This window comes from Streptomyces sp. NPDC051041 (genome assembly GCF_044456065.1).
Classification (GTDB): Bacteria; Actinomycetota; Actinomycetes; order Streptomycetales; family Streptomycetaceae; genus Streptomyces; species Streptomyces glaucus.
Genome location: NZ_JBITFM010000003.1, coordinates 110,902 through 166,195 on the forward strand (window position 1 = coordinate 110,902; position 55,294 = coordinate 166,195).

Annotated in this window: 53 protein-coding genes; 21 read left to right on the forward strand and 32 right to left on the reverse strand. The window is 74.1% G+C overall.

Annotation, left to right across the window (positions count from 1 at the left end):
- Window positions 1-32: 32 nt before the first annotated feature.
- The 4 genes from ACIBAI_RS06655 to ACIBAI_RS06670 form a co-directional block, all read right to left on the reverse strand.
- Window positions 33-983: a cytochrome c oxidase assembly protein gene (locus ACIBAI_RS06655; protein ID WP_399031562.1), complete on the reverse strand. Its 951-nt coding sequence runs from the start codon at window positions 981-983 to the stop codon at window positions 33-35.
- Between the two features lie 132 nt (window positions 984-1,115).
- Complete coding sequence (locus ACIBAI_RS06660) at window positions 1,116-2,141, reverse strand: 6-phosphofructokinase (RefSeq protein ID WP_399031563.1); 1,026 nt, start codon at window positions 2,139-2,141, stop codon at window positions 1,116-1,118.
- A 213-nt stretch (window positions 2,142-2,354) separates the two neighbouring features.
- The gene (locus tag ACIBAI_RS06665) at window positions 2,355-3,083 is read right to left on the reverse strand and encodes a type 1 glutamine amidotransferase (protein WP_399031565.1); all 729 of its coding nucleotides are present in this window, start codon (window positions 3,081-3,083) and stop codon (window positions 2,355-2,357) included.
- 25 nt (window positions 3,084-3,108) lie between these two features.
- Complete coding sequence (locus tag ACIBAI_RS06670) at window positions 3,109-4,347, reverse strand: MurT ligase domain-containing protein (RefSeq protein WP_344604529.1); 1,239 nt, start codon at window positions 4,345-4,347, stop codon at window positions 3,109-3,111.
- A gap of 149 nt (window positions 4,348-4,496) precedes the next feature.
- On the opposite strand from ACIBAI_RS06670, the gene def reads away from it, so the two are divergent.
- Window positions 4,497-5,036, forward strand: a complete 540-nt coding sequence (gene def, locus ACIBAI_RS06675) for a peptide deformylase (RefSeq protein ID WP_399031567.1) — start codon at window positions 4,497-4,499, stop codon at window positions 5,034-5,036.
- A gap of 43 nt (window positions 5,037-5,079) precedes the next feature.
- On the opposite strand, the gene ACIBAI_RS06680 is transcribed toward def, so the two are convergent.
- The gene (locus tag ACIBAI_RS06680) at window positions 5,080-5,721 is read right to left on the reverse strand and encodes a TetR family transcriptional regulator (protein WP_399031568.1); all 642 of its coding nucleotides are present in this window, start codon (window positions 5,719-5,721) and stop codon (window positions 5,080-5,082) included.
- A gap of 170 nt (window positions 5,722-5,891) precedes the next feature.
- Here ACIBAI_RS06680 and ACIBAI_RS06685 point away from each other — a divergent pair, with 170 nt between their 5' ends.
- On the forward strand, window positions 5,892-7,118 hold the full coding sequence (locus ACIBAI_RS06685) for an acyl-CoA dehydrogenase family protein (RefSeq protein ID WP_399031569.1): 1,227 nt from the start codon (window positions 5,892-5,894) through the stop codon (window positions 7,116-7,118).
- Between the two features lie 107 nt (window positions 7,119-7,225).
- Here ACIBAI_RS06685 and ACIBAI_RS06690 read toward each other — a convergent pair whose 3' ends face one another.
- A complete protein-coding gene (locus ACIBAI_RS06690) occupies window positions 7,226-8,368 on the reverse strand; it encodes a cytochrome P450 (protein ID WP_399031570.1) in 1,143 nt (380 codons plus the stop codon).
- Between the two features lie 300 nt (window positions 8,369-8,668).
- On the opposite strand from ACIBAI_RS06690, the gene ACIBAI_RS06695 reads away from it, so the two are divergent.
- Window positions 8,669-9,331, forward strand: a complete 663-nt coding sequence (locus ACIBAI_RS06695) for a transcriptional regulator (protein ID WP_399031571.1) — start codon at window positions 8,669-8,671, stop codon at window positions 9,329-9,331.
- Between the two features lie 62 nt (window positions 9,332-9,393).
- Here the strand turns inward: ACIBAI_RS06695 and ACIBAI_RS06700 are convergent, their stop codons facing one another.
- From ACIBAI_RS06700 to ACIBAI_RS06720, 5 genes are all read right to left on the reverse strand, one after another.
- Window positions 9,394-9,627 (reverse strand): DUF6213 family protein, encoded by a 234-nt coding sequence (locus ACIBAI_RS06700; protein ID WP_344604541.1) that lies wholly within the window; start codon window positions 9,625-9,627, stop codon window positions 9,394-9,396.
- Window positions 9,628-9,652: 25 nt separating this feature from the next.
- Entirely contained in the window at window positions 9,653-11,038 is a 1,386-nt protein-coding gene (locus tag ACIBAI_RS06705; RefSeq protein ID WP_399031573.1) for an NADP-dependent succinic semialdehyde dehydrogenase, read from the reverse strand.
- 64 nt (window positions 11,039-11,102) lie between these two features.
- Window positions 11,103-11,561 (reverse strand): NUDIX domain-containing protein, encoded by a 459-nt coding sequence (locus tag ACIBAI_RS06710; protein ID WP_399031575.1) that lies wholly within the window; start codon window positions 11,559-11,561, stop codon window positions 11,103-11,105.
- Complete coding sequence (locus ACIBAI_RS06715) at window positions 11,558-13,096, reverse strand: ATP-dependent DNA ligase (protein ID WP_399031577.1); 1,539 nt, start codon at window positions 13,094-13,096, stop codon at window positions 11,558-11,560. The genes ACIBAI_RS06710 and ACIBAI_RS06715 overlap by 4 nt, the downstream gene beginning before the upstream one ends.
- 29 nt (window positions 13,097-13,125) lie before the next feature.
- Window positions 13,126-14,064, reverse strand: a complete 939-nt coding sequence (locus ACIBAI_RS06720; RefSeq protein ID WP_399031579.1) for an NAD(P)/FAD-dependent oxidoreductase — start codon at window positions 14,062-14,064, stop codon at window positions 13,126-13,128.
- Window positions 14,065-14,141: 77 nt separating this feature from the next.
- Here ACIBAI_RS06720 and ACIBAI_RS06725 point away from each other — a divergent pair, with 77 nt between their 5' ends.
- The 6 genes from ACIBAI_RS06725 (at window position 14,142) to ACIBAI_RS06750 (ending at window position 19,390) form a co-directional block, all read left to right on the forward strand.
- Window positions 14,142-14,714: a helix-turn-helix domain-containing protein gene (locus ACIBAI_RS06725; protein ID WP_399031581.1), complete on the forward strand. Its 573-nt coding sequence runs from the start codon at window positions 14,142-14,144 to the stop codon at window positions 14,712-14,714.
- Between the two features lie 117 nt (window positions 14,715-14,831).
- Window positions 14,832-15,797: an NADPH:quinone oxidoreductase family protein gene (locus ACIBAI_RS06730; protein ID WP_399031583.1), complete on the forward strand. Its 966-nt coding sequence runs from the start codon at window positions 14,832-14,834 to the stop codon at window positions 15,795-15,797.
- Complete coding sequence (locus ACIBAI_RS06735) at window positions 15,794-16,975, forward strand: acyl-CoA dehydrogenase family protein (RefSeq protein WP_399031585.1); 1,182 nt, start codon at window positions 15,794-15,796, stop codon at window positions 16,973-16,975. Before ACIBAI_RS06730 ends, ACIBAI_RS06735 begins: the two co-directional genes overlap by 4 nt.
- Window positions 16,972-18,045, forward strand: coding sequence for an acyl-CoA dehydrogenase family protein (locus ACIBAI_RS06740; protein ID WP_399031587.1), 1,074 nt, complete (start codon window positions 16,972-16,974; stop codon window positions 18,043-18,045). Before ACIBAI_RS06735 ends, ACIBAI_RS06740 begins: the two co-directional genes overlap by 4 nt.
- Window positions 18,046-18,229: 184 nt before the next feature.
- Window positions 18,230-19,093, forward strand: a complete 864-nt coding sequence (locus ACIBAI_RS06745; RefSeq protein WP_399031589.1) for a phosphatidylinositol-specific phospholipase C/glycerophosphodiester phosphodiesterase family protein — start codon at window positions 18,230-18,232, stop codon at window positions 19,091-19,093.
- A gap of 102 nt (window positions 19,094-19,195) precedes the next feature.
- Entirely contained in the window at window positions 19,196-19,390 is a 195-nt protein-coding gene (locus ACIBAI_RS06750) for a hypothetical protein (RefSeq protein ID WP_399031590.1), read from the forward strand.
- A 15-nt stretch (window positions 19,391-19,405) separates the two neighbouring features.
- On the opposite strand, the gene ACIBAI_RS06755 is transcribed toward ACIBAI_RS06750, so the two are convergent.
- The 3 genes from ACIBAI_RS06755 to ACIBAI_RS06765 form a co-directional block, all read right to left on the reverse strand.
- Window positions 19,406-20,644 (reverse strand): phosphodiester glycosidase family protein, encoded by a 1,239-nt coding sequence (locus ACIBAI_RS06755; protein WP_399031591.1) that lies wholly within the window; start codon window positions 20,642-20,644, stop codon window positions 19,406-19,408.
- Between the two features lie 76 nt (window positions 20,645-20,720).
- The gene (locus tag ACIBAI_RS06760) at window positions 20,721-21,152 is read right to left on the reverse strand and encodes a DUF779 domain-containing protein (RefSeq protein ID WP_399031592.1); all 432 of its coding nucleotides are present in this window, start codon (window positions 21,150-21,152) and stop codon (window positions 20,721-20,723) included.
- A 244-nt stretch (window positions 21,153-21,396) separates the two neighbouring features.
- Window positions 21,397-21,789: a luciferase family protein gene (locus tag ACIBAI_RS06765; RefSeq protein ID WP_344604563.1), complete on the reverse strand. Its 393-nt coding sequence runs from the start codon at window positions 21,787-21,789 to the stop codon at window positions 21,397-21,399.
- A 115-nt stretch (window positions 21,790-21,904) separates the two neighbouring features.
- Between ACIBAI_RS06765 and ACIBAI_RS06770 the strand changes: the two genes are divergently transcribed.
- Window positions 21,905-22,474 (forward strand): GNAT family N-acetyltransferase, encoded by a 570-nt coding sequence (locus tag ACIBAI_RS06770; RefSeq protein ID WP_399031594.1) that lies wholly within the window; start codon window positions 21,905-21,907, stop codon window positions 22,472-22,474.
- 93 nt (window positions 22,475-22,567) lie between these two features.
- On the opposite strand, the gene ACIBAI_RS06775 is transcribed toward ACIBAI_RS06770, so the two are convergent.
- The 3 genes from ACIBAI_RS06775 to ACIBAI_RS06785 are packed head-to-tail and all read right to left on the reverse strand — an operon-like array spanning window position 22,568 to window position 23,453.
- The gene (locus ACIBAI_RS06775) at window positions 22,568-23,008 is read right to left on the reverse strand and encodes a cold-shock protein (protein ID WP_399031596.1); all 441 of its coding nucleotides are present in this window, start codon (window positions 23,006-23,008) and stop codon (window positions 22,568-22,570) included.
- On the reverse strand, window positions 22,915-23,175 hold the full coding sequence (locus tag ACIBAI_RS06780) for a hypothetical protein (RefSeq protein ID WP_399031598.1): 261 nt from the start codon (window positions 23,173-23,175) through the stop codon (window positions 22,915-22,917). The genes ACIBAI_RS06775 and ACIBAI_RS06780 overlap by 94 nt, the downstream gene beginning before the upstream one ends.
- Window positions 23,172-23,453, reverse strand: coding sequence for a twin-arginine translocation signal domain-containing protein (locus tag ACIBAI_RS06785; protein ID WP_399031600.1), 282 nt, complete (start codon window positions 23,451-23,453; stop codon window positions 23,172-23,174). The genes ACIBAI_RS06780 and ACIBAI_RS06785 overlap by 4 nt, the downstream gene beginning before the upstream one ends.
- A gap of 456 nt (window positions 23,454-23,909) precedes the next feature.
- Here ACIBAI_RS06785 and ACIBAI_RS06790 point away from each other — a divergent pair, with 456 nt between their 5' ends.
- The 6 genes from ACIBAI_RS06790 (at window position 23,910) to ACIBAI_RS06815 (ending at window position 28,556) form a co-directional block, all read left to right on the forward strand.
- Window positions 23,910-24,227 (forward strand): hypothetical protein, encoded by a 318-nt coding sequence (locus tag ACIBAI_RS06790; protein ID WP_399031602.1) that lies wholly within the window; start codon window positions 23,910-23,912, stop codon window positions 24,225-24,227.
- Window positions 24,228-24,841: 614 nt separating this feature from the next.
- The gene (gene ectA, locus ACIBAI_RS06795; protein WP_344604571.1) at window positions 24,842-25,333 is read left to right on the forward strand and encodes a diaminobutyrate acetyltransferase; all 492 of its coding nucleotides are present in this window, start codon (window positions 24,842-24,844) and stop codon (window positions 25,331-25,333) included.
- Window positions 25,334-25,395: 62 nt separating this feature from the next.
- Window positions 25,396-26,700, forward strand: a complete 1,305-nt coding sequence (ectB, locus tag ACIBAI_RS06800) for a diaminobutyrate--2-oxoglutarate transaminase (RefSeq protein WP_399031604.1) — start codon at window positions 25,396-25,398, stop codon at window positions 26,698-26,700.
- Window positions 26,697-27,107 carry an ectoine synthase gene (locus ACIBAI_RS06805; protein WP_399031606.1) on the forward strand — a complete coding sequence of 137 codons (411 nt, stop codon included), beginning with the start codon at window positions 26,697-26,699 and terminating at the stop codon, window positions 27,105-27,107. Before ectB ends, ACIBAI_RS06805 begins: the two co-directional genes overlap by 4 nt.
- 7 nt (window positions 27,108-27,114) lie before the next feature.
- Window positions 27,115-28,020, forward strand: coding sequence for an ectoine hydroxylase (thpD, locus tag ACIBAI_RS06810; protein WP_399031608.1), 906 nt, complete (start codon window positions 27,115-27,117; stop codon window positions 28,018-28,020).
- Between the two features lie 206 nt (window positions 28,021-28,226).
- The gene (locus ACIBAI_RS06815) at window positions 28,227-28,556 is read left to right on the forward strand and encodes an SAV_915 family protein (RefSeq protein WP_399031610.1); all 330 of its coding nucleotides are present in this window, start codon (window positions 28,227-28,229) and stop codon (window positions 28,554-28,556) included.
- An 84-nt stretch (window positions 28,557-28,640) separates the two neighbouring features.
- On the opposite strand, the gene ACIBAI_RS06820 is transcribed toward ACIBAI_RS06815, so the two are convergent.
- The 6 genes from ACIBAI_RS06820 to xylB all read right to left on the reverse strand — a co-directional run bounded on the left by ACIBAI_RS06820 (window position 28,641) and on the right by xylB (window position 37,797).
- Entirely contained in the window at window positions 28,641-29,426 is a 786-nt protein-coding gene (locus ACIBAI_RS06820) for a pentapeptide repeat-containing protein (RefSeq protein ID WP_399032202.1), read from the reverse strand.
- A gap of 1,006 nt (window positions 29,427-30,432) precedes the next feature.
- Window positions 30,433-31,956 carry an aldehyde dehydrogenase family protein gene (locus ACIBAI_RS06825; RefSeq protein ID WP_399031612.1) on the reverse strand — a complete coding sequence of 508 codons (1,524 nt, stop codon included), beginning with the start codon at window positions 31,954-31,956 and terminating at the stop codon, window positions 30,433-30,435.
- A 56-nt stretch (window positions 31,957-32,012) separates the two neighbouring features.
- Entirely contained in the window at window positions 32,013-33,332 is a 1,320-nt protein-coding gene (locus tag ACIBAI_RS06830) for a GAF domain-containing protein (protein WP_399031614.1), read from the reverse strand.
- A gap of 524 nt (window positions 33,333-33,856) precedes the next feature.
- Complete coding sequence (locus ACIBAI_RS06835; protein ID WP_399031616.1) at window positions 33,857-34,870, reverse strand: acetamidase/formamidase family protein; 1,014 nt, start codon at window positions 34,868-34,870, stop codon at window positions 33,857-33,859.
- 232 nt (window positions 34,871-35,102) lie between these two features.
- Complete coding sequence (locus ACIBAI_RS06840; RefSeq protein WP_399031618.1) at window positions 35,103-36,311, reverse strand: ROK family protein; 1,209 nt, start codon at window positions 36,309-36,311, stop codon at window positions 35,103-35,105.
- Window positions 36,312-36,351: 40 nt separating this feature from the next.
- A complete protein-coding gene (gene xylB / locus ACIBAI_RS06845) occupies window positions 36,352-37,797 on the reverse strand; it encodes a xylulokinase (RefSeq protein ID WP_399031620.1) in 1,446 nt (481 codons plus the stop codon).
- A gap of 223 nt (window positions 37,798-38,020) precedes the next feature.
- Here xylB and xylA point away from each other — a divergent pair, with 223 nt between their 5' ends.
- Both xylA and ACIBAI_RS06855 read left to right on the forward strand, forming a co-directional pair.
- Complete coding sequence (gene xylA, locus ACIBAI_RS06850; RefSeq protein WP_399031621.1) at window positions 38,021-39,187, forward strand: xylose isomerase; 1,167 nt, start codon at window positions 38,021-38,023, stop codon at window positions 39,185-39,187.
- Window positions 39,188-40,069: 882 nt separating this feature from the next.
- The gene (locus ACIBAI_RS06855; RefSeq protein WP_344604597.1) at window positions 40,070-40,252 is read left to right on the forward strand and encodes a hypothetical protein; all 183 of its coding nucleotides are present in this window, start codon (window positions 40,070-40,072) and stop codon (window positions 40,250-40,252) included.
- Between the two features lie 192 nt (window positions 40,253-40,444).
- Here the strand turns inward: ACIBAI_RS06855 and ACIBAI_RS06860 are convergent, their stop codons facing one another.
- Both ACIBAI_RS06860 and ACIBAI_RS06865 read right to left on the reverse strand, forming a co-directional pair.
- A complete protein-coding gene (locus ACIBAI_RS06860; protein WP_399031623.1) occupies window positions 40,445-41,311 on the reverse strand; it encodes a hypothetical protein in 867 nt (288 codons plus the stop codon).
- 207 nt (window positions 41,312-41,518) lie between these two features.
- Window positions 41,519-42,118 carry a class I SAM-dependent methyltransferase gene (locus ACIBAI_RS06865; protein WP_399031625.1) on the reverse strand — a complete coding sequence of 200 codons (600 nt, stop codon included), beginning with the start codon at window positions 42,116-42,118 and terminating at the stop codon, window positions 41,519-41,521.
- A gap of 347 nt (window positions 42,119-42,465) precedes the next feature.
- Here ACIBAI_RS06865 and ACIBAI_RS06870 point away from each other — a divergent pair, with 347 nt between their 5' ends.
- Window positions 42,466-42,879 (forward strand): roadblock/LC7 domain-containing protein, encoded by a 414-nt coding sequence (locus ACIBAI_RS06870; protein WP_399031627.1) that lies wholly within the window; start codon window positions 42,466-42,468, stop codon window positions 42,877-42,879.
- A 340-nt stretch (window positions 42,880-43,219) separates the two neighbouring features.
- On the opposite strand, the gene ACIBAI_RS06875 is transcribed toward ACIBAI_RS06870, so the two are convergent.
- Window positions 43,220-44,086 (reverse strand): acyl-CoA thioesterase, encoded by an 867-nt coding sequence (locus tag ACIBAI_RS06875; protein ID WP_399031629.1) that lies wholly within the window; start codon window positions 44,084-44,086, stop codon window positions 43,220-43,222.
- A 19-nt stretch (window positions 44,087-44,105) separates the two neighbouring features.
- Entirely contained in the window at window positions 44,106-46,619 is a 2,514-nt protein-coding gene (locus ACIBAI_RS06880) for a DEAD/DEAH box helicase (protein WP_399031631.1), read from the reverse strand.
- A gap of 145 nt (window positions 46,620-46,764) precedes the next feature.
- On the opposite strand from ACIBAI_RS06880, the gene ACIBAI_RS06885 reads away from it, so the two are divergent.
- Complete coding sequence (locus tag ACIBAI_RS06885) at window positions 46,765-47,559, forward strand: metal-dependent hydrolase (RefSeq protein WP_399031632.1); 795 nt, start codon at window positions 46,765-46,767, stop codon at window positions 47,557-47,559.
- 95 nt (window positions 47,560-47,654) lie between these two features.
- Here the strand turns inward: ACIBAI_RS06885 and ACIBAI_RS06890 are convergent, their stop codons facing one another.
- The 5 genes from ACIBAI_RS06890 to ACIBAI_RS06910 form a co-directional block, all read right to left on the reverse strand.
- Window positions 47,655-47,927: a type B 50S ribosomal protein L31 gene (locus ACIBAI_RS06890; protein WP_399031634.1), complete on the reverse strand. Its 273-nt coding sequence runs from the start codon at window positions 47,925-47,927 to the stop codon at window positions 47,655-47,657.
- A gap of 60 nt (window positions 47,928-47,987) precedes the next feature.
- Window positions 47,988-48,458, reverse strand: coding sequence for a DUF5709 domain-containing protein (locus ACIBAI_RS06895; protein WP_399031636.1), 471 nt, complete (start codon window positions 48,456-48,458; stop codon window positions 47,988-47,990).
- A gap of 292 nt (window positions 48,459-48,750) precedes the next feature.
- Window positions 48,751-50,532: an ABC transporter ATP-binding protein gene (locus ACIBAI_RS06900; protein WP_399031638.1), complete on the reverse strand. Its 1,782-nt coding sequence runs from the start codon at window positions 50,530-50,532 to the stop codon at window positions 48,751-48,753.
- A complete protein-coding gene (locus tag ACIBAI_RS06905; protein ID WP_399031639.1) occupies window positions 50,529-52,379 on the reverse strand; it encodes an ABC transporter ATP-binding protein in 1,851 nt (616 codons plus the stop codon). Before ACIBAI_RS06905 ends, ACIBAI_RS06900 begins: the two co-directional genes overlap by 4 nt.
- Before the next feature lie 456 nt (window positions 52,380-52,835).
- Entirely contained in the window at window positions 52,836-53,300 is a 465-nt protein-coding gene (locus ACIBAI_RS06910; protein WP_344601461.1) for a MarR family transcriptional regulator, read from the reverse strand.
- Window positions 53,301-53,454: 154 nt separating this feature from the next.
- Here ACIBAI_RS06910 and ACIBAI_RS06915 point away from each other — a divergent pair, with 154 nt between their 5' ends.
- Window positions 53,455-55,257: an ABC transporter ATP-binding protein gene (locus ACIBAI_RS06915; protein ID WP_399031641.1), complete on the forward strand. Its 1,803-nt coding sequence runs from the start codon at window positions 53,455-53,457 to the stop codon at window positions 55,255-55,257.
- Window positions 55,258-55,294: the final 37 nt, after the last annotated feature.

The following is a 55,294-nucleotide window of genomic DNA, read 5'->3' on the forward strand; positions in this document are numbered from 1 at the left end:
GTTCCCCGCCGCGCGGGGCGCCGGCCGGTCCCTCAGCGGCCGCGCGCGTTCAGCGAGGCCAGATAGGCGTTGTACGCCTCCAGCTCCTTGTCGCCGTCGCGGTCGGCGGCCCGGTCCTTGCGCCTGGCCTGCCGCTGGTCCGACGCGTGCCACTGGAACAGCAGCGCGATCAGCACCAGCACCGACGGGATCTCGCTGAACGCCCAGGCGATGCCGCCCGCGGAGTTCTGGTCGGCCAGGGCCTCGATGCCGAGCGAGGCGGGCGGGTTCTCGAACGTCCCGACCATCGGCGTGGACGCCATCATCAGCGCGATGCCGAAGAAGGCGTGGAACGGCATGCCCGCGAACAGCTCCAGCATCCGCATCAGATGGCCGGGCCGGTGCGGACCGGGGTCCACACCCATGATCGGCCAGAAGAACACCAGGCCGACGGCGAGGAAGTGCACCATCATCGCGATGTGCCCCACCCCGGAGCCCATCAGGAAGTCGAACAGCGGGGTGAAGTACAGCCCGTACAGACTCGCGATGAACAGCGGGATGGTGAACACGGGATGCGTGATGATCCGCATGTAGCGGCTGTGCAGCAGCATCAGCAGCAGCTCGCGCGGCCCCCGGCGCCCGCGGCCCGCCGTCGGCAGCGCGCGCAGCGCCAGCGTGATCGGCGCGCCGAGCAGGACCAGGATGGGCGAGACCATGCTGATCACCATGTGCTGCACCATGTGCACGCTGAACATGACCATGCCGTAGTCGTTCAGCCTCGTGCACATCATCAGCCCGATGCTCAGCACACCGGCGACGTAGGCGACGGTCCGTCCGACCGGCCACTTGTCCCCGCGCCGCACGAGCCGTACGACGCCCCATCCGTACAGCGCCAGTCCCAGCAGGCAGGCGACGAGGAAGAAGGGGTCCGTCGACCATCCGAGGCCTCGTCCCAGCGTGAACGGCGGCAGATCCATGGTCGTGCCGTGCCCGCTGTGGTCCATCGACCGGCTCCTGTTTCGTGGGGGAATGTGCCGTGACGTCCCGGCTGTCTGCCGACAGCTGTTTGTCCGCACCAGAGTAGAACCGCCCCCGGCCGCTGCTGCGACCGGGGGCGGCCGGGACCCGCGTACGGCCTACAGCACGCACTCGGCCTCGGCGTACCGCTCCCGCGGCACCGTCTTCAGCGTCTCCACAGCCTCCGCCAGCGACACCATGACGATGTCCGTCCCGCGCAGCGCGGTCATCTTCCCGAACTCCCCGCGGTGCACGGCCTCCACCGCGTGCCACCCGAACCGCGTCGCGAGCACCCGGTCGTACGCCGTCGGGGTCCCGCCGCGCTGGACGTGCCCGAGGATCACCGGCCGGGCCTCCTTGCCGAGGCGCCGCTCCAGCTCCACGGAGAGCTGGCGGGCGATTCCGGCGAACCGCTCGTGCCCGTAGGCGTCCTTGCCGCCCTCGTCGAACTCCATGGTCCCGGGCTTCGGCTTGGCCCCCTCGGCCGCCACGACGATGGCGAACCGCTTGCCCGCCTCGAACCGCTCGCCGACCTTCCCGGCCAGCTCCTCGATGTCGAAGGGCCGCTCCGGCACGACGACGGCGTGCGCGCCGGCCGCCATGCCCGAGTGCAGGGCGATCCAGCCGGTGTGCCGGCCCATGACCTCCACGATCAGCACCCGCTGATGGGACTCGGCGGTGGTCTTCAGCCGGTCCAGGGCCTCGGTCGCGACGGTGACGGCGGTGTCGAAACCGAAGGTGACGTCGGTGACGGCGATGTCGTTGTCGATGGTCTTCGGCACGCCGACGATCGGCAGGCCGCTGTCCGACAGCAGCCGGGCCGCCTTCAGCGTGCCCTCGCCGCCGATCGGGATGATCGCGTCGAGCCCGAGTTCCCCGACGTGGCCCCTGGCCCGCTCGACGCCGTCCCGCAGATGCTCGGGACGGACCCGGGAGGAGCCGAGGATGGTGCCGCCGCGGGCGAGGATGCCGCCCACCGCGTCGAGGTCGAGCTTGAGGTAGTCGCACTCCAGAAGGCCCTTCCAGCCGTCCCGGAAGCCGATGACCTCGTCGCCGTGGTCGGCGACGGCGCGGTGCACGACGGACCGGATGACGGCGTTCAGGCCGGGGCAGTCGCCGCCGGACGTGAGGACACCAATGCGCATAGCCCGAGATACCTTCTCCACGTGGGCACGGGGACCGGACCGCGCTGTCCGGCTCGATCCCCGCCACCCTAGCCGCAGCGGGGGGCGGGGCCGAAGCGTGCGTCCGCCTGCTGGACGATCGCGCTCACCTGTGCGGACGCGCCGTCAGACGGGCCGTCGGCGAGGGGCCGGACGGCCGCGGAGCGCCGGGCGGCGCGCGGCGCTCCGCGGGTCCTAGGCGGGCTGCTGCGCGGCCGCGATGCGCTCGTTGCGGAGCGCCTCGTACCAGTGGTCGTCGACCGGCGGCAGCGCGTTCACGTCGAGGGCCAGCTTCAGCAGCAGGTCCGCGATCTGCGGGTTGCGCGCCAGCACCGGCCCGTGCATGTACGTGCCGAAGACCGTCTCGTTGTACGCGCCCTCGGTGCCGTCGCCGGTGCCGTTGCCGTTGCCGAAGCGCACCTGGGCGAGCGGGCGGGCGGTGGGGCCGATGTGGGTGACGCCCTGGTGGTTCTCGAAGCCGGTCAGCGGGGGCAGGCCGAGGCGCGGGTCGATGTCGGCCAGCACGTCGCCGACGCACCGCTCGCCCTCGCCGCGCACCGAGACCACGTCGAGCAGGCCGAGGCCGGGCTCCCGCTGGCCGAGGTCGTTGATGAACTCGTGGCCGAGGATCTGGTAGCCGGCGCACACCGAGAACACGATCGCGCCGTTCTCCACCGCCCGGTACAGGCCGCCGTCCCGGCGCAGCCGCTCGGCCGCGAGCCGCTGCGGCCGGTCCTCGCCGCCGCCGATCAGGTAGATGTCGCCGGAGGTTGGGATCGGCTGGTCGCTGCGCACGTCGAGCCGGGCCACGTCCAGGCCGCGCTGCCGGGCCCGGCGCTCCATGACCAGGACGTTGCCCTGGTCGCCGTAGGTGCTGAGGAGGTCCGGGTAGATCCAGACGATCCGCAGGCTGTTGTCGCTCACGAAAGTTCCCCTGAGTGCTCGGTGGTCAGTTGCCGACCCGGCGGCGCAGGTCCTGGAACGCGGTGTAGTTCGCGATGACCTCGATCCGGCCCGGCGGGCACAGCTGAACGGCCTGGTCGAGGTTCTCGCAGACCTGGAACTGCTGGTCGGCGACCTCCAGGCGCACCGCGAGGTCCAGCTTCCGGTCACCGATCACGCAGATCGGGTGGCCGGTCAGCCGCGTGTAGTCGACGTCCCACAGCCAGGAGGTGTCGGTGCCGTCGGCGCTGCGCGCGTTCACCGACAGGATCACCGGGGCCGGCGGCGGGTCGATCAGGGAGAACGTCTCCAGCCAGCCGGCCGGGTTCTTCGCCAGCAGCAGCCGCAGGTCGCGGCCCTGGAACTGGACGACGTCGTAGCGCCCGGCCACCGCCTGCACCTGGTACATGCGCTCCAGGGCGACCTGCGGCGGCACGCCGAAGACGGCGGCGACGGCCGCGGAGGTGGCCGCGTTGGCCTTGTTGGCGCGGCCCGGCAGCTGGAGGTGGATCGGCCAGGCGGAGCCGTGCGGGTCGAGGACGTGGTCGCCGGAGAGCGCCCAGGTCGGCGTGGGCCGGCGGAAACCGCACTCGCCGCAGAACCAGTCGTCGCCGGGCCGCTGCATCACGCCGCCGCAGGACGGGCAGGACCAGGCGTCGTCCTTCCACATCTGCCCGGCGGCGACCCAGATCACGTTGGGGGAGGAGGAGGCGGCCCACACCACCAGCGGGTCGTCGCAGTTGGCGACGATGACCGCCTTGGAGCCGGCCAGGCCCTCGCGCCAGTTCTCGGCGAGCATCCGGGTCTCGGCGGCCCGGTCGAGCTGGTCGCGGGAGAGGTTGAGCAGGGCGATGCACTTCGGCTCGGTGTCCCGGGCGACGCCGGCGAGGTACTTCTCGTCGACCTCGATGACGCCGTACCGGGCGTCCGAGCCGCCCGCGAGCGCCGAGGTGATGCCGGCGGGCATGTTGGCGCCGAGCGCGTTGGAGACCACCGGCCCCGCCGCGCGCAGGGCCTCGGCGATGAGCCGGGTGGTCGTGGTCTTGCCGTTGGTCGCCGAGACCAGGACGCAGTCCAGGTTCTGGGCGAGCTTGCCGAGGAGGTCGGGGTCGAGTTTGAGGGCCACCCGGCCGCCGATCACCGAACCGCTGCCGCGTCCCGCGGCACGGGATGCCGCTGCGACCGCCTTGCCCGCGGTCACGGCCAGCTTGGCCCGCGGCGTGAGCGGGTCCGAGTTGCCTGCCATCAGTTCTCGATCCTCCTTGCGTACGCGCCGCGCCCTGAAGCCTGCCGGACACGTGGTGTGGACGTCAGCCTATCGAGATCCGTTCGCACTCCCGAATCCCGGCCTGCCCGCGCGGTGGGCATGATCCGTGGAACCGTACCCTTGCGGTCATGCGACACGGTTCCATCCCGGGCGCCCGCGGGCGCGTCCGCCCCCTGACCCTGCTCGGCGACGCGGTGCTGCGCGAACCGTGCCGGGAGGTCACCGACTTCGGGCCCCGGCTGGCGGCGCTCGTGGAGGACCTGTTCGCCACCATGTACGCGGCGCACGGGGTGGGGCTGGCCGCGAACCAGATCGGCGAACCGCTGCGGGTGTTCGTGTACGACTGCCCGGACGACGAGGACGTGCGTCATCTGGGGCACGTGGTCAACCCCCGGCTCGTCGAGGCCGACGGGGTGGTGGTGCGCGGGCCGGAGGGCTGCCTGTCGCTGCCGGGCCTGGAGGCGGCCACGGAGCGCCACGACCACGCCGTCGTGACGGGCTTCACGGTGACCGGGGAGCCGGTGACGGTGCACGGCACGGGGTTCTTCGCCCGCTGCCTGCAGCACGAGTGCGACCACCTGGAGGGCCGGCTGTACGCCGACCGTCTGACGGGCCGGCGCCACCGCCGCCTCATGCGGCAGGTGGCGCGCGCCCCGTGGAACCGGTGAACGGGGCGGCGGACCCCGGACGGGCGCCGGTGGCCGGGGGAGGTCAGAACCCCGGACCGCCCACCCTGTCCCCGGCCGCCGTGAGCCGCCCCCACAGCAGGTCGGCCAGGCTGCGCACCAGTTCGGCCCGGGAACACGGCCGCTCGCCCAGCCACCAGTCCCCGGCGGCGTGCATCATGCCGACGATCCCGTGTCCCCACACCCGGGCCAGCCGCTGGGTGTCCGGCCCGAGGTCGAGCCGCTCCTCGATCACCTGGGCCAGTTCCTCGCCCATCCTGCGGAGCAGGGGCGCGCTGTGCTTGCCGACGTCGAAGCCCTGGTCGCCCGGCGAGCCCTCCGCCGGATGCATCAGGAAGCGGTAGACCTGGGGCCGCGCCTCGATCGCCGCCAGGTACGTGTCCAGGGTGGACTCCACCCGCTCGCGCCGGTCCGCCGGCGCGTCCAGCGCCGCCCGCAGGGAGTCCAGCAGCGCGTCCGTGTGGCGCTTGGCGAGCGCGGCGTACAGCCCGCCCTTGTCGCCGAAGTGGCGGTAGAGGATCGGCTTGGTGATGCCCGCCTCCGCGGCGATGGCGTTCATCGACGCCTGGGGCCCGTCGCGCAGCACCACCCGGTCGGCTGCCTCCAGCAGCTCGCGCCGGCGTCGGTCGGCGGACCGCTGCTGATCGGCCCGCTGTGTGGTCTCCATGTGCTCTCCCCCACCCGTGCTGTGTCCGGTGACGCCTGCGCAAACTAACACCGAACCCGCCCCGGACATCGAACGAGCTGCCGACGGATGATCGGGAGTTGACTTTCCTACCGGCCGGTAACAGACTGACGTTACCGTAAGTAACATGCAGGTGCGCCGCTGGAGGGGACATGGCCGAGTTCACCATGGAGCTCAACGACGAACAGAAGGAGGTCCGGGACTGGCTCCATGGCTTCGCCGCCGACGTGATCCGCCCCGCGGCCGCCGAATGGGACGAGCGCGAGGAGACTCCCTGGCCGGTCATCCAGGAGGCCGCCAAGGTCGGCATCTACTCCCTCGACTTCTACGCCCGGCAGTACTTCGACGCCACCGGTCTCGGCATCCCGATGACCATGGAGGAGCTGTTCTGGGGCGACGCGGGCATCGCCCTGTCCATCGTCGGCACCGGCCTGGCCGCCGTGGGCGTCCTCGCCAACGGCACCGAGGAGCAGATCGGCACCTGGATCCCCCAGATGTACGGCGACGCCCATGACGTCAAGGTCGCCGCCTTCTGCTCCTCCGAGCCCGACGCCGGCTCCGACGTGGCCTCCATGCGCACGCGCGCGGTGTACGACGAGGCCAAGGACGAGTGGGTGCTCAACGGCACGAAGACCTGGGCGACCAACGGCGGCATCGCCAACGTCCACGTCGTGGTGGCCGTGGTCGACCCGGAGCTCGGCTCCAAGGGCCACGCCTCGTTCATCGTCCCGCCGAACACGCCCGGCCTGTCCCAGGGCCAGAAGTTCAAGAAGCACGGCATCCGCGCCTCGCACACCGCCGAGGTGATCCTCGACGACGTGCGCGTCCCCGGCTCCTGCCTGCTCGGCGGCAAGGAGAAGCTGGACGAGCGGCTCGCCCGCGCACGCGAGAAGGCGAAGAAGGGCGGCGAGCGCGTCAAGAACGCCGCCATGGCCACGTTCGAGGCGTCCCGCCCGGCGGTGGGCGCGATGGCGGTGGGCACCGCGCGGGCCGCGTACGAGGTCGCCCTCGACTACGCGAGGACCCGGGAGCAGTTCGGCCGGCCCGTCATCGACAACCAGGGGGTCGCCTTCCAGCTCGCGGACATGCGCACGCAGATCGACGCCGCCCGCCTGCTGGTGTGGCGGGCGTCCTGGATGGCGGCCAACGGCAGGCCGTTCACGGCGGCCGAGGGGTCCATGTCCAAGCTCTTCGCCAGCGAGACCGCCAAGAAGGTGACCGCCCAGGCCATTCAGATCCTCGGCGGCAACGGCTACACCCGGGAGTACCCGGTGGAGCGCATGCACCGCGATGCCGCCATCTACACGATCTTCGAGGGCACCAGCGAGATCCAGCGGCTGGTGATCGCCCGGACCCTGTCGGGCCTGCCCATCCGCTGACGGTTCCGGTGCGGCGCCGGACGCCCGGCACCGCGCCGGAAGCCGGCTCCCCGACGGCGTGACCGTGCCCCCGGGGCGCCACGAGCCCCGTCGTCGCCGGCCTCTCATCAGGTCACGGGCAGGGCCTGGGGGCCGGGGGCCGGCGCGCCCGCCCCGAACGTCACGTCCTCGAGCGGCACCGCCGGCCTCAGGCCCGGCACGCGGTCGAGGAGGACGCCGACCAGGAGTTCCGCCTCCAGCCGGGCGAGCCGGGCGCCCGGGCAGCGGTGCGGCCCGGAGCCGAAGGCCAGGTGCGGGTTCGGGCTGCGGGAGAAGTCGATCGTGTCCGGGTCCGGGAAGACGTCCGGGTCCCGGTTCGCGGCCGGGTACGACACGTGGACCGCGTCGCCCGCCCGGATCCGCGCGCCCCCGATCCGGACGTCCTCCAGGGCGATCCGCGGCGGGCCGGCCGCGGCGCGGTGCGGGATCCAGCGCAGCAGCTCGTCGACGGCCCGGGGCCGGGTCTTCGGCTCGGAGCGCAGCCGTTCGGCCAGGTCCGGGCGGGTCAGCAGAACGTGGAGGAGCTGCCTGCCGCTGTCCGTCACCGCCTCGCCGCCGGTCTGGAGCAGCACCGCGAGGCCCACGGCCTCCTCCGGTGTCACCTCGCCCCGGCCCACGGCGGCGCCGAGCAGCGAGGTGGCGTCCTCCCCGGTGCCGTCCCTCCGCAGGCCGATCAGGTCGGAGAAGCAGGCGGCCATCTCGTGCCGGGCCCGCGCGCCGGCCCCGGCGCCGGGCGCGCGGGACAGGGCCAGCTGGGTCCAGGTGTGCATGGCGTGCCGGTCGGCGGCGGGAACGCCCATCAGCTCGCAGCCGACCGCGATGGGGAAGGGGCCCAGCACGGCGGCCGTGAGGTCGGCCGGCGGCCCCTGCCGGAGCATCGCGCCGACCAGCTCGTCGAGCAGCTCCCGGGCCCTGTGACGGACCCGCTCCACCCCGCGCGCCGTGAACGCCGCGGCCACCGAGCGGCGCAGCCGGGTGTGGCCGGGCGGGTCGAGGAGGCCGACCGTGCCGCGGGCCGGGACGGCGTGCGGGGCGAGCAGGGCGACCTGCCGGCCCACGACCGCCTCGCGGCTGAACCGGGGGTCGCCGGTGACCATGCGCACCTCGTGGTGGCGGGTCACGAGCCAGGCCCGGCCCGCGCCGCCGGGCAGCCCGACGCGGGCGGCCGGACCCCGGGGCGGCGCGCTCCGCGGGATCGTCTCCTCGCTCATCTCACGGCCTCTCGGTCAGCCGGGCCGGCCGGGGAGGCGAGCGCGCCGGCCCCGGCGTCCGCGCCACCGTGATCACGTCCTCCGGAACGGACGCCGGCGGCTGCGCGAAGTCACCGCGGCCATGCCCGCTCCCGCCGCCCGGGAGGCTCCCGCCCGCCGGCCGCGGGGTGGTCCACCCGGCGCGGGTGCTTCCCCCAGGGTCACCCGTCGGGGCGACGATCTCCCGCCGGACTACTCCGTTCCGGGAACCCCGTGCCAGGGTCGAGGGCAGCATCCGCACCACCGCACACGGAGGCGACGATGACGGGTACGGCCCGGGACCTGCTGGAGACGACCACCGCACGCCTGGCCCCCGACCCCGCGGCCAACCGGCTCGTGCCGCTGATCGCCCGGGGCGCGGCCGGCCGGGACACGCTGGCCCGGCTCGCCCTGGAGCAGCGCTGGGTGATCGCCTCGGACCAGCGCTCGTTCCGGCACCTGGCGGACCGCGCCGCGGGGGAGCCGGAGGCCGCCGCGTTCTTCGCGACGCTGACCGAGGGCGAGGTGCTGGCGGCGCGGCGGCTGGTGGTCTTCGCGCAGGCGTGCGGCGTGGACGAGGCGCAGGCGGCGGCGTACGAACCCCTCCCGGGCTGCCAGGCCTACCCGGCGTACCTGGCCTGGCTGGCCCTGAACGGCGCACCCGCCGACGTCGTCCTGGCCGTGCACGCCAACTTCTCGGCCTGGGGCGGCTACTGCGCCACGATCGCCGAGGCCCTGCGGAACCACTACGGCTTCACCGACGAGGCCTGCGCCTTCTTCGACTTCTTCGCAGAGCCCGCACCCGAGCTGGAACGGAAGGCGACGGCAGCGGTGCAGGCGGGCCTGGACGCCGGCCGCCTCGACGAGGGACTCGCCCACCGGTACGGCCGCCTGCTCCAGGCGTACGAGGCCCTGTTCTGGCGGACGCTGCACGAGCCGGCCTGAGCGGGCGCGGGAACCGCGCGGCCGGCCGCGACGGATCCGCGGCCGCCCCCGGACCACATCCCTTACGGCGCCCCGCTGCTGTGCGCGATGCACGCCACGTCGATCCGGTCGGCCAGCTTCGCGAGCTCAATGGTCAGCGCGGCGACCGTGTCCTCGTCGAGCCCTTCCTCACCGGCCTCCACCAGCCGCAGCCACCGCCCGCCCACCGTGCGGAGCAGTCTGCTCACGTCGGCCGCGGCCACCTGCAAGGTACCGCGGTCGTCAACGATCAGAGGGAGAGTCACTTCGCGGTTCACAGACGGGATGGTAGCCGCGCGGCGCTCACGCACCGTGCCAAACCGTCGTGATGTTGCAGAACTCCCGGATTCCGTGCCCGGACAGCTCACGCCCGTACCCGGACCGCTTCGTCCCGCCGAACGGGAGCGCCGGATGGGAGGCGGTCATCCCGTTGACGTACACGCCGCCCGCCTCCAGATCGCGCACGAAGCGGTCCACCTCGGCCTCGTCGCGCGTCCAGACGTTGGAACTCAGCCCGAACTCGGTGTCGTTGGCGATCAGGACCGCCTCGTCCAGGTCGTCCACGCGGTACAGCGTGGCGACCGGCCCGAAGGTCTCCTCCCGGTGGACGCGCATCGCGCGGGTGATGCCGGCGAGGACGGTCGGCGGGTAGTACCAGCCGGGCCCGTCGGGCCGCTCGCCGCCGCACAGCACGGTGGCGCCGCCGCGCACGGCGTCGTCGACCAGCTCCGCCAGGTCGTCGCGGCCCCGCTCGCTGGACAGCGGGCCGACCTGCGTCTCCTCGTCCATCGGGTCGCCGACCCGCAGTCCCTTCATGCCCGCGGTGAAGCGCTCGGCGAAGGCGTCGTACACCTCCGTGTGCACGATGAACCGCTTGGCGGCGATGCACGACTGCCCGGCGTTCTGCGCCCGCGCGTTCACCGCGACCTCGGCGGCCCGGTCGAGGTCCGCGGACGGCATGACGACGAACGGGTCGCTGCCGCCCAGCTCCAGCACCGTCTTCTTGATCATCTCTCCGGCGGTGGAGGCGACCGCGCGGCCCGCGGGTTCGCTGCCGGTGAGGGTGGCCGCCTTCACGCGCTCGTCGCGCAGGATGTCGTCGACGGCCGCCGAGCCGATCAGCAGGGTCTGGAAGCAGCCCTGGGGGAAGCCCGCCCGGTGGAAGAGGTCCTCCAGGTACAGCGCGGTCTGCGGCACGTTGGAGGCGTGCTTGAGCAGGCCGACGTTGCCCGCCATCAGCGCCGGCGCCGCGAACCGGACCACCTGCCACAGCGGGAAGTTCCACGGCATCACCGCGAGCACCGGGCCCAGCGGCCGGTAGCGCACCAGGACGCGCGCGGCGCCGGAATCGTGCACGTCGGCCTCGGCGGGTTCCTCGTCGGCGAGCAGCCGCGCGGCGTGGTCGGCGTACCAGCGCATCGCCTTGGCGCACTTCGCGGCCTCCGCGCGGGCCTGCCCGATCGGCTTGCCCATCTCGGTGGTGACGATGCGGCCGATCTCCCGCTGGTCCTCCTCCAGCAGGTCGGCGGCCCTCCTCATCAGCCGGGCACGCTCGTCGAAGCCCGTCGTCCGGTACGTGCGGAAGGTGGCCTCGGCGAGCTGGAGCCGGCGCTCGATCTCCTCCTCGCCCATGGCCTCGTACGTCTTGAGCGTCTCGCCGGTCGCCGGGTTCACCGTTGCGATGGGCATGGCTGACCTCCCTCGGAGCGGGCCTGCTTCGACTTTCCCGCGCGGCATCGGGTACCGCATCTCGTCACGCCGAGTGCTCCGCCAGGCGGTCGAGAAACGCGGCCTGCGCCGTGACGATCACCTCCCGGGCGCGCTCCAGGCCGAACCAGGCCACGCGGTCCAGCTCGGGGAAGTCCGCGAACCGCCCGGACCGCGGCGGCCACTCCATCCGGAACGTGCCGGGGTCGATCGTCGCCGGGTCGAGGTCGGCCTCCACCGCCCACGCCGTGACGATCTTGCCGCCGGCCTGCCGGACCTCGCCGAGGGCGACGGCCGCGCCGTCGGGCGGCGGCAGCCCCAGCTCCTCCCGGAACTCGCGGCGGGCCGCCGCCCACGCGGACTCGCCGGGCCCGTACTCGCCCTTGGGCAGCGTCCAGGCCCCGGCGTCCCGGCGGGCGAAGAAGGGGCCGCCCAGGTGGCCGAGGAGCACCTGGAGACCGCCGTCCGCGCGGCGGAACAGCAGCAGGCCCGCGCTGCGTCTCACGGCCGCACCTCCGGGTGGGCGGCCAGCAGCGTCTGCACCGTGTCGGCGTCCTCGGGACGCTTGTCCTCGCGGTAGCGGACCAGGCGGGCGAAGCGGAGGGCGACGCCGGCCGGGTACCGGGTGGAGCGCTGCAGGCCGTCGTAGGCGATCTCGACGACGAGTTCGGGGCGCACGGTGACGACGTGCCCGTCGTCGGCGACGGCCAGCTCGCGCAGCCGCTCGGTCTGCCAGGCCAGCATCGCGTCGGTCATGCCCTTGAAGGTCTTGCCGAGCATGGCGAGGGAGCCGTCGGCGGCGCGGGCGCCCAGGTGCAGGTTGGACAGCCTGCCGGTGCGGCGGCCGTGGCCCCACTCGGCGGCCAGCACCACCAGGTCGAGGGTGTGCACGGGCTTGACCTTCAGCCAGGACGCGCCGCGCCGGCCCGCGCTGTAGGCGGCGTCGAGCGCCTTGACGACGACGCCCTCGTGGCCGCGTTCCAGCGTCCGGGCGAGAAACGCCTCGGCGGCCGGCACGTCCCCGGGCCCGGACACCACCGTGCGCCGCACCCGCATCGGCTCGGGGACCAGCCGGGCCAGCTCCGCGTACCGCTCGGTGAGCGGCAGGTCGAGCAGGTCGCGGCCGTCGACGCAGAGCACGTCGAAGAAGACGGGGGAGACGGGCACGGCCCGCGCGGCCGCGGCCACGTCCACGCGGGAGCCGACGCGCCCGGCGGTCTCCTGGAACGACCGGGGCCGGCCGGTGCCGTCGAAGGAGATCACCTCGCCGTCCAGGACGAACCGCTCGCCCTGCAGCCCCAGCGCCGCCGACGCGACTTCGGGCAGGCGGCCGGTGATGTCGTCGAGGGTGCGGGTGTACACCCGCACGGTGTCGCCGTCCCGGTGCACCTGGACGCGGATGCCGTCCAGTTTCTCCTCCACCGCGCAGGCGCCGAACCTGCCGGCCGCCTCGGCCACCGAGGAGGCGCTGTGCGCCAGCATCGGCAGCACGGGACGGCCGACGGTGAGCCGGAAGCGGTCCAGGGCGGCGGGCCCGTCCGCGAGCAGGGCCTCGGCGACCGCCTGCAGGGAACCCGCGAGCATCACCGCCCGCCGCACGTCCGCCGGGGGCGCCCCGGTCGCCTCGGCCAGTGCCTCGACGGCCACGGCGTCCAGGGCGCCCTGCCGGACCTCGCCGGTGATCAGGCCGAGCAGGAAGCGCTGCTCGGCCTCGGTCGCCGCGCCCATCAACTCGCCCGTCAGCCGGGCGCGTTCGGCCTGCGATCCGGGTCCGGACACCGCGCCGAGCGCGGTGAGCCGGGCGTCGACCTCGCGCACGGTCAGGGAGGGTTCGGCGGCCGGGGGGACGGGCCGCCCGAGCACCTTCCAGCCGACGCCGAGCCGGCCCTGCGGCAGCCGGCCCGCCAGGTACGGGATGACCACCGGCACGTCCGCCGCCTCCGCCTCCCGGAACAGCCCGGCGAGCAGGGCGATCTTCCGGGACCGCGCCGAGGCGGCGGCGACCTCCTGGGACACACGGGCCAGCCGGGACAGCAACATGCAGTCAGGGTGCACCGCGGGCGGCGGCTCTACACCTCCCCGACGGCGGCGTCCAGGTCGGTCGTCAGCAGGTCGCCGACGATCGCGGTCGCCGCGCGGTAGCCGCCGCTCGCCGCGTGGACGACCTGTTCGGCGAAGCCGACCGCGTTGCCCGCGGCCCAGACGCCGGGCACGCTCGTCAGGCCCGTCGGGTCCACCACGGGGTAGGTGCCGAACGGGGTCTCGTGCATCTCGGCGCCCAGCTTCTCCAGCAGGCCGGTCTGCGGGACGGGGCGCGGTCCGACGTACAGCACCGAGCGGCCGTGCACGGTGCCGTCGGCGAGCCGGACGCCGGTGAGCCGGTCGTCCCCGACCACCAGTCCGGCGACCTCGCCGGGCACCACCTTCACCCCGGCCGCGGCGAGCCGGCGCAGGTCCAGGTCCGACAGCTCCTCCTCGGCGACCGTGTGCAGGAAGAACATCACGTCCGCGGACCACTGGGACACCATCAGCGCCTGGTGCACGCTCGCCGGGGAGGAGGCGAGCACGCCGAACGGCTCGTCCCGCACCTCCCAGCCGTGGCAGAACGGGCAGTGCAGCACGTCCCGGCCGAAGCGCTCGGCGACGCCGGGCACGTCCGGCAGCTCGTCCCTCAGCCCGGTGGCCACGACCAGCCGGCGGGCGCGCACGGTCCGCCCGCCGGCCAGCGCCACGGCGAAGTCCCCGTCCCGCGCCACGTCCACCGCCCGGTCCCGCACCAGCTCCACCCCGTACCGGGCGATCTCCTCCCGGCCGGCCGCCAGGAACTCGGCGGGCGGCATGCCGTCCCGGGACAGATAGCCCTGCATGTGGGCCGAGGGCGCGTTGCGCGGCTCGCCCGCGTCGACCACCAGCGCCCGGCGCCGGGCCCGGCCCAGGAGCAGCGCGGCGGACAGGCCCGCCGCGCCCCCGCCGACGATCACGACGTCGTACCTCTCGTTCTCGGTCATGGTGACCACCTCCACCGGAAAGGTCGCCCAGACGCCGCGGCATTGACAAACGGGTTTGCCGAAACTGCAATACGAGCATGACCACGGACGAGGTACTCGCGGGCGTCGGCCCCAGACTGCGGCGGATCCGGAAGGAACGGGAGGTGACCCTCGCGGCGCTCGCCGAGGCCACCGGCATCTCCGTCAGCACCCTGTCGCGGCTGGAGTCCGGCCGCCGCAAGCCCAGCCTGGAGCTGCTGCTGCCGATCGCGCGGGCCCACCAGGTGCCGCTGGACGAACTGGTCGGCGCGCCGCCGGTCGGCGATCCGCGGGTGCGGTCGAAGCCGATCGTGCGGGACGGGCGGACCCTGTTCCCGCTGACCCGGCAGCCGGGCGGCCTGCAGGCCTACAAGATGGTCGAGCCGAAGCGGGCGCCGAAGCCGGAGCCGCGCACCCACGAGGGCTACGAGTGGCTGTACGTGCTGTCCGGGAGGCTGCGGCTGGTCCTCGGCGAGCACGACGTGGTGCTCACCGCCGGGGAGGCCGCCGAGTTCGACACGCGGGTGCCGCACTGGTTCGGGTCGACGGGGGAGGGGCCGGTGGAGTTCCTGAGCCTGTTCGGGCCGCAGGGGGAGCGGATGCACGTACGGGCGCGGCCCAAGCGGTCGTGACGCGCGTACGGGCGCGGCCCGGGCGGTCGTGACGCGCGTGACGGTTCCCCGATCGGCAAGCGACCGCTTAGTATGCGGAGGGTCCCGGTTCGACGACGCAGTCCCTGGAGGCCCCGCATGCAGGCATGGCACGTGCACGAGAACGGTGAGCCGAGCGAGGTGATGCGGCTGCGGGACGTGGCACCGCCCACGCCCGGCGAGGGCCAGGTCCTGCTGAGGGTGCGCGCCGCGAACGTCAACTTCCCCGACGCGCTGCTGTGCCGGGGCCAGTACCAGGTCCGGCCGCCGCTGCCGTTCACACCGGGCGTGGAGGTCTGCGGCGAGACACCGGACGGGCGGCGCGTGATCGCCAACCCCGCCCTGCCGTACGGCGGCTTCGCCGAGTACGCCGTCGCGGACGCCGCCGCCCTGCTGCCCGCGCCCGGCTCGCTGGACGACGCCGAGGCCGCCGCCCTGCACATCGGCTACCAGACCGGCTGGTTCGGCCTGCACCGCCGGGCCGGGCTGCGGGCCGGGGAGACCCTGCTCGTGCACGCCGCCGCCGGCGGGGTCGGCAGCGCGGCCGTACAGCTCGGCAAGGCCGCCGGCGCCACCGTCATCGGGGTCGTCGGCGGCCCCGGGAAGGCGGCCGTCGCCCGGGAACTGGGCTGCGACGTGGTGATCGACCGGCACGGCGAGGACGTCGTCGCCGCGGTGAAGGAGGCCACCGGCGGCCGGGGCGCCGACGTGGTCTACGACCCGGTGGGCGGCGAGGCCTACACCCAGTCCGCCAAGGCCGTCGCCTTCGAGGGCCGGATCGTGGTCGTCGGCTTCGCGAGCGGGACGATCCCCAGCCCGGCGCTCAACCACGCCCTGGTGAAGAACTACGCGATCCTCGGCCTGCACTGGGGCCTGTACAACACCAAGGACCCCGAGCTGGTCCGGCACTGCCACGAGCAGCTCACCGAGCTGGCCGCGCGGGGCGCGATCAGGCCGCTGGTCAGCGAGCGGGTGCCGCTGGACGGGGCCGCGGCGGCCGTGCAGAAGGTCGCCGACGGCCGCACCACCGGCCGGATCGCCGTCGTGATGGAGGGATCGGCATGACCGACGCCGGAGAACTGCTCCGCCGCACCAGGGAGTTGCTGGCCGCGCACCCGCCCGCGCGGACGGACCGCCTCGACTTCCTCCGGGCCCGCTTCGACGCGGGCCTGGCCTGGGTGCACTTCCCCGAGGGCCTCGGCGGCCTCGGCGCCCCGCGCTCCCTGCAGCCCGTCGTGGACGCCGAGCTGGCGGCCGCGGGCGCCCTCGACAACGACCCCCGGCGCATCGGCATCGGCCTCGGCATGGCCGCGCCGACCCTCCTGCAGTACGGCACCGAGGAGCAGAAGCGGCGCTATCTGCGGCCCCTGTGGACCGGCGAGGAGGTGTGGTGCCAGCTGTTCAGCGAGCCCGGCGCCGGCTCCGACCTCGCCGCCCTGGGCACCCGGGCCGTCCGCGAGGGCGACACCTGGGTGGTCGACGGGCAGAAGGTGTGGACGTCCAGCGCGCACCTGGCCCGCTGGGCCATCCTCATCGCCCGCACCGACCCGGACGCGCCCAAGCACCGGGGCATCACCTACTTCGTCTGCGACATGACCGACCCAGGCGTCGAGGTGCGGCCGCTGCGGCAGATCACCGGCGAGGCCGAGTTCAACGAGGTCTTCCTCACCGGCGTCCGCATCCCCGACTCCCGCCGCCTGGGCGAGGTCGGCGACGGCTGGCGGGTCGCGCAGACCACGCTGAACAACGAGCGCGTCGCCATCGGCGGCATGCGGCTGCCCCGCGAGGGCGGCATGATCGGACCCGTCGCGAGGACCTGGCGCGAACGCCCCGAGCTGCGCACCCACGACCTGCACCAGCGCCTGCTGACGCTGTGGGTGGAGGCCGAGGTCGCCCGCCTCACCGGCGAACGGCTGCGCCAGCGGCTCGCCGCCGGCCAGCCCGGCCCCGAGGGCGCCGGCATGAAGCTCGCCTTCGCCCGCCTCAACCAGGAGATCAGCGGCCTGGAGGTGGAACTCCTGGGCGAGGAGGGCCTGCTGTACGACGACTGGACCATGCGCCGCCCGGAGCTGGTCGACTTCACCGGCCGCGAGGCCGGCTACCGCTACCTGCGCGCCAAGGGCAACAGCATCGAGGGCGGAACCAGCGAGATCCTGCTGAACATCGTCGCCGAGCGGGTCCTCGGCCTGCCCGCCGAGCCGCGCACCGACAAGGACGTCGCCTGGAAGGACCTCGCCCGATGACGGACCTGCTGTACTCGGAGGAGGAAGAGGCGCTGCGCGCCGCCGTCCGGGACCTGCTCACCGACCACTGCGACGCGCCGTCGGTGCTCGCCCGCGCCGAGTCCGGCGCCCCGCACGATCCGGCGGCGTGGAAGGCGCTCACCGACGGCATGGGGCTCGCCGGCCTCCTCGTGCCCGAGGCGCGGGGCGGCCAGGGCGCCACGCACCGCGAGGCCGCCGTCGTCCTGGAGGAACTGGGCCGGGCCGTCGCCCCCGTGCCCTACCTGACCAGCGCCGTGGTCGCCACGGAGGCGCTGCTCGTCTGCGCGGCCGACGACCTGCTCGCCGAGCTGGCGTCCGGGCGGACCGTCGGCGCCCTGGCCGTCGGCCTGCACACGGCGCCGGGCGCCGCCGTCAGGACCGCACGCGTGGCGGACGGCGCCCTGCACGGCGAGCTGACCGGCGTCGCGGACGCGGCCGTCGCCGGGCTGCTGCTCGTCCCGGCGGACGACGGCGGCCTGTACGCGGTGCGGGCCGGGGACGCGGCCGTCACGCCGCAGGTGTCCCTGGACCTGACCCGCCCGGTGGCCACGGTCGTCCTCGACGGGGCGCCGGGCCGGCGGATCGGGGACGCCGGACCGGCCGTACGACGCGCCCTGCGGGCCGGGGCCGGGCTGCTCGCCTCCGAGCAGCTGGGCCTGGCCGAGTGGGCGTTGACGCAGACCGTGAGCTACCTCAAGGAGCGCAGGCAGTTCAACCGGCCGGTCGGCGGCTTCCAGGCGCTCAAGCACCGGCTCGCCCAGCTGTGGCTGGAGGTCGTCCACCTGCGCGCCGCCGCCCGCAACGCCGCCGACGCCCTGGCGACCGGGGAGGACACCGACGTGGCGGTCGCCGTCGCCCAGGCCTACGCGGCGCCCGTCGCCGTCCGCGCGGCCGAGGAGGCGCTGCAACTGCACGGCGGCATCGGCATGACCTGGGAGCACCCCGTCCACCTGTACCTGAAGCGGGCGAAGGCCGACTCGATCGCGTACGGCACGGCGGGCGCCCAGCGTGCGGCGCTGGCCGCGCTGGTCGACCTGCGGGCCCCCTGACGTACACCTGGCTGAAGCGCCGGGAAAGCCCGCCCCACCGGGGGCGGGCTTTCCCGTGCGCCCCGCTGCGGCGAAGTGAACGTCCGGCGGCGGTCCGGCCAACTCCCCGTCCGGTTCCGCCTCCCCGGCCCGCACGGGCCGCATACTCCCTGAGGTTCCGTAAGACCCTCAGGGAAGGCAGAGCATGGCCCCCACCACCCGCCGCAGAGCCCTCACCACCCTCGGCGCCGCCCTCGCGGGCTCGGTCGTCCTGCCCGCCGCCGACGCGTTCGCCGGCGAACAGCGGCGCGGCCCGCGCCCGTTGTGGCGCGCCCACGCCCACAACGACTACGAGCACCCCCGCCCGCTCCTCGACGCCCTCGACCACCGCTTCGGCAGCGTCGAGGCCGACATCCACCTGGTCGGCGACCAGCTCCTCGTCGCCCACGACCCGGAGGACCTCGACCCCTCCCGCACCCTCGAATCCCTCTACCTCGACCCGCTCGCCGCCCGGGTGCGGGCCAACCGCGGCTGGGTGTACCGCGGCCATCGCAGGCCCCTGAACCTGCTCGTCGACCTCAAGACCGAGGGCTCCTCGACCTACCTCGAACTCGACCGCCGGCTCAGGCGGTACAAGCACCTGTTCACCACTTACGCCCACGGCCGGGTGCTGCCCGGCCCGGTCACCGTCGTGATCTCCGGTGACCGCGCGGCCCGTGCCCCCATGGAGGCCCAGACCGTGCGCCGGGCCTTCTACGACGGCCGCCTCGCCGATCTCGGCAGCCCGGCTCCGGCCTCCCTCATCGCGCTGATCAGCGACAACTGGACGCTCCACTTCACCTGGCGGGGCGTCGGCGCGTTCCCGGACGCCGAGCGGCACAAGCTGCACACCCTCGTGCGGACGGCGCACGCGCGCGGGCAGCGCGTGCGGTTCTGGGCCACGCCGGACGCGGCCGGGCCCGCCCGGGACGCGGTGTGGACCGAGCTGCTCGCCGCGGGCGTCGACCACCTCAACACCGACGACCTGGCCGGGCTCGAAGCGTTCCTGGACGCGCACCGGCAGGCGTGACACCACTCGTTCGGAGGACAGGCCAGCCGCCCGGACGAACCCTCCGCTACGCCACACTTACGGCCGAACGCCGCGAAGCGGACGTGGCGGAGGAGGCTGACGGTGGCTGTTTCCATCTCTGTGGTGCTGTTGTTCGCGATCCTGGCGGTGATCTTCGTACGCAGCGGCGGGTTGAAGATCTCGCACGCGCTGGTGTGCATGCTGCTGGGCTTCTACCTGGCCAGCACGAGCGTCGCCCCGACCATCCACAGCGGTCTCACGGCCACGGCGGACATCGTCGCCGGCCTGAGGCCGTGACGACCGGGACCGGCGTCACCGGGCGGTGAAGACCCCGATGCCGTTGGGGACGGGCCGTTCCGCGCCGCCGCTGGGGTGGTTGCGCACCGCGGCGCCGGCCGCGCCCGCCTCCCGGACGACCAGCGTCGTCGAGCCGCCGCCGTCCAGGTTGACGGCGTCGGCCGCGCCCAGGTCGCGCAACACGGCGGCGACTTCGGCGAGGGTCAGGCCGGTGCGGTACCCGGGCGCCCCGTCCAGTGCGAGCAGCAGCACGCGCCGCCCGCCGTCCGCGACGCCGACGGCGGTGCGCACGGCCGAGGTCCGGTCGTCGAGGCCGGGCAGCGGCCGGCCGCCCCGCAGGACCGGGAAGCCGCCGAGCGCGAAGCGGTACGGGATGCGGGACGCGGCGGCCACCAGACGGTGCCGCACCCGGACCCGCTCCCCGACGGACAGCTTCCGTAACCACTGCGCGCCCGCCTCCCGGCCGACCAGCACGGTGGTGCCCCGGGCGATCGGGCCGCCGCCGGGCGTGCCGGAGGCGGCCACCACCCGGCCGCCGCGGACCGTCACCTCGTGGGTGTCCGTGCTGCACGGGGCGGCCCGGCTGGTGTCGGTGCCGCAGGTGGCGCGCACCCGTGAGGCGCTGCCCCAGTCGGCGGTGAACGCGCCGACCGAGTCCACCGGCAGCGCGTACTGGTTGTGTCCGCCGAGCGGCAGCCGCTCCCCGGCCGTCGTGACCGACCCGTCGAGGGCCAGGCCGTCCAGCCGGGCCCGGCGGTCGGCGCCCACGCCCACCACGTCCTCGGTGCTCGTGCCGGGCGGCAGCGCGGGGCCGAAGCGCTGACCGTCCGGCACGGCCGCCTTCAGCGCGCGGCCGTGCGCGACGGCCGGTCCCACACTCGCGCCGGTCGCCTCGACGCCCGGGTGCTGGGTCTCGGTGAGGTGGAAGAAGTCCCCGTTGACGCCCGCGACGGCGCCCCGGGCGTCGGCCAGCCCCGACAGGGGAGCCCGCGCGGCCACCGCGCCGGGGTACAGCAGGCCGAGGCGGACGCGCGGGTCGCGCAGGTCGACGCGGAGCAGATGGGCGTGCGCGACGCCCCGGGACGCCGGGACGTCGAACTCCTCGTACCCGACACCCGGCGCGATCTCGACGGCCCGCTGCGCGGCACCGGCCGGCGCCGCCCCCGCCAGGGCCGCCCCCGTCAGCACGCCGAACGCCGCACCGCACGCCAGGACCGCTCTGCCCGCTCTTCCCCGCCCGTGACGACGTGCCACCGGTTCCCCCTGATGCTCGGCCAACTTCCCCTGCCATCGGGGAAATTGCACCAGAGGGCGGTGACCGCCGGGGCGGTTATGCGCCGACCAGGCGGGAACGGATGAGGAAACGCACCCCCTCGGGCGCCTCCAGCGAGAAGCCGCTGCCCCGGCCCTCGACGACGTCCACGATCAGCCGGGTGTGGCTCCACACCTCGTACTGGCCGTGCGACATCCAGAACGGCACGGGCTCGTCGAGCCCCGCGACGTCCAGTTCCGCGAGCAGCACGTCCGCGGCGCCCGTGCGGAACTCGCCCGCCGGGTAGCACATCGGGGCGCTGCCGTCGCAGCACCCGCCGGACTGGTGGAACATCAGCGGGCCGTGCGCGGCCCGCAGCCGGCGCAGCAGACCGGCGGCCGCGGGGGTGAGTTCGACCCGAGGGGTCTCCTCGTGTCCGGCGCGCGCGATGCCGTCGTCTCCGGCGCGCGGGGCGTCCTCGCGCCGGGTGTGCGGGGTGTCCTCGTCCATGCCAACCGTCCCAAGACAAGCCTCGATCCGGGTCACCGGCCGGGGACCAGGGCAGCACGGGGAAGGTTGCGAGAGGGTTGCGCCCGGCGCCGGGCCACCGCCGGGAAGGGGCGGCACCGGATCCGTACGGTGCGAAGCGGGCCGGCGCGTGGTCGACCGGGGCCGGGCTCGTCCGCAGCGCCGCGTCCCACTGAGCCGCGGGGGTGGCGGTGCCGTCCGGCACGCCGTCACCCCCGCGCACGGCTCAGCCGCCGGCCGCGGCGTCGCGCGGGAGCACGGTGACGCGGTGGAAGTTGCATCCGCCGGGGGAGGCCGTGGCGGAGGGCCAGGTCTGATGGGCCTTGAGGGCGATGCTCACCAGGCTCAGCAGCAGGTCGACGTCCGCGTCGCAGTCGAGGTGCACGGTCACCCAGCGGGAGCCGGGGACCAGGTGGATCGCGCTGGAGCCGCCGAGGTCGTAGTGGAAGCGCTGGATGGCCCGGTGGGTCAGGTGGAGGTCCACGTCCCGGTCCGAGTGGAAGTGGACGATCTCGTCGCGGTGCGAACGGAGCGCCTTCCCGATGCCGCAACTGGCCGGGCCCGGAGTGAGGTCGGGCCAGGCCTGCAGTTTCTCCAGGGCGCGCTGGGCCAGAGTCATAATCCCATCGTCGCTCGATTACCGCGCCGCAACCAGGGGTTGAGCGTTTTGTAACCGGTACGTGAGGTCTGTCCGGTCCCTCGGACGCCGCGGGGCGGTCTCGTAGGCTCTGCCCATGGACATCACCGCCGTACGGCTGACGACGGAGGCCGCGCCGGGCGGCCGTGCCCTGCTGCTCCGTCCCTGGGCCCCGTCGGACGCGACCGGCCTGGCCGAGCTGTACCGGGACCCGGCGCTGCGGCGCTGGACGGCCGCGGACGTGGCCGACGAGGCGAGCGCCGCGCGGTGGGTGAGCGAGCAGCGCCTCGGATGGCAGACGGGGAAGCGGTTCGCCTTCGCCGTCGTCGACACCGGGGCGGGCGGCCCCGGAGAGCGGCTGGTGGGCCACGCGGTCCTCAAGAACGCGACGCCCGGCGCCCCCGCGGCCGAGGTCGGCTACTGGACCGCGGCTCACGCACGCGGCCGGGGCGTGGCTCCCCGGGCGCTGCGCGCACTGACGGACTGGGCGTTCGCCGCCTTCGCCGGCCGGGGCCTGGAACGCCTCGAACTGCTCCACCAGGCCGACAACACGGCGTCCTGCCGGGTCGCGGAGAAGAGCCGGTACGCCTTCACCGGTACGCTGCCCGCCGCGCCGCCCGCGTTCCCGCTCGACGGTCACCTGCACGTACGGGAGCGGGCGGCCTGACGAATCGTCACCCGGGACCAGCCGCCTGCCGCGGCGGGGCGTCCGACACGTCAGGGCGGCGGCGGGAGAGGAACCGGGGACGGCCCGGTCCGGTCAGTCCTCGGCCCAGCCGTGGTCCCGGCCGAACTGCAGCAGCCGGCGCCGGACCGCCAGGATCTGCTCCGCGGTCAGGGTCGGCGCCGCGTTGAGCAGGATCTCGGTGATCTCGTGCAGATACTCGTCGGTGGTGAGCACGTCGCACAGCGACTCGTCGCCGTCGGCCTGCCGGCCCGCGCCCGGGGACGCCGCCCGCGCCACGCCGTTCGGCGGCGTCAGCGGCTTGCCGTCGGGCCCTTCGGCCAGCCGTACGGCCGAGGCCTTCAGGCCGCGCTCGCCCTCCTCGACCTCGAACTCCACCGCCAGCCCGGGCCGCACCTGCTGCTCCGGGATGCGCAGATCGTTCACGTGCAGGAAGACGTCCTCCCCGCCGTGGTCCGGAGCGATGAACCCGTAGCCCCGCATGCCGTCGAAACGCACCACACGACCGACAACCACGTCAAAACCCCCAACACAACGGGCGTCCTGCCCGGACAACCACACAATGGGAGCAGCTTACAAGCGCCGGGACCGCGCCGGGGGTCCCCCCTCGTCCCCTTGCCGCAGACGAAGTTGCCGCAGTCGGCCCAGGAGGTCCGGTAGGTGTCGCCGGAGCTCAGGGTCATGCAGACCGATCCGCCGCCGTCGGTCCGGAACGAGTAGTAGAAAACGAGTAGTAGAAGCCGTTGTCGGTGCCGGTCTGGTTCGTGGTGATGGCCGTGTCCGCGTGGGCGGTGCCGGGCAGCACCGGCCCGGACGCGGCGGCCACCGCCAAGACGCCGGTGCCTCCGACGAAACTCCTCCGGCTGATACGAAGGGTGTGGTCTTCGCGTATGCGTCCTCCTCGGAGGTCGTGCGGGGTCTGTCGGCGCCGACAGTGTTGGCGGGGCCCTGGGAATGCCAAAAGTTTCGGTATTGACTGCGAAACCTTCTTCCGGGACCTGCAAGGTAGTTGATGCCATATCCACTGTTAGGAGCTTTGATATGTCGACCTCCTTCGGTTCAGGAACTGGAATCTCTTACTCCAAGATCGATTTGCGTGTCATGAAACTCGAAATATTTCGGACATGGTTCCGATCGTTCTGGGGTTGTCACCGCAGTAACCGGCCGACTGCGAGGGGGTGCGAGTCGCGGGCGCGTCGCGCCCGGCCGAGGTGCGGGCTTCGAGATGCCCGCGAGCCGGGCCGCCCCGTTCCGCGGGGCGGGCGACGATGTGCGTACCGGGCAGTAGGATGGGCACTCCAGAAAGGCGCATAAAGTGCAGATCCGCCCATTCGGCCAAGGGGTGTCCGGGCAGGGAAAGGTCCACGGCGGTGGACGGCTGCCGGGTGGGCGGAGGACCGAGGAGGCGGGACGGCCCATGGCGGAACAGCACCAGGACGAACCCGAGGAGCTGCGCGAGATCGCCCGGGAGCGCGTCGCCCACCTCCCCGCGGAGACAGCGGGAGGCCGGGTGGACCCGGCAGGGGCCGGTACGCGGAGCGAGACGCGGGAGGAGAGCCCGGGTGAAGCGGCCGGGAGCGCCCAGGGCATCGGGGACATGCCGCGCTCCGGCGCGGACCTCGGCGACCGCGGCACCGGAGGCGAGGCGGCCCGGGAGGCGATCGGAGTCGAACCGGCCGGGTCGGGCGGCGAGGTGGGGACCGCGGCACCGGGGAGGCGTCGCGCGATGAGGTGACCGGCGACGACTCCTGATCCGCGTCCGGGACCACGCGTCCCGGACGCGGCGCCGACCCCGTCGAGCAGGCCCTCACCGGCACCCCGGCGGTACGGCGGCGTGCCCGTGGAAACCGCCCGCGGCCAGGTGTGAAGCCGGGCACCGGCCACCCCCATCGCGCGGGCCCGACCGCCGCCCGCGCGGCGGGCCTTTCGGGTGTGCCCGCCGAGCGGACCGCGGGCACACCCGACTTCGGATCCTGCCGAGAACCCTCCCCGCGATATGAGGCACGCAGGTTCGCCAACTCGGACGGCGATTGCTAGAATTCCTCCGCCGCACCGCGAAAAACCCCCCGAACAAAGCCACTTCGTTCGGGTTTCCCGAGGAAGACGACGGGTACTTCGATTTTCTGCCTGCTCAAACAGGCAGACTCGGTGGCCGTCCTCCAAACGGCAGGCGTAGTATCGAAGCGAAGCGCCGACGCAGCGCTTCCTGCGAAAGCCAAGCCCAAGCGATGCTCGCGAAGTGAGCGGCCCTCAAGGCCGGGCGGCCGTCCGCCGGACGGCAGGAATACGGATCGATCCAGCCGCACCAACACGCGGAGCGGTCCGTACAGTGAGAGCGAGGTGTGTTCCATGGACACACTGGTCATGGCGGTTCCCACGATCGAGGACGGGGCTGCGGCATGGCGTATCGCCCGTGACTCCCGGGTACTCGACGCGAACTCCTCCTACAGCTATCTGCTGTGGTTCAGGGACTTCGCGCGGACTTCCGCGGTGGCCTCGGGAACCGACGGCGCGCCAGTCGGGTTCATCACGGGATTCCGCCGCCCCGAACAGCCCGACACCCTCGTCGTCTGGCAGATCGCGGTGGACCGGGAAGAGCGGGGACGCGGCACCGCCAGCGCCATGCTGGACCACCTCACCGCGCGGCTGACGGCAGGCGGCGCCCTGCGCTACCTGGAGACGACCATCAGCCCGGACAACGTCGCGTCACACAGGCTGTTCCGGTCGTTCGCCGTGCGGCACGCGGCGCCGCTCCGGCGAGAGATGCTGTTCCCGGCGGAACTCTTCCCCGACTCCCACGACGCCGAATTCCTGTACCGTATCGGGCCGCTGCGCCGATAGCCGGGCGCCGGCGCCGGGACGGCAAGTCCACTTCGTTTCTTCCTCGTGAGGGGCGAGTCATCATGACGGTTCCACACCCCGATTCCGGCGTCTTCGAGGCAATCGAGTCCGAAGTGCGCAGTTATTGCCGCGGCTGGCCCGCGGTTTTCGACCACGCCCACGGCAGCCGATTGTACGACGAGAACAACCGGTCCTATCTCGACTTCTTCTCGGGCGCCGGCGCCCTGAACTACGGACACAACAACCCGGTGCTCAAGCGCGCGCTTCTCGACTACCTCGAACGGGACGGCATCACCCACGCCCTCGACATGATGACCGCCGCCAAGCGGACTTTCCTGGAGACTTTCCAGGAGATCGTGCTGGCGCCGCGCGAGCTGCCGTACAAGGTGATGTTCCCGGGCCCCGCCGGCACCAACGCCGTCGAAGCCGCCCTGAAACTGGCCCGCAAGGTGAAGAACAGGGAAAACGTCGTCTTCTTCACCAACGCCTTCCACGGCATGTCGCTGGGCTCCCTCGCCGTCACCGGCAACGCCTTCAAACGGGCGGGCGCGGGCATCCCGCTGACACACACCACCCCCATGCCCTTCGACGACCACCCGGACGGCCGGACGCCCGACTTCGTGTGGTTCGAGCGGCTGCTGACGAGCGCGGGCTCCGGCCTGGACACCCCGGCAGCCGTGATCGTGGAAACCGTGCAGGGCGAGGGCGGGATCAACGTGGCGCGGACCGAGTGGCTGCGCGAACTCGCCGGACTGTGCCGGCGCAGGGACATGCTGCTGATCGTCGACGACATCCAGATGGGCTGCGGCCGCACCGGCGCGTTCTTCTCCTTCGAGGAGTCCGGCATCACACCGGACATCGTGACGCTGTCGAAGTCCGTCAGCGGATACGGACTGCCGATGTCGCTGACCCTGTTCCGCCCCGAGCTGGACGTCTGGGAGCCCGGCGAACACAACGGCACGTTCCGCGGCTTCAACCCGGCCTTCGTGACGGCCACCGCCGCGCTGGAGGAGTACTGGCGCGACGGCCGGCTGGAGAAGCAGACCCTGGCCCGCGGGGACCAGGTCAGGCAAGCGCTGGACGACATCGCCGCCGACCGGCCGGGCCCCGCCCCCGCCGTACGCGGGCGCGGTCTCGCGTGGGGCATGGAGTTCGCCGACCCGGCGCGCGCCACCGCCGTGTGCGCCCGCGCCTTCGAACTGGGCCTGCTCCTGGAGACGTCCGGTCCCCGGGACGAGGTCGTCAAGCTGCTCCCACCGCTGACCATCGGCGACGAGGAACTGGAGGAAGGGCTCGCGCTGTTCGGCCGCGCGGTGCGGGAGACCGACGGCCCGGACTCACGGAAGAAAGGTGGGAACGCACCGTGATCGTCCGCTCGTTCGAGGAGATCGAAGGCACCGACCGGCACGTCAAGGGTGCGTCCGGCACCTGGGAGAGCAAGCGCATCGTCCTCGCCAGGGAACAGGCCGGCTTCTCCCTGCACGAGACGACGCTCTACGCCGGCACGCAGACCACGATGTGGTACGCCCACCACGTCGAGGCCGTGCTCTGCGTGGCGGGCGAGGCCGAACTCACCGATGAGGAGACCGGCGAGAAGCACTGGATCACACCGGGGACGATGTACCTGCTGGACGGCCACGAACGGCACACCCTGCGGACCAAGACCGACTTCCGCTGCGTGTGCGTCTTCAACCCGCCCCTGACCGGCCGGGAGGACCACGACGAGAACGGCGCCTACCCGCTGCTGGCGGAGCCCGGGATCGACGAGCCGTGAGGACACCATGACGACGCTGCACCACCACCGCCGGACCACCGACCTGTACCCGACCCGGGGCGCGACCGAGGCGATGATGCCGCGCCGCGACCCCGTGCTGTGGTCCGCGCCCGGCACGCCGGGCCCCCTGACGGGAGCCGGGCTGCTGGACTTCGCGGACACCGGTTTCACGACCGTGGACGCACTGCTGGACCCGGACGAGGTGACCCTCTACCGCGCCGAACTGGACAGACTCGTCCGGGACCCGGCGGTCCGCGCCGACGAGCGCGCCGTCGTCGAGCCCAAGTCGCGAGACATCCGCTCGGTGTTCGAAGTACACCGGATCAGCGAGGTGTTCGCCTCACTCGTACGCGACGAACGCGTGGTGGGAGCGGCCCGCCAGATCCTCGGCTCGGACGTGTACGTCCACCAGTCCCGCGTCAACGTCAAGCCCGGCTTCGGGGCGAGCGGCTTCTACTGGCACTCGGACTTCGAGACCTGGCACGCGGAGGACGGGCTGCCGCGCATGCGGGCCGTGTCGGTGTCGATCGCGCTCACCGACAACCACACCACCAACGGAAGCCTGATGATCATGCCCGGCTCGCACCGGACCTTCCTGAGCTGTGCGGGCGAGACGCCGAGAGACAACTACAAGAAGTCGCTGAGGAGGCAGGAGGCGGGGACCCCCTCGAACGAGGCGATCACCGCGCTGTCCGCTCCGCACGGCATCCGGTTGATCACGGGCCGGGCGGGCTCCGCGACCTGGTTCGACTGCAACTGCATGCACGGCTCGGGGGACAACATCACGCCATACCCGCGCAGCAACGTGTTCATCGTGTTCAACAGCGTGGAGAACACGGCGGTGGAGCCCTTCGCGGCCCCGGCCCGGCGGCCCGCGTTCGTCGGCGCACGCGATTTCACGCCGGTGCGGTGAACCCCGCGCACGCCAGGCACCCGTGGGCGGCCGGCGGATCACCGACGCGGACGACCGCGAGCGCGGGGAAACCGCCCACGACGCGCCGAGGAGGCCGGACCACGGGCCCGGTCCCGGCCGCCCGGCCGGCAGCGCCGAGGCCCCGTGCCCCTGGGACGACGCGCCGGCGCCGCCCCGGGGAAGGCCCGAGCCGGCCGGAGGCACCCATGGCGGACATGCGACGCGGCGACGGCGACGGGCCCGCGCCCGGCGACCACGCGCCGGCCGGCCTGCTGTACGTACCCGTCCGTCCGGTCCGCTGCTGCTACGTGACCTGTTTCTTCCGCACTCCCGGCGGACGCCGCACGGCCGTCGCCTTCACCACCTCCGCGCAACTGCGGGCGACCCTCGGCCAGGACCAGCCCTGGATCAGGCTCTCCGCCGCCGCGCTGCGCTCCCTCGCCGCACCGCTCGGGTGCACCGCTCTCACCGTCGATCCGCGCTCGTCGGTCCCGCCGGGCGGCACCCCCCCTCGGGACGCGTCCGGGCACCGGTGAGAGCCGGCCCGGAACACAGCCGGACCGGCAACGGCCCTCTCGCGCGCGGCGCGCGCCTGGACCGGTGTCCGGGATGCCCCGCGCCTACCAGTGAGCGGGCCGGCTGAGCGTCGGAGGCAGCACGGTGGCCGCGTCGCCCCTGGCCGCGTTCAGCTGCGCCTGGGTGAGGAAGAGCGCGCCGGTGAGGTCCGCGCCGCGCAGGTCGGCGTCGCGCAGGTCGGCCCCGATCAGGTCGGCGTCGCGCAGGTCGGCGCCGGTGAGGTCGGCCGCGACGAGGAGGGCGCCGCGCAGGCTCGCCCCCCTGAGGTCGGCGCCGGACAGCTTCGCGCCCATCAGATCGGCACCGCGGTGGTTCCTCCCACGGCCCGGGACCTGGGCCCGGGCCAGCTCGCTGGCCCGCAGCAGCAGTGCGTTGACCTCGCCGCGCAGCGCGTTCACATCCAGCTCCATGATCGACTCGGCGCTGCCGCGGGTCAGGCCGTCGATGTGGGCCAGCGCCTTCCGCAGCGGCTTGTGGAGGGGGCGGGCCGGTGCGAGGCCGAGGGCCTCGGTGAGGTACCGGAGCAGTTCGTGCAGCTGCCGCATGACGGGGAAGACCTCGAACATGGAGCGTGCCGCCCCCGGCGCCCGACGCCAGTCGACGCCGCCGAAGGTGATCTGGGACACCTTCTGGCCGGCGCCGAAGCAGTCGAACACGGTGCAGCCCTGGTAGCCCTCGTCGCGCAGCCGCGCGTGGATGCCGCAGCGGAAGTCCCGCTGGAGGTTCGAGCACGGCCGGCCGGCGGGCTTGTCGACGGCGAAGTCGGCGGAACGGGCGAAAGGCAGGGCCACGCAGCACAGGCCGAAGCAGTCGGCGCAGTCGGCCCGCAGGTCCGCGCGGTCCCGGAAGGCCTGGCGATGCCGAGACGCCGTGTGACCGGGGGAGGCCCCGCGCTTCCGGGGTGCCTTGCGGTCGTCCCCGGGCGGCCTGGGGTCCTGGCTCCCGGGGGCCGGCCGGTGCCCGCCGGCCGGCCGGTCGGCCCCTGCCTGCCGGCCCGTGCGGTCCTGGCCCGCGCGTTCCCGGTCCCGGTCCGCGGCGCCGCGCTCCCGGCCCTGGCCCGGGGACCGGCGCTCGCGCTCGCCCGCCCGGAACGGGCGCTCCTGCCCGTCGGCGGCGGACGGCCGCCCGCGTCCCCCGGCGGAGGAGGCCTGCTTGCGGACCTCGCCCGCGAAGGGGCGCTTGCGTCTCCCGGGGGAGGCCCCGTGCTGTGGCGACACCGTGCGTGCTCCTGTCAGGCGACGGACACCGCATACCGCGGCGCTCCGAGAACGGCTTCCATCCTCGCAGACGACGCGTGGCGGCCGGCCGGCCGGGCGGCCGGCGGGGCCGCGGCCGCGGGGATCCGGGTCCCGGCCGTGGCCGCTGTGCCGGTGACGGTTGCCTCGCTCGGAACCTCGGTAACGCAGGGCCGGGTGACGGGAATCCGGTCCCGGCGTCCGGACCGCGCCACGGACGGCGCCTGCGGACGCGGGCGCGTCCCGGCCCGCCACCGGTGTGGAGCCACGGACTCGTCCGGGTTCTGTCTCGCTCTGAGGTGGCACCACATTTCCGGTCGCCTGTCTCGCGAACGCGAGCTGGGTTCCGCCGGCTGTCGAGTCGATCAGCCGTGCCCGGACCGGCGGAGCGAGCACGTCGCGAGGACAGGGGCCGCGCAGGCAGCCGTCGATTCCTCAGCCGCCCCCTGGTTCCATGTACACGCGATCACAGGAAATCCGAGGACGACCCGGTGACCGAAGACAACCAGCCAGGCATACGCGGCACCGGTGGCCTGTCCCGTCGGCGGCTGTTCAGGCTCGGCGGGCTCACCGCCGCGGCTGCCGCGGTCGGGACCGTCACTCAGAAGAAGCCCAGCTTCCTCGGCGAGTACGACACCAGAAGATTCTTCGTCTGCTGGTAGTGCTCCAGCATCATCTTGTGCGTCTCCCGGCCGATCCCGGACTGCTTGTACCCGCCGAACGCCGCGTGCGCCGGGTAGGCGTGGTAGCAGTTCGTCCAGACGCGGCCCGCCTGGATCGCGCGGCCCGCGCGGTACGCGGTGTTGATGTCCCGCGTCCACACGCCGGCGCCGAGCCCGTACAGCGTGTCGTTGGCGATCTCGATGGCCTCGTCGAAGTCGGCGAAGGACGTCACGGACACCACCGGCCCGAAGATCTCCTCCTGGAAGATCCGCATTCGGTTGTGGCCCTCGAAGATCGTCGGCTGGACGTAGTAGCCGCCCTTCAGCTCGCCGTCGTACTCGACGCGTTCACCGCCCGTGAGGATCCTCGCGCCCTCCTGCCGGCCGATGTCCAGGTAGGAGAGGATCTTCTCCAGCTGGTCGTTGGAGGCCTGCGCGCCGATCATCGTGTCGGTGTCCAGGGGGTGGCCCGGCTCGATCCGCTCGGTGCGGGCGACCGCGGCCTGCAGGAACTCGGCGTAGTGGCCGCTCTGGACCAGCGCCCGGGACGGGCAGGTGCACACCTCGCCCTGGTTGAGCGCGAACATCGTGAAGCCCTCGAGCGCCTTGTCGCGGAACTCGTCGTCCCGCGCCCACACGTCGTCGAAGAAGATGTTCGGCGACTTGCCGCCGAGCTCCAGGGTGACGGGCCTGATGTTCTCCGAGGCGTACTGCATGATCAGCCGCCCGGTGGTGGTCTCCCCGGTGAACGCCACCTTCGCCACCCGCGGGCTGGACGCCAGCGGCTTTCCGGCCTCCACGCCGAAACCGTTGACGACGTTCAGCACACCCGGCGGCAGCAGGTCCGCGACCAGGCTCAGCCAGTAGTGGACGGAGGCCGGGGTCTGCTCGGCCGGTTTGAGGACCACCGCGTTGCCGGCCGCCAGCGCCGGAGCGAGCTTCCACGCGGCCATCAGCAGGGGGAAGTTCCACGGGATGATCTGCGCGACCACCCCGAGCGGCTCGTGGAAGTGGTACGCCACCGTGTCGTCGTCGAGCTCGCCCAGCGAGCCCTCCTGGGCGCGGACGGCGCCCGCGAAGTAGCGGAAGTGGTCGATGGCGAGCGGGATGTCGGCGGCCAGCGTCTCCCGCACCGGCTTGCCGTTCTCCCAGCTCTCCGCGACCGCCAGCTGCTCCAGGTGCTCCTCCATGCGGTCGGCGATCTTAAGCAGGACGCCGGAGCGCTCGGTGACCGGCGTACGGCCCCAGGCCGGGGCGGCGGCGTGCGCCGCGTCGAGCGCCCGCTCCACGTCCTCCGCCGTGCCGCGCGCCACCTCCGTGAACGGCTGCCCGTTCACGGGGGACGGGTTCTCGAAGTACCGCCCGCGCACCGGCGGCACGTACTCCCCGCCGATGAAGTGGTCGTAGCGCGACTGGTAGGAGACGATCGCGCCCTCGGTGCCGGGCGCCGCGTAACGGGTCATCCTGGTCTGCCTCCCGGTGAAGCGCTGCCCGCCGTCGGGCAGCTCCCGGCGCGAGACTAGGGGCGGGGACGTTGCGACCACGTTGCGCGGCGCGGGCCCGCGGCCCCGTCGGCGGCGTACGGGACGTGAGGCGCCGCCAGCTCGCATTCCAGCGCGGCCAGACGTGACCGCACCGCGGCCGTCGGCCGTACGGCGGCGAGCGCCCGCCAGACGTCCAGGTCGTCCTCGCCCCACGGCGCGTACGCCCAGTCGGCCAGCAGGTCGGGATCGCGGCGGGCGATCAGCGCGGTGCGCAGTCCGTCGGCGAGGCGGGCCCTGAGCCGCGCCACGGCCGGGGCCCGGGAGCCGGGCAGCAGCGGGCCCGCGTACGCCGTCGCGGCCGCCGTCACCGCGCCGGCCCGCAGGCGCCGCTCGACGACGGCGACGTCGGACTCGACCGGCACCGTGAGCCGGTAGGGGCGCGAGGCCAGCAGGCCCGGCCCGAGCACCCGGCGCAGCCGGGCCAGTTCGGCGCGCAGCGTCACCGGCGTCACCGACTCGTCCTCGTACAGCGCGCACAGCAGCTCGTCGCCGGTCAGCCCCTCCGGGCGGCGGGCCAGCAGCACCAGGATCTCGCTGTGCCGGCGGCTCAGCCGGATCCCGCGGCCGCCGGTGACCAGCAGCGCCTCGTCACGGCCCAGCGCGGTCAGCTCGGCCGTGCCGGCGGTGGGCCGCCTCGGCGCCAGCAGCGCCAGCTGGGACTCGGCGGCCCGCGCGACCGCCTGTACGAAACCCAGGCTGTGCGGATGCGCCAGTCCGTCCCCGCCGGTGATGTCGACGGCGCCCAGCACCCGCCCGGTACGCGGATCGTGCACCGGGGCCGCCGCGCACGTCCACGGCTGTACCCGCCGGACGAAGTGCTCGGCCGTGAAGACCTGCACGGGCCGGTCGACGGCGACCGCGGTGCCCGGGGCGTTCGTCCCGACCGCCGTCTCCGCCCACCGCGCGCCCGGCACGAAGTTCATCCGCCCCGCCCGCCGCCGGGTGGCCGGATGCCCCTCGACCCACAGCAGCCTGCCGTGCGCGTCGCACACCGCGAGCAGGTGCCTGCCGTCGTCGGCGAAGGTGCCCATCAGCTCACGGACCAGCGGCATCACCCGGGCCAGCGGATGCTCCGCGCGGTAGGCGCGCAGGTCGCCGTCGGTCAGTTCCACGCTCGCGGTGCCGTCCGGCCCGACGCCCGCCCGCGCCGAACGCCGCCACGATTCGGCCACCACGGCACGCACCGGCCGCTGCACGGTGCCCGCCTCGGTGAACGTCTCGTGCGCGCGCCGCAGCATCCGCGCGCGCTCGGCGGGGTCGGTTCCCGGCTCCAGAGCCACCCATGGATCGGTCAACTCGGCCTCCCGGAGGGCGATGCGGCTGGGGACATCGTCACTCCGGGTACGCGCCTGGACAACCTCTCCGACCGGAGTCCCCCGGCGGCGCGACCGCCGGTGGCCGGCCGGGTCCGGCCGGCCCGGTGCGGCGGGTCCGGCCGGCCCGGGTCCGTGCCGATCGCCGCCCGGTGCTCCGGGGTGCCGGGCGGCGTGCGCCCGGTCCCCGGGACGCCGTCCCGCGCGCGGACCGCAGCGGTGAGCCTCGCCGGCTGCTCGTGACGGGCGCCGGCGAAGTGCGCGGGGGCCGGCCCGCCCGGCTCCCGCACCCGGTGCCGCTGCCGCGCGTGCCGCCGTCCCGGTCCCCGGTGCGCCGGGCGGTGCCGGCCCCGCGGCCGCACCGCGCGACGTGCCCGTCGGCGGAGCGGACGGCGTGGGGCGCGGGCACCGCCTGCCACGGGTTCCGGAAGACGGGCGGGGAACCGCCTTCCGGCGGCGGGGGTCCGGCGCGGGCGCGGGGTCGGCGGTTCGGCCGGGGCGCGGGATCAGCTCCGGAGCGCGGCCGCCGTCTCGCGCAGTCGCGCGTGCGTGCCGCGGTGGGTCTCGCGGGCGGGCAGCCACTGCTTGCGGAGCTTGGCCACGCACGTGTAGTTGGTGTCGCACACATTGGCCAGCGGCGACTCGACGGTCTGGGTGACGAACTGGTACGCGTCCAGCTCACTGAACCCGTAGTCACGCACCAGCCACTGCACCAGGTCGAGCTGGGATATCCGGAACGCGTCCTCCAACGGGCGTGCCGAACCCGTCGAGATGATGTGCGTGTCCGACTCGATGCGCGGCCAGGGCGTGGCCAGCCCTTTCAGCAGCTCGACGATCACCACCGTGTTCATCGCGCACTCGACGGCCACCCCGCAGGTCTCGCCCTCGCCCTGCCGGGCGTGCCCGTCGCCGAGGCTGAGCAGCGCGCCCTCGACGTTCACCCCGAGGTAGCAGGTGACGCCGGCCCGCATCTCGGGCGTGTCCATGTTCCCGCCGTGCGCGTCGGGCACCAGGGCCGAGCGCACCTCCAGGTTGGCGGGGGCCACACCCACGGTGCCGTGCATCGGGTCCAGGGGCAGCTCCGCCTCGATGTCGCTGTCGTGTGCCCGGAACAGGGCCGTGCGGCGGGTCCGGTCGAGCTGCCAGATCCAGACCTTCTCCGGCAGCGGCGGCTGCAGCGTGGCCGTGGTGTGCGTGGAGGTCAGCGCGCCGAACAGGGGGACCGTGGTCGACGCGGCCCAGTCCCGGGCCGGCTCCACCGACACGAAGTGCACGGCGACCGTGTCCCCCGGCTCCGCACCCTCCACGTGGAAGGGGCCCGTCTGCGGGTTGAGGAACGGGAACTCGCACACCTCGGACACCAGGTCCTTCTCGGACCGCACCCGCCCCGCGAAGCAGTCCTCGGTGTACAGGTCGAGGACCGTGCCGGGCGCGATGCGCGCCACGGGCGGCACGCCGCCGAACGTCCAGGCGTACTCGCCCGGTTCGGGACGCACGGTCAGGATCCGCGGGTCGCTCATCGCTGCACAGCTCCGTTCTGCCGGTGACCGGTGGGGGAGGGCCCGCCGAGGCGGGGGCGGGCCGGGGGCGGGGACGAACGCGGGAACGCCTGTCCACGACCGCGTCATGCGTGCATCACGGTACGGGGCGTGCGGGCCGGGCAGAAGAGCAGGGCGTGCTTCCGTGGACGGCCGCGGAACTGTGGACGACTCGCTCACCCGATCGGGTGAGGACCGTGCGGGACGGCCCCGTTCAGGCCCGTCCGGCCACCGACGCCGGATCGTCCAGCACGCCCCGCACCACCGAGTGCGCGGCGCCCAGCAGCGGCCCCTCGGAGCCCAGTTCCGACACGGACACCGGGCAGGCCGGGCCCGCCGTACGCCGGGCCAGTTCGGCCCGCAGCGACGGCAGCAGCCAGGGCGCGAGCCCGGCCAGCGCCCCGCCCAGCACCACGCCGTCCGGGTCCAGCAGGTTCACCGCCCCGGTCAGCGCGATCCCCAGGGCCGTCCCCGCGTCGCGCAGGGCACGCCGTACGGCCTCGTCGCCCTGCGCGGCGCGTCCCGCGAGCAGCCCGACGCGGTCCTCGCCGGGCGCCACACCGGCGGCGCGCAGCACCGCGTCCTCGCCGGCGTACTGCTCCAGGCACCCGCGCCCGCCGCACGCGCACTCCGGTCCGTCCGGACGCACCGGCACGTGTCCCAGCTCGCCCGCGAAGCCGCGCGTCCCGCGCAGCAGCCGCCCGTCCACGACCACGGCCGCGCCGATGCCGATCTCGGCGGAGACGTGCAGGAAGTCGCGCGGCGTGCCGTCGCCGAGCCAGAGCTCGGCGAGCGCGCCGAAGTTGGCCTCGTTGTCCACGGTCAGCGGGAGGTCCCCGGGCAGCAGGGCACCCAGGTCCGTGTCCTGCCAGTCGAGGTTCGGGGCGCGCACGACGGTCCGGGCGTCGCGCGCCACCAGGCCCGGGACGGCCACGGCGAGCCCGGCCGGCCACAGGCCCTGGCCCTCCGCCTCGGCGACCACCCGGCGCACCAGCCCGGCGAGTTCCCCGGCGACCGGCTCGGGCGAGCGCCCGCGGTTCGCGCCGTACCGCACGGCCCGCGCCCGCACCTGCCCGCGCAGGTCGACCGCGCAGACCGCGAGGTGGTCCACGCCGACCTCCGCGCCGACGCCGGCGGGGCCGCGCCCGCTGACGGCGAGCGCCGAACCGGGCCGGCCGACCCGGCCGGGACGCTCGGGGCCCAGCTCCTCCAGCAGCCCCGAGCGGATGAGCTCGTCCACGAGCGACGACACCGCCGCACGGGTCAGCCCGATGCACGAGGCGACGGCGGCGCGCGACAGCGGGCCCCCGGCGCTGACCGTGTGCATCACCCGGGCCAGGTTGCGGCGGCGCATGCCCTGCTGGGTGTCGGGCGTCGCCCGCCCCGGACCGGCCGGGTGGGTCTGGTGCAGCGGTGCGGTCATGCCTGGCGTCAGTCCTCGGTCGGTCCTCGGGCGGTGTCCCTCAGCGCGCTTCGGTGCCGCCCTCCAGCAGCGGGGCCGCGTCGGAGAGTACCCCGGCGATCCTGGCCAGTGTCTCCTCGTCCCGCTCCACGGCGTCGAGCACCGGCCCGGCGGCCGTGTTCCAGCGCCGGGCGACCGCGGCCGGGTCCTCCCCGGTCAGCAGCCCGGCCGCCTGGGCGGCGGCGCCGAGCGCGACCAGCTCCTTGGCCTCGGGGATCTGCACCGGGCGGCCCGACAGCCGCCGTACGGTCTGCTGCCACGCCGTGCCGCGGGCGCCGCCGCCGATCAGCAGCAGGGGCGCGGAGGGGTCCGCGTCCTCGTCGAGGACCAGGTCGAGGGCGCCGAGCAGCGCGTGCACGGCACCGTCGTAGGCGGCCTGGAGCAGCTGGCCGGCGGTCGTGTCGTGCCGCAGCCCGTGCAGCAGCCCGGAGGCGTTCGGGAGGTTCGGGGTGCGTTCGCCGTCCAGGTACGGCAGCAGGGTGACGCCCGTGCCGGGTTCGACGGCCTCCCGGTCCAGGCCGAGCAGGGCGGCGACGCGGTCGACGGCGAGCGTGCAGTTCAGGGTGCACGCCAGCGGCAGCCAGTCGCCGCGCGCGTCGGCGAAGCCCGCCACGGTGCCGGTCGGGTCGGCGGGCCGCCGCCGCGACACGGCGTACACCGTGCCCGAGGTGCCCAGGCTCATCACCGGGGTGCCGGGGCGCACCCCGAGGCCCAGCGCGGCGGCGGCGTTGTCGCCGGTGCCGGGGGCCACCAGGGTGCCCTTGGAGAACGGCAGGTCGTGGCTGTCGCGCACGGTCCCGGCGACCTCGCCGGGCCGGACCACACGGGGCAGCAGCGCGGGGTCCAGACCCACGTGCGCGAGGATCTCCTCGTCGTACGCCTCCGTCCCGGACGCCCACCAGCCCGTGCCCGAGGCGTCGCCGCGGTCGGTCGTGCCCTGGCCCGTCAGGCGCTCGGTGAGGTAGTCGTGGGGCAGGCGCACGGCCCTGGTGGCGCGGACCGCCTCCGGCTCGTGCTCGGCGAGCCAGGCCCACTTCGTGACCGTGAAGGAGGCCGCCGGCACCAGCCCGGTGCGCTCGGCCCAGAACTTCGCGCCGCCCAGCTCCCCGGTCAGCCGGCGGGCCTGCGGCGCCGAGCGCACGTCGTTCCACAGCAGGGCGGGACGGACCGGCTCGCCCCGGTCGTCCAGGGTGACGAGACCGTGCTGCTGTCCGCCGACCGCCACCGCGGCGGCCTCGTGCGCCGCGGCACCGCACTGGCGCAGGGCCTCGCACAGGGCGTCCCACCACTGGCGCGGGTCGCTCTCCCGGCCCGCCCCGGAGGACACCGTGTGCGGCGCCTGCCCACTGGCGACGACCCGGCCGGTGGCCGCGTCGACGACCAGCGCCTTGGTGGACTGGGTGGACGTGTCCACGCCGACGACGAGCGGACCCTCGGCTGCTGACATCGGGCTTCTCCCTCTTCCGCGGCTCAGCGGAATCTGACCTGGGGTTCTGCGCGGTGCCCGGGCCGGGGCGGCCCGGACATCGCTCCTCCGGGACACCGCGTCCCGGCCGGGGGACGTGTCCGAAGGACGCGTCCCAGGAATGCTCCCTTCCCAAGGATGCGTCCGCATACTAATTTGTAAAGCGCCCTGACGAAATAGTCGCAAGCGAGCAAGGAGCCGCGGCATGAACTACCAGCCCACCCCCGAGGACAGGTTCACCTTCGGCCTGTGGACCGTCGGCTGGCAGGGGAGGGACCCGTTCGGCGACGCCACGCGGCGCGCCCTCGACCCGGTCGAGACGGTGCAGCGCCTGGCCGAGCTGGGGGCCTACGGGGTGACCTTCCACGACGACGACCTGATCCCCTTCGGGGCCTCCGACACCGAGCGCGAGTCGCACGTCAAGCGCTTCCGGCAGGCTCTGGACGCGACCGGCATGACCGTGCCGATGGCCACCACGAACCTCTTCACCCACCCCGTCTTCAAGGACGGCGCGTTCACCGCCAACGACCGCGACGTGCGCCGCTACGCGCTGCGCAAGACGATCCGCAACATCGACCTGGCGGTCGAGCTGGGCGCCGAGGTCTACGTCGCCTGGGGCGGCCGCGAGGGCGCCGAGTCGGGCGCCGCCAAGGACGTGCGGGCCGCGCTGGACCGGATGAAGGAGGCGTTCGACCTCCTCGGCGAGTACGTGACCGCCCAGGGCTACGACATCCGCTTCGCGATCGAGCCCAAGCCGAACGAGCCGCGCGGCGACATCCTGCTGCCCACCGTCGGCCACGCCCTGGCGTTCATCGAGCGCCTGGAGCGTCCGGAGCTGTACGGCGTCAACCCCGAGGTCGGCCACGAGCAGATGGCCGGGCTGAACTTCCCGCACGGCATCGCCCAGGCGCTGTGGGCGGGCAAGCTCTTCCACATCGACCTCAACGGCCAGTCCGGCATCAAGTACGACCAGGACCTGCGCTTCGGCGCCGGCGACCTGCGGGCCGCGTTCTGGCTGGTCGACCTGTTGGAGAGCGCCGGTTACGAGGGGCCGCGCCACTTCGACTTCAAGCCGCCGCGGACCGAGGACCTCGACGGCGTGTGGGCCTCGGCCGCGGGCTGCATGCGCAACTACCTCATCCTGAAGGAGCGTTCGGCCGCCTTCCGCGCCGACCCGGAGGTCCAGGAGGCCCTGCGCGCCGCCCGCCTGGACCAGCTGGCGCAGCCCACCGCCGCGGACGGACTGCAGGCGCTGCTCGCGGACCGCACGGCCTTCGAGGACTTCGACCCCGAGGCGGCCGCCGCGCGCGGGATGGCCTTCGAGCGCCTGGACCAGCTGGCGATGGACCACCTGCTGGGCGCACGCGGCTGACCGCACGCGCGCGGGCGCGCCGACGGCCGGCGCCGGCACGTCGTGCGCCGCGCGGGCCCGGGCGGCCCCGCGCGGAACGCTCCGGGAATCATGCGGTCCCCGCCATGAGCCCGTGGCGACCGCCGCGCGGGGGCCGCGCCGTGGGCCGCCCCCCGGCGACTCCGGGCGGCATGTGCCCGTGCCGCCCGTACCGCCCCGGCCGCCCGGCCCACCGGGTGACGGCTTCGGGCCGCCCCCGGGACCGTCGTGTCCCGGGGGCGGCCCTGCCCGGGGAGGGCCGCCCCCGGCGGCCGGCCGCACCGCGCCCTGAGCCGCCGTCGGCTCCTCCCCCGGTGCCTGCCGGCCGTGTCCGGGCCGGAGCGCCTCGGCGAGCAGGCGGCGGGCCTCCGCGGCGGTCCGGGCGGCCAGGACCTCCAGCGCGGCCGGATCGACCCCGGCGCCCGCGGGAACGGCGACCGTCAGGTCGTCGGGGAATCCCGACGCGACCGCCGACAGGGCCCCGGCATCGGGCCGCCGGAAGGCCGCGGAGCCGGTCCGGGCCGGGTCGCCGGGTACGAACACGGCGCAGCGCCGGGCCAGTTCGGAGATCTCCGACGGTGATGCCGCAGGAGGCGTCTGCACGGCGATGACTGACACTTCACATTTGACTAGTTGATTCGGGTCGCCGGGGATACCGGACTTCCGCGCTCGCCCGGTAGGCCTTTCCTGTGATGTGGGTCACCATGCTGAGAGGGCGGTGCTTCTTCGAGGCGGAACCGGCGGCGTCTCGGGGGCACGTCAGGGTCGAGTCTCAGGGGCTCCTCGGGGTCCCGGCCGGAACCGCCGCAGACGCGGGCCCGTTCTCGGAACGGAGCGGCAAGCGCCGCGAAGGAGGCGACACCGATGTCGAACAACGCCAAGATCGCCGCAGGAGGCGTGGCGGCCGGGCTCGTCCTGTGGATCTGGCTGCCCTGGTGGGCCGCCCTCCTGGTGATTCTGGGAGTCCCGGCCGCCGCGTACCTCGCGCTGGACCCGTCCCAGCGGCGCAGGCTGCGCCGTGTCACCCGCAAGGAGCTCGGCCGCTGAGGGGCGCGGGGCGGAGCCACCTGCCCGCCGGGGCCGTGCGGCGGGCGTGCGCGCCGGGCGTCCCGGCGTCGGAAGACCCGTCGGAAGGGCCCTGACGCCCCGGTGCGGCAGGGCGGGAGAGCGCACGGGAGCCGATCACGGCGCCGCCCGGAACCCCGTGTCCGAGCGGGGGAGCCCCGCGGCGCCCGGGGCTCAGCCGGGACGGACGGCCATCCTGCCGAGGGCCTCCAGCAGGCCCGGCAGCTCCGGTCCCCGGCCCACCGGCAGGACCTCGCCGGGCTCCTCGTCGAGCAGCACGAACGCGATGTCGTCGGTCCTGGCCACCAGCGACCAGCCGGGGCCGTCGGCGCGCAGCGTCCGCGCGCCGCCCGGCGCGAAGGACGACCGGACCCGGCCGGGGGGCGGCGGCGTGTCGAGGTAGGCGCGGGCCTGCGCGAGCACACGACGGATCCCGCTGCGGACATCCCCGCCCCCGGCGCCGTCCCCGGCCGCTTCCGTGTCCTCTCCGGCTTCCTCCCGGCCGCCGGCGGCCTCCCCGGCGCCCCGCGGCGCCGAGAAGCCCGCGTCGTCGACCCGGTCCCGCCACAGCGACCAGTGCAGCGCGATCTCGTCGGCGCCCAGGCGCCGCTGGGCAGGCCCCCAGACGGTGGTGTCCGGCGGCGACAGGGCAGGCCGGCCGGCGGGCCCGGAAACGGGGTCGTGCGGCGCGGGAACACCGGGAGCCGCGACGGCGACCGCGAGCGGCCAGCCGGGGAGGGCGGCCACGACCGTACGGTCGTCCGGGGACAGCTCGTACTCCATGCCGCAGTCCCAGGACGCGATGGCGACGGCGACCAGCGAGACGTCGTCGACGACGACCGTCCACCGGGCGCCGTCGTCGTCCTGGCCGAGCACCAGGCCGTACCCGCCGGCGCGCGGCGGGAGACCGAGCGCCGCGCACGCCTGCGGGTAGTCGTCGCCCAGCACGCTCGGAAACTGCGCCGGGGTGAGCAGCACCGCCGTGAGCACGTGGAGCGTGTCGTCCGCGGCGGCGACGGCGTCCTCGTCCGTCCCTGCCATCCCAGCCTCCCCAGGAGTTCGTCCAACGGCGCGCACCCTAGTGCGACCGAACGGCCGTTGTCACGACCCCCTCACCCCGCCCGAAGCTGCGGTTCCCCGGCCGAGCGGGAGCGCCGCGCCGTCCGTGGGGACCGGCCGGCCCGCTCGCCCCGCACGACCGCGTCCGCGGCGGCAGCGGTCCGCGGCCGCTGCTCCGCGGGCGCCCGGTCAGCCCTCGCGGACGGCCAGCGCCAGGAAGCGGCTGTCCTCGTCGGCGTACGACGTCATACGCCACCCCGAGCCGGCCAGCAGCGGACGCAGACGGGGCTCCGCGCGCAGGTCGTCCGGCGTGATCCGGCGGCCCTGGCGGGCCGCGAGCGCCGCCCTGCCGATCGGGTGGAACAGCGCCAGCACGCCTCCCGGGCGCACCACGCGCGCCAACTCCCGCAGGTTCCCGGCGGGATCGGGCAGGTGCGCGATCAGGCCCGCCGCGAACACGGCGTTGAGCGACCGCGACCGCAACGGCAACGCGGCCACGTCGGCCAGCAGCAACCGCCCGTCCCGGTCCCTCCCCGCCCGTACGGCGGCCCGGAGCATGGCCGGGGTCAGATCGACCCCGACGACCACGCCCGAGGGACCCACGGCGGCACGCAGCGGCGGCAGGGCACGTCCGGTGCCGCAGCCCGCGTCGAGCACGCGGTCCCCCTCCCGCAGCCCGAGCCCGGCGACGGCCGCCGCGTAGGCCGGGCCGTCGTCGGGGAAGCGGCTGTCCCAGTCCGCGGCGCGGGCGGTGAAGAACTCCCGGACGTGCGTGTGATCGTCGTTCATGGTTCCGCATGATCCCCCATCCGGTGTCGCGGGAGGCGGAACCACCGCACCGGCGGCCGGGCCGCCGGCCGGCGACGGGCCCGGCACGGGCGGGGCCCGCCCCGGTGGGCGCGGCCGGGGAGACCGGCACCACCGCGCGCGCAGGAACCGCTCGGTGCGGCGGGCCGGTGAACGGAGGGCGCGGACGGCGCGGACCGCGGGACGGCGGACGCCCGCCACTCGGCATCGGTCATCTTCTGCGCCATGCCTCCCCTGCGCCTTGCTCCGCGCCCGCAGGTGGGGAAGGCTGGCGCGGAGAGATCCTCCGGACCAGGAGGAGACATCCACGGGGAGAACACGGGGAGATCATGGCGCAGAACCAGGGACTTGGCTGGCTGCTGGACGACCTGACGGAGCGCGTCGAACACGTGCGGCACGCGCTGGTCCTGTCCAACGACGGCCTGGTGACGGGCGCGAGCACGGGGCTGCGACGCGAGGACGCCGAGCACCTCGCCGCCATCGCGTCCGGACTGCACAGCCTGGCCAAGGGGTCGGGCCGCCACTTCGGCGCCGGCAGAGTGCGCCAGACCATGGTCGAGTTCGACGACGCGGTCCTGTTCGTCACCGCGGCCGGCACCGGCAGCTGTCTGTGCGTGCTCAGCGGCGCCGAGGCCGACATCGGGCAGATAGCCTACGAGATGACGCTGCTCGTCAACCGGGTCGGCGAACACCTCGACGTGCACGCCCGGCAGCCCGATCGGGCCCCGGCCGCGGACTTCTGACCCGGAGATGCGTCACCTCCGTGGAGTTGTCCACAGGCCCGCCACGCGATGCGCCGAAGCGGCTGCGGTCTTCTCCGGGCGGGCGCGCACGGCGTCGGCCGCGCGACTCCACGGGGGAGACGACCATGTCCGGCGACATCACCGCGCACGACGGCGGACGACGCGGACGGGATCGCCCGGCTCCGGGCGGACCCGGCGAAGGCGCCGGCCGAGACGCGCGAACACAGGCCGGCGCCGCCCCCCGCCCCCGGGCCGGCCCCCTCCGGCGCGGACCCGGAACGGAAACCGGCCAGGCGACCGGGCCGGCCGCCCGGCCTGCTGCGCCGCACGGGCTCGTGACCTACAGGGCCCGGAACAGGCCCTCCTGGACGACGGACACCAGCAGGCGTCCCTGCACGTCGTAGATCCGCCCGCGCGCCAGGCCCCGGCCGCCCGTCGCGATCGGCGACTCCTGGTCGTACAGGAACCACTCGTCCGCGCGGAACGGCCGGTGGAACCACATGGCGTGATCCAGCGACGCCATGTCGAAACCCCGCGGACCCCACAGGGGTTCCACCGGAATGCGCACGGCGTCCAGCAGGGTCATGTCGCTGGCGTAGGTCAGCGCGCAGGTGTGCACGAGCGGGTCGTCGCCCAGCGGCCCGACCGCGCGCATCCACACGGCGCTGCGCGGCTCGGCGTCCTTGATCTCCTCGGGCGTCCAGCGCAGCCGGTCCACGTAGCGGATGTCGAAGGGCTGGCGGCGGGCCATCCGTTCCAACTGCTCGGGCAGCGCGCCCAGATGCTCCCGGATCTCGTCCACGACCGACGGCAGGGACTCCGGGTCCGGAACCTCGCGGGCCGGTGGCAACTGGTGCTCGAAGCTCCCCTCCTCGGGCTTGTGGAAGGAGGCGGTGAGATTGAAGATCGTGCGGCCCTGCTGCACGGCGGTGACCCGCCGGGTCGTGAACGACCGTCCGTCCCGGACCCGCTCGACCTGGTACACGATCGGCACGCCCGGCCGGCCCGGGCGCAGGAAGTACGCGTGCAGCGAGTGCACGGGGCGGTCGCCCTCCGTGGTGCGGCCGGCGGCGACCAGGGCCTGGCCCGCCACCTGCCCGCCGAAGACCCGCTGCAGGGACTCCTGCGGGCTGCGGCCACGGAAGATGTTGACCTCGATCTGCTCCAGGTCGAGCAGGTCGACGAGTCTCTCGGCCGGATTCGTCATGGGTGGGATTCTCCTGTGCTCACAGCTGGCCGACATCGGTGACGCGGACGACCGCGCGGCCCTCCGCGTCGGAGGCCGCGAGGTCGACCTCCGCGCTGATGCCCCAGTCGTGATCGCCGTTCGGGTCGTCGAAGATCTGGCGGACGCGCCACCGGCCGTTCTCCGGCTCCTCGTCGATGACCAGCAGCTTCGGGCCGCGGGCGTCGGGACCGGTGCCGAGGTCGTCGTACTCGTCCCAGTACTTGTCCATCGCCTCGCCCCACGCCTCGGCGTCCCAGCCGGAGTCGGCGTCCATCTCGCCCAGTTCCTCCACCTGGTCCAGGGCGGCGAGCTCCACACGGCGGAACATGGCGTTGCGGACGAGGACGCGGAAGGCGCGCGCGTTGGCGGTGACCGGCTTGACCTGGTCGGCCTTCTCCTGCGCCTCCTCCGCGGTCATCTCCTGCGGGTTGGCGAGCTGCTCCCACTCGTCCAGCAGGCTGGAGTCGACCTGGCGCACCGTCTCGCCGAGCCATTCGATCAGGTCCTGCAGGTCCTCCGACTTCAGGTCGTCGGGGATGGTGTGCTCCAGGGCCTTGTAGGCGCCGGCGAGGTAGCGCAGCACGATGCCCTCGGTGCGGGCCAGCTCGTAGAAGGACACCAGCTCCGTGAAGGACAGCGCCCGCTCGTACATGTCGCGGACGACCGACTTCGGCGACAGCGGATGGTCGCCGACCCACGGATGGCTCTTGCGGTAGGTGTTGTACGCGTGGAAGAGCAGCTCCTCCAGCGGCTTCGGGTACGTGATGTCCTGGAGGCGCTCCATGCGCTCCTCGTACTCGACGCCGTCCGCCTTCATCGCGGCCACGGCCTCGCCGCGCGCCTTGTTCTGCTGGGCGGCGAGGATCTGCCGCGGGTCGTCCAGCGTGGACTCCACGACGGACACCATGTCCAGCGCGTACGACGGCGACTCGGGGTCCAGCAGCTCGAACGCGGCCAGCGCGAAGGTGGACAGCGGCTGGTTCAGCGCGAAGTCCTGCTGCAGGTCCACGGTGAGCCGGACGATGCGGCCCTGGGCGTCCGGCTCGTCCAGCTTCTCCACGACACCGCCGTCCAGCAGCGAGCGGTGGATGGCGATCGCCCGCCGGATGTGCCGCAGTTGCTGCTTGCGCGGCTCGTGGTTGTCCTCCAGCAGCCGGCGCATCGCCTCGAAGGCGTTGCCGGGCCGGGCGATCACCGACAGCAGCATGGTGTGCGTGACCCGGAAGCGGGAGGTGAGCGGCTCCGGTTCGGACTCGATGAGCTTCTCGAAGGTCTTCTCCGTCCACCCGACGAACCCTTCGGGCGCCTTCTTGCGGACGACCTTCCGCCGCTTCTTCGGGTCGTCGCCGGCCTTGGCGAGGGCCTTCTCGTTCTCGATGACGTGCTCGGGGGCCTGCGCGACGACGAAGCCCTCCGTGTCGAAGCCCGCGCGTCCGGCCCGGCCGGCGATCTGGTGGAACTCACGGGCGCGCAGCGTGCGCACCCGGCTGCCGTCGTACTTGGTGAGGGCGGTGAACAGCACCGTGCGGATCGGCACGTTGACGCCCACGCCGAGGGTGTCCGTACCGCAGATGACCTTCAGCAGACCGGCCTGGGCGAGTTTCTCCACCAGACGCCGGTACTTGGGCAGCATGCCGGCGTGGTGGACGCCGATGCCGTGCCGGACGTAACGGGAGAGGTTGCGGCCGAACTTCGTGGTGAAGCGGAAGTTGCCGATCAGCTCGGCGATCCGGTCCTTCTCCTCGCGCGAGCACATGTTGATGCTCATCAGCGCCTGCGCCCGCTCCACGGCCTGCGCCTGCGTGAAGTGCACGATGTAGACGGGGGCCTGCCGCGCCTCCAGCAGGTCGGTGAGGGTCTCGGTGAGCGGGGTGTAGCGGTACTCGTAGGAGAGCGGCACCGGCCGGGTCGCCGAGCGGACCACCGCCGTGGGGCGGCCCGTGCGGCGGGTGAGGTCCTTCTCGAAGAAGGAGACGTCGCCGAGCGTGGCCGACATCAGGACGAACTGCGCCTGCGGCAGCTCCAGCAGCGGAATCTGCCAGGCCCAGCCGCGGTCCGGCTCCGCGTAGAAGTGGAACTCGTCCATGACGACCTGGCCGACGTCCGCGTCCCTGCCGTCGCGCAGCGCGATCGACGCCAGCACCTCGGCGGTGCAGCAGATGACGGGCGCGTCGGCGTTGACGGACGCGTCGCCGGTGAGCATGCCGACGTTCTCGGTGCCGAAGAGCTTGCACAGTTCGAAGAACTTCTCCGACACCAGCGCCTTGATCGGGGCCGTGTAGAAGGTGACCTCGTCCCGGGCCAGCGCGGCGAAGTGGGCTCCCGCGGCGATCATGCTCTTGCCGGAGCCGGTGGGCGTCGACACGATCACGTTCGCCCCGGAGACCACCTCGATCAGCGCCTCCTCCTGGTGGGGGTAGAGCGTGAGGCCGCGCTCCTCGGCCCACGACTCGAAGGCTTCGTACAGGGCGTCGGGGTCGGCGGTCGGCGGGAGCTGATCGATGAGGGTCACGCCCCCATCTTGCCTGGCCTCCTCCCCGATACGGCAATCGGCTGCCCGTTCGAAGATCGCGAACGCTACGCTGTGTCGCCGGCGGAGCGTCGACGCGCCCGGCCGGCCGGGCAGCGGCACACGAGGAATGGGGCGGGCAACGGCGATGATGGGACCAGCACACTCACTGTCGGGTGCCGCGGCCTGGCTCGGCGTCGGGGCGGCGACCGCAGCGGCCGGGCACCCGATGCCCTGGCCGGTCCTCCTGTGCGGCGCCCTGATCTGCGCCGGAGCCGCGCTCGCACCCGACCTGGACCACAAGGCGGCCACCATCTCGCGGGCCTTCGGACCGCTGTCGCGCCGACTGTGCGAGATCGTGGACAAGCTCTCCTACGCCGTCTACAAGGCCACGAGGAAGCAGGGCGACCCGCGCCGCTCCGGCGGGCACCGCACGCTCACGCACACCTGGCTGTGGGCGGTCCTGATCGGCGCGGGCTGCTCCGCCCTGGCGATCACCGGGGGCCGCTGGGCGGTGCTGGCGATCCTCTTCGTGCACATGGTGCTCGCCATCGAGGGCCTGCTGTGGCGGGCGACCCGGGGCTCCAGCAGCGACGTGCTGGTCTGGCTGCTGGCCGCGACCAGCGCGTGGATCCTGGTGGGGACCCTCGACCAGCCGGGCAACGGGTCGGACTGGCTGTTCACGGAGCCCGGCCAGGAGTACCTGTGGCTGGGCCTGCCGATAGTGCTGGGCGCACTGGTGCACGACATCGGGGACGCGCTGACCGTCTCGGGCTGCCCGATACTGTGGCCCATCCCGGTCGGCCGGAAGCGCTGGTACCCGGTCGGGCCGCCGAAGGCCATGCGGTTCCGGGCGGGCAGCTGGGTCGAGCTGAAAGTGCTGATGCCGGCGTTCATGGTGCTCGGCGGAGTGGGCTGCGCGGCGGCGCTCAACGTCATCTGAGACCCGGGGCCGGCTCCGCGGCTTGGACCGGGCCGGCCCGCGAGCACCCGCCCGGGCCCGCTCGCGAACCCCTGCCCGGGCTTCTCCCCGGCGGCTCAGCCCGTGCCGCCGCCGGTGCCCCGGCCCTCGCCGCCGTAGCGCCGTTCGAACCGGGCGATGCGGCCCTCGGAGTCCACGGTGCGGGCCTTGCCGGTGTAGAAGGGGTGGCTCTCCGAGGAGATCTCCACGTCCACGACCGGGTAGGTCTCCCCGTCGTCCCAGGCGATGGTCTGGTCGCTGGTCGCCGTGGACCGGGTCAGGAAGGCGTAGCCGGCGGCGCGGTCGCGGAAGACGACGGGGTGGTAGTCGGGGTGCGTGTCCTGGCGCATGGCTGCTCCTTGCTCGGCGCGGGTCGGGGCGGCGCGGGGACGGCGGAGCCGGCCGCGAGGTCAGCCGGGCAGGGCGTCCTCGTCGACGATGTGTACCGCGGCCTCCTCCGCGGAGGCGGCGGCGCCGTCGATGCCGACGTCCGTGGCGATCAGCGCGGGCTCGTCGTCCTCGTGCGTGCCCTCGTCGGGTGCCACGAGCCGGCCGGAGCGAACCGCGCCGACCTCGTTGTCCAGGAGTTCGCCGTCGGTGCCCTCGCAGTCGCCGAGTCCGTCGCCGCCGGGTGCGACGGGATCCGGCACCTCCTCGGCGAGCCGCTGCTCCAGCGTCTCGCCGCGCAGGCGCTCCGCGGCCGTCACGCCGATGTGCTCCACGGCCCAGGGCCGCTCCGGGGGCGACCAGCCCGGATCGAGGGGATCGTCGACGCCCTCGTAAGCCAGGGTGTCCTGTGTGTCGAGCAACCCCGCGTCATCCACCTGCTCGGATCCGTCGGGCTGGTAGACGTCGTCTCCCCATCCGTCGGCGCTGTTCACGGGTACCTCCAGGGGGTGGGACGGGCGCCTTCTCACTGCGGATCGCGGTCGGCCGCCGCCGCGCGGGGCACTGGCGTCGCCCGTCGCCGGACCGAGAGGTTCCCGGGCGCCCCCGAACCGGTGCCTCTCCCCAGCCTTCCACCCGGGTTCGGCACCGCGCAACGGCACGGGCCCGGGCCGGGGAGCGAGCGTTCCGGGTGCGCGCCGCACCGCCCCCGGCCCGCTCCGGTCCGGGCCCGTGCCGCTCCGGTCCGGCCCCGGTCCACCCGGCCCGGCACTTCGGCCGGTCCCGTCACCCGTGCCAGGACCGCCACAGCGCCGCGTAGGCGCCGTCCGCCGCCACCAGCTCGTCATGGCTGCCGAGCTCGCTGATGCGGCCGTTCTCGACGACGGCGATGACGTCCGCGTCGTGGGCGGTGTGCAGGCGGTGGGCGATGGCGACGACGGTGCGGCCGTCCAGGACGCGGGCCAGGGACCGTTCCAGGTGGCGTGCCGCCCGGGGATCGAGCAGGGAGGTCGCCTCGTCCAGGACCAGGGTGTGCGGATCGGCCAGCACCAGGCGGGCCAGCGCGATCTGCTGGGCCTGGGCCGGGGTGAGCGCCATACCGCCCGAGCCGACCTCGGTGTCCAGGCCGTCGCCGAGTGCCCGGGCCCAGCCGTCCGCGTCGACCGCGCCCAGCGCCGCCCACAGCTCGGCGTCGGTGGCGCCGGTGCGGGCGAGCCGGAGGTTGTCCCGCAGGGAGCCCACGAAGACGTGGTGCTCCTGGTTGACCAGGGCGACGTGGGAGCGGACCCGTTCCGCGGTCATCCGGGACAGTTCGGCGCCCCCGAGGGTGACCCGGCCGGCCCGCGGCCCGTAGACGCCGGCGAGCAGCCTGCCCAGGGTGGACTTGCCCGCGCCCGAGGGGCCGACCAGCGCCAGCCTGGTGCCGGGAGCGACCCTCAGGGACACCTCGCGCAGGACGTCGACGCCCTCCCGGTAGCCGAAGCGCACCCGGTCGGCGTGCACGTGGCGGCCGTCGGGGACCAGTTCCGGGTCGCCGGCGTCCGGCTCGATGTCCCGGACCCCGACCAGCCGGGCCAGCGACACCTGCGCCACCTGCAGCTCGTCGTACCAGCGCAGGATCAGCCCCACGGGATCGACGAGCATCTGGGCGATCAGCGCGCCCGTGGTCAGCTGCCCGATCCCGATCCAGCCCCGCAGCACGAACACCCCGCCGACCATGAGGACGGAGGCGAGCACCGTCACATGCGTGACGTTGACGACCGGGAAGAGCACCGAACGCAGCCAGAGCGTGTAACGCTCCCAGGCCGTCCACTCCTTGATCCGGCGCTCCGACAGCTCGACGCGGCGCGGACCGAGCCGGTGGGCCTCGACGGTGCGCCCGGCGTCCACGGTCTCGGCGAGCGCGGCGGCCACGGCGGCGTACCCGGCGGCCTCCGAGCGGTACGCGGAGGGAGCCCGCCGGAAGTACCAGCGGCAGCCGGCCACCAGCAGCGGCACGGCGATCAGCACGGCCGGCGCCAGCGGCGGAGCCGTCACCACGAGCCCGCCCAGCAGCAGCGCCGCCCACACCACGCCGATCACCAGCTGGGGCACGGCCTCGCGCATGGCGTTGGCGAGCCGGTCGATGTCGGTGGTGATCCGGGACAGCAGGTCGCCCGTCCCGGCCCGCTCCAGGACGCCCGGCGGCAGCCCGACCGACCGGACGAGGAAGTCCTCGCGCAGGTCGGCCAGCATCCGCTCGCCGAGCATCGCGCCGCGCAACCGCACCTGCCGTACGAACGCGGCCTGGAGCGCCAGCGCCACCACGAACAGCGTGGCGGTCAGCCCGAGGCGCAGCTCCCGGGCGCCGTCCGACACCCGCTCCACCAGCCCGCCCAGCAGGTAGGGGCCCGCCATGGAGGCGGCCACGGCGACGGTGTTGACGGTAACGAGGACCAGGAACGCCCGGCGGTGCCGGCGCAGCAGCTCGGCCACGTAGGCGCGTACGGTCGCGGGGGCGCCGACGGGCAGGGTGTGCGCCGTGGTCGGGGCCGCCGGGTCGTACGCCGGGGGCGCCACGCCGATCATGCTGTCTCCTCGATCTCTTCCAGCTCTTCCAGTTCCCGCAGTTCCTCGAGCGCGTCGTGCAGGGCGTCCCCGTCGGCGCGGGAGGCGTCGCCGGCGCCCGCCCGGCGGGCGGTCTCCTCGTCGGTCTCGCGGGTCACCACGGCCCGGTACCGGGGCTCGGTGCGCACGAGCTCGCGGTGGGTGCCGGCCGCCGCGACCGCGCCCCCGTGCAGGAACACGACCCGGTCGGCGCGGTCCAGCAGCAGCGGCGAGGAGGTGAACACCACGGTCGTGCGCCCCGCCCGCAGGCTGCGCACGCCCTGAGCGACACGCGCCTCGGTGTGCGAGTCGACGGCGGAGGTCGGCTCGTCCAGGACCAGCACCTCCGGGTCCGCGACCAGCGACCGGGCCAGCGCGAGCCGCTGGCGCTGGCCGCCCGACAGGGACCGGCCGCGTTCGGTGATCCGGGCGTCCATCGGGTCCTCGGCGCCGAGCGACCCCTGCGCCAGCGCCGCCAGCACGTCCTCGCACTGCGCGGCCGCCAGCGCCTGCCGGGCGCTCACCTGGCCCGAGGCGGGCACGTCGAGCAGCTCGCGCAGGGACCCGGAGAGCAGCACCGGGTCCTTGTCCTGCACCAGGACGGCCGTACGGGCGGAGTCGAGCGGCAGCTCGTCCAGCGGCACGTCGCCGAGCAGCACCGAGGCGCCCTCCTCCGCGGGGTGCCCGCCGAGCCGTTCGGCCAGCCGGCCGGCCGCGTCGGGATCGCCGCACACCACGGCGGTGAGCCGGCCGGCGGGCGCGAGCAGACCGGTGGCCGGGTCGTACAGGTCGCCGGCCGGGACGCCGGCCGCGCGGGAGCCCGCGGTGTCCGTGGCCCGCTCCAGTGCCAGCACGCGCGCGGCCCGCTTGGCCGAGGGCCGCGAGAAGGAGTAGGCCATCGCGATCTCCTCGAAGTGCCGCAGCGGATAGGTGAGGATCATGACCGAGCTGTAGGCGGTGACCAGTTCGCCGACGGTGATCCGGCCCTCGCGGGCCAGCTGGACGCCGTACCAGACGACCGCGATCAGCAGCAGTCCCGGCAGCAGCACCTGGATCGCGGCGATCAGGGACCACATGCGGGCGCTGCGCACGGCCGCGTGACGGACCTCCTGGGAGGCGCGGCGGTAGCGGTCGAGGAACAGTTCCTCACCGCCGATGCCGCGCAGCACCCGCAGGCCGGCGACGGTGTCCGAGGCCAGTTCGGTGGCGCGGCCCGCCTTCTCCCGCTGGACGTCGGCGCGCCGGGTCGCCCGGGGCAGCAGCGGCAGTACCGCGACGGCCAGCACGGGCAGGCCCACGGCGACGACCACGCCGAGCGCCGGCTGGTAGACGAGCAGGCCCGCGCAGACCAGGACGACGGTGAGCGCGGCCGCGGTGAACCGGGAGGTGGCCTCCACGAACCAGCCGATCTTCTCGACGTCGCCGGTGGACACGGACACGACCTCACCGGCCGCGACGCGCCGGGTCAGCGCCGAGCCCAGCCGGGCGGCCTTGCGGGCCAGCAGCTGCTGGACCCGGGCCGCGGCCGTGATCCAGTTGGTGACGGCGGCGCGGTGCAGGAAGGTGTCCCCGAGCGCGGTGGCCACGCCGCACAGGGCGAGCAGCCCGCCCGCGAGGGCGAGCCGTGCGCCGGAGCGGTCCACGACGGCCTGGACGGCGATCCCGACGCAGAACGGCAGCGCGGAGACGGCCCCGAAGTGCAGCAGGCCCCAGGCCAGCGACCGGAGCTGACCGCCCAGCTGGTTGCGGAAGAGCCACCACAGGAACCGGGGGCCCGAGCGCGCGTCCGGCACGCCCGGGTCGGGGTACGGAAGATCTTGAATCTGCATGACGTCCCAGTGGCTCGTGTCAGGGGTGGCGGAAGCCGCGGGGCGCGGCATCGGACGGGCAGGGCGAGCGGCGGCTGCCGGCGGCAGCAAACTGTGACAGGTTCGCGTCGCGGCGTGGTCGAAATCAAACGGTTTTCCAGACGCGTGCGCGGATCCGGCTGCCGGGGGACGCCGGACTCCCGTTCCTGCCGCCGCGCGTGCCGCCGGCGACGGCGAGCGCGCCCGCTCCGCCACTCACGCGCCCGGTCCCGAGCACCGCGTCGGCACGCGGGGCGGCCGCCGGCCGGCCGTCGCCGGATACGGCGGCGCCTTCCGCGGCCGTGCGACGACCACCCTCGGCCGCTCACCCGCCCACACCGCCGGACCGGCGGCGGGACCGCGGCCGCCGAGCGCCCGGGGGCGGGACGGTCCGCGCACCGGTGCGGGCCGCCGCCGCGGTGGCGGCGGCCCGTCGCGTCATGCGGGCGCGTCCCCGCAGCGCTCGGCCGCCGGTCCGTCGACCAGTGTGTCCAGCAGCCCTCCGAGCAGCGCCCGCTGTCCGTCCGTCAGCGGCGCCAGGATCTCCTCCGCGGCCGACCTGCGCGCGGCGTGCAGCTCCCGCAGGGTCGCGCGGCCGTCGTCCGTGAGCTCTATCCGGATCACGCGGCGGTTGGCCGGGTCCGGGACGCGGCGTACCTTTCCGGCCGTCTCCAGCGCGTCGACCAGCGTCGTCACGGCCCGCGGCACCACCTCCAGGCGTGCGGCCAGGTCCGCCATCCGGGGCGGCGAGCCGTAGTGCGCCAGGGTGCGCAGCAGCCGGGACTGGGCCGGGGTGACGCCGAGGCCGCGCTGCTCCAGGTGCCGTTTCTGGATGCGGTGCACCCGGCGGGTGAGCCGCAGCAACTGCTCGGCGAGCAGGCCGTCGGAATCGGGGCTGGTCATGCGGGAACAATATCAGGACGGTGTTCATTGTGAGTGTAGGTAACAATGAGCTACGATCCGTCGGTCGGCGACGTGCGGCCGGCCGACGGCGCGACGCCGGTCGCCGACGTGTCCCTCCTCCGGCGCCCCCGCCGCCCGATCCCCGTAGGAGCCCATGCATCCCGACCGCGAACCCGTCTGGACCCCGCCCGCCGACCCGCCGGACCAGCCCCGGCAGATGCGCCGCATCCTGCGGCTCTTCCGCCCCTACCGCGGCCGGCTCGCGGTCGTCGGCCTGCTGGTCGGCGCCTCGTCGCTGGTCACGGTCGCCTCGCCGTTCCTGCTGAAGGCGATCCTCGACGTCGCGATCCCCGAGGGCCGCACCGGCCTGCTCACGCTGCTCGCCCTCGGCATGATCCTCGGCGCCGTCCTCACCAGCGTCTTCGGCGTACTGCAGACCCTGATCTCCACGACGGTCGGCCAGCGCGTCATGCACGATCTGCGCACCGCCGTCTACGGCCGGCTGCAGCGCATGTCGCTCGCCTTCTTCACCCGCACCCGCACCGGCGAGGTCCAGTCCCGCATCGCCAACGACATCGGCGGCATGCAGGCCACCGTCACCTCCACCGCCACCTCCCTGGTCTCCAACGCGACCAGCGTGGTCGCCACGATCGCCGCGATGGTCGCCCTCGACTGGCGGCTGACCGTCGTCTCGCTGCTGCTGCTCCCCGTCTTCGTGTGGATCAGCCGCCGCGTCGGCGACGAGCGCCGGAAGATCACCACCCGGCGGCAGAAGCAGATGGCCGCGATGGCCGCCACGGTCACCGAGTCGCTCTCGGTCAGCGGCATCCTGCTCGGCCGCACCATGGGCCGCTCCGACTCGCTCACCCGGTCCTTCGCCGAGGAGTCCGAGCGCCTGGTCGACCTGGAGGTCCGGTCGAACATGGCGGGCCGCTGGCGGATGGCCGTCATCACGATCGTCATGGCCGCGATGCCCGCCGTCATCTACTGGACCGCCGGCCTGGCCCTGCACTTCGGCGGCCCGGAGGTCTCCATCGGCACCATCGTCGCCTTCGTCTCGCTGCAGCAGGGGCTGTTCCGCCCGGCCGTCAGCCTGCTCGGCACCGGCGTCCAGATCCAGGCCTCGCTCGCGCTCTTCCAGCGGATCTTCGAGTACCTGGACCTGCCCGTCGACATCACCGAGCGCGAACAGCCGGTCCGCCTGGACCGGATCAGGGGCGAGGTCCGCTTCGAGAACGTGGAGTTCCGCTACGGCGACGACAGCGGCCCGGTCCTCGACGGCATCGACCTGACCGTCCCCGCGGGCGGCAGCCTCGCCGTCGTCGGCCCCACCGGCGCCGGCAAGTCCACGCTCGGCTACCTGGTGCCGCGGCTGTACGACGTGACGGGCGGCCGGGTCACCCTCGACGGGACCGACGTGCGCGACCTGGACTTCGACACCCTGGCCCGCGCGGTCGGCGTCGTCTCGCAGGAGACGTACCTCTTCCACGCCTCGGTCGCCGAGAACCTGCGCTTCGCCAAGCCGGACGCCACCGACGAGGAACTGGTCGCGGCGGCGCGGGCGGCCCAGATCCACGACCACATCGCGTCCCTGCCCGACGGCTACGACACGGTCGTCGGCGAGCGCGGCCACCGCTTCTCCGGCGGCGAGAAACAGCGCCTGGCCATCGCCCGCACCATCCTGCGCGACCCGCCCGTCCTCATCCTCGACGAGGCGACCAGCGCCCTGGACACCCGCACGGAGGCCGCCGTCCAGGAGGCCATCGACGCCCTGTCGGCCGACCGCACCACGCTCACCATCGCGCACCGCCTGTCCACCGTCCGCGGCGCCGACCAGATCGTGGTCCTCGACTCCGGGCGCGTGGTCGAACGCGGCACGCACGAGGAGCTGCTGGAACGGAACGGGCGCTATGCGGAACTGGTCCGCAGGGACGCCCGACTGGAGCCGACAAGATGAAAATATGCCAGGTTTGTCGTTATTCGGGGGTTACCGT

Coding starts and splice junctions, on each gene's coding strand:
- ACIBAI_RS06655 (WP_399031562.1), bottom strand. CDS start 983: ATGGACCACAGCGGGCACGGCACGACCATGGATCTGCCGCCGTTCACG.
- ACIBAI_RS06660 (WP_399031563.1), bottom strand. CDS start 2,141: ATGCGCATTGGTGTCCTCACGTCCGGCGGCGACTGCCCCGGCCTGAAC.
- ACIBAI_RS06670 (WP_344604529.1), bottom strand. CDS start 4,347: ATGGCAGGCAACTCGGACCCGCTCACGCCGCGGGCCAAGCTGGCCGTG.
- def (WP_399031567.1), top strand. CDS start 4,497: ATGCGACACGGTTCCATCCCGGGCGCCCGCGGGCGCGTCCGCCCCCTG.
- ACIBAI_RS06680 (WP_399031568.1), bottom strand. CDS start 5,721: ATGGAGACCACACAGCGGGCCGATCAGCAGCGGTCCGCCGACCGACGC.
- ACIBAI_RS06685 (WP_399031569.1), top strand. CDS start 5,892: ATGGCCGAGTTCACCATGGAGCTCAACGACGAACAGAAGGAGGTCCGG.
- ACIBAI_RS06690 (WP_399031570.1), bottom strand. CDS start 8,368: ATGAGCGAGGAGACGATCCCGCGGAGCGCGCCGCCCCGGGGTCCGGCC.
- ACIBAI_RS06695 (WP_399031571.1), top strand. CDS start 8,669: ATGACGGGTACGGCCCGGGACCTGCTGGAGACGACCACCGCACGCCTG.
- ACIBAI_RS06705 (WP_399031573.1), bottom strand. CDS start 11,038: ATGCCCATCGCAACGGTGAACCCGGCGACCGGCGAGACGCTCAAGACG.
- ACIBAI_RS06715 (WP_399031577.1), bottom strand. CDS start 13,096: ATGTTGCTGTCCCGGCTGGCCCGTGTGTCCCAGGAGGTCGCCGCCGCC.
- ACIBAI_RS06720 (WP_399031579.1), bottom strand. CDS start 14,064: ATGACCGAGAACGAGAGGTACGACGTCGTGATCGTCGGCGGGGGCGCG.
- ACIBAI_RS06725 (WP_399031581.1), top strand. CDS start 14,142: ATGACCACGGACGAGGTACTCGCGGGCGTCGGCCCCAGACTGCGGCGG.
- ACIBAI_RS06730 (WP_399031583.1), top strand. CDS start 14,832: ATGCAGGCATGGCACGTGCACGAGAACGGTGAGCCGAGCGAGGTGATG.
- ACIBAI_RS06735 (WP_399031585.1), top strand. CDS start 15,794: ATGACCGACGCCGGAGAACTGCTCCGCCGCACCAGGGAGTTGCTGGCC.
- ACIBAI_RS06740 (WP_399031587.1), top strand. CDS start 16,972: ATGACGGACCTGCTGTACTCGGAGGAGGAAGAGGCGCTGCGCGCCGCC.
- ACIBAI_RS06745 (WP_399031589.1), top strand. CDS start 18,230: ATGGCCCCCACCACCCGCCGCAGAGCCCTCACCACCCTCGGCGCCGCC.
- ACIBAI_RS06760 (WP_399031592.1), bottom strand. CDS start 21,152: ATGGACGAGGACACCCCGCACACCCGGCGCGAGGACGCCCCGCGCGCC.
- ACIBAI_RS06765 (WP_344604563.1), bottom strand. CDS start 21,789: ATGACTCTGGCCCAGCGCGCCCTGGAGAAACTGCAGGCCTGGCCCGAC.
- ACIBAI_RS06770 (WP_399031594.1), top strand. CDS start 21,905: ATGGACATCACCGCCGTACGGCTGACGACGGAGGCCGCGCCGGGCGGC.
- ACIBAI_RS06780 (WP_399031598.1), bottom strand. CDS start 23,175: ATGACCCTGAGCTCCGGCGACACCTACCGGACCTCCTGGGCCGACTGC.
- ACIBAI_RS06790 (WP_399031602.1), top strand. CDS start 23,910: ATGGCGGAACAGCACCAGGACGAACCCGAGGAGCTGCGCGAGATCGCC.
- ectA (WP_344604571.1), top strand. CDS start 24,842: ATGGACACACTGGTCATGGCGGTTCCCACGATCGAGGACGGGGCTGCG.
- ectB (WP_399031604.1), top strand. CDS start 25,396: ATGACGGTTCCACACCCCGATTCCGGCGTCTTCGAGGCAATCGAGTCC.
- thpD (WP_399031608.1), top strand. CDS start 27,115: ATGACGACGCTGCACCACCACCGCCGGACCACCGACCTGTACCCGACC.
- ACIBAI_RS06815 (WP_399031610.1), top strand. CDS start 28,227: ATGGCGGACATGCGACGCGGCGACGGCGACGGGCCCGCGCCCGGCGAC.
- ACIBAI_RS06825 (WP_399031612.1), bottom strand. CDS start 31,956: ATGACCCGTTACGCGGCGCCCGGCACCGAGGGCGCGATCGTCTCCTAC.
- ACIBAI_RS06835 (WP_399031616.1), bottom strand. CDS start 34,870: ATGAGCGACCCGCGGATCCTGACCGTGCGTCCCGAACCGGGCGAGTAC.
- ACIBAI_RS06840 (WP_399031618.1), bottom strand. CDS start 36,311: ATGACCGCACCGCTGCACCAGACCCACCCGGCCGGTCCGGGGCGGGCG.
- xylB (WP_399031620.1), bottom strand. CDS start 37,797: ATGTCAGCAGCCGAGGGTCCGCTCGTCGTCGGCGTGGACACGTCCACC.
- xylA (WP_399031621.1), top strand. CDS start 38,021: ATGAACTACCAGCCCACCCCCGAGGACAGGTTCACCTTCGGCCTGTGG.
- ACIBAI_RS06855 (WP_344604597.1), top strand. CDS start 40,070: ATGTCGAACAACGCCAAGATCGCCGCAGGAGGCGTGGCGGCCGGGCTC.
- ACIBAI_RS06860 (WP_399031623.1), bottom strand. CDS start 41,311: ATGGCAGGGACGGACGAGGACGCCGTCGCCGCCGCGGACGACACGCTC.
- ACIBAI_RS06865 (WP_399031625.1), bottom strand. CDS start 42,118: ATGAACGACGATCACACGCACGTCCGGGAGTTCTTCACCGCCCGCGCC.
- ACIBAI_RS06870 (WP_399031627.1), top strand. CDS start 42,466: ATGGCGCAGAACCAGGGACTTGGCTGGCTGCTGGACGACCTGACGGAG.
- ACIBAI_RS06875 (WP_399031629.1), bottom strand. CDS start 44,086: ATGACGAATCCGGCCGAGAGACTCGTCGACCTGCTCGACCTGGAGCAG.
- ACIBAI_RS06885 (WP_399031632.1), top strand. CDS start 46,765: ATGATGGGACCAGCACACTCACTGTCGGGTGCCGCGGCCTGGCTCGGC.
- ACIBAI_RS06890 (WP_399031634.1), bottom strand. CDS start 47,927: ATGCGCCAGGACACGCACCCCGACTACCACCCCGTCGTCTTCCGCGAC.
- ACIBAI_RS06900 (WP_399031638.1), bottom strand. CDS start 50,532: ATGATCGGCGTGGCGCCCCCGGCGTACGACCCGGCGGCCCCGACCACG.
- ACIBAI_RS06905 (WP_399031639.1), bottom strand. CDS start 52,379: ATGCAGATTCAAGATCTTCCGTACCCCGACCCGGGCGTGCCGGACGCG.
- ACIBAI_RS06910 (WP_344601461.1), bottom strand. CDS start 53,300: ATGACCAGCCCCGATTCCGACGGCCTGCTCGCCGAGCAGTTGCTGCGG.
- ACIBAI_RS06915 (WP_399031641.1), top strand. CDS start 53,455: ATGCATCCCGACCGCGAACCCGTCTGGACCCCGCCCGCCGACCCGCCG.